Genomic DNA, 55867 nt, shown 5'->3' with positions numbered 1-55867 from the left:
GACCTCAGTGCAGATGCAAGAGATGCGGCTGGAACAGGCCGAGCAACGTCATGGCAATACCGATCAGCGCGAGCCCTCCGGACGCCCAGGCCAGCACGAGCATGCCCGTGATGATCGTCGCTGACGCCAGCACGATGCCGATCTGGAAGGCGGCCGACGCGAGCTCATAGTGGTGGTACTTTGCGGTGGCGAGGTCGCGCTCGTGCTCGGCATGCTTGGCGCGTTCGGCCAGCTGCTCGCTGCCTTCGCCGGTCTCCGGCTCCGAGCGATAGCGCGCGGCATTCTTCTGCCAATCGTCGATCTGCTTCTGCAACGCCGCCTTGGCCGCCTCGTCAGGCAGCGCCGGCAAGCTCAGCTTGCCCTGCTCGGCGGCGGTCTGCACCACGGTGCGGCGAACGGTCTTGGCCTGGAAGAAGGCCCAGAGGTTCGAGGCCTCGACGTTCTTGCTGATCGATTCGGTCTGCGCGCCCTTGCCGAGCGTCTCCGAGAGCGCCAGGAACAGGGCTATGACGGCGATCAGCAGCGCGATCCTCTTGTTTTCGCCGGACGCATGCTCGGCATGCTCCGCATGCTCCATGCTCTCATGTGCGCTCATCTGTTCCCCTCCGGATCAAGCAGCCAAGACGATTGCCGGAACCGGGGGGACAGCGCAAGCGAAACGATATGAACGAAAGATGTCACCGCCGCGGATGCGCTGACGCGTACACCTGCAGCAGGCGCTCCGAATCAATGCCGGTATAGACCTGGGTCGTCGACAGCGAGGCGTGGCCGAGCAGCTCCTGGATCGCACGCAGGTCGCCGCCGCGCGACAGCAGATGCGTCGCGAAGGAATGGCGCAGCGCGTGCGGCGTGGCGCTGTCGGGCAGGCCGAGCGCGCCGCGCAGCCGCTCCATCGTCAGCTGGATGATGCGCGGGCTCAACGGGCCGCCCTTGGCGCCGAGGAACATCGGCCCGTCCGCAGACAGCGGATAAGGACAAAGCTTGGCGTACTCGTCGATCAGCTGCAGCACATTCTGCAGCACCGGCACCATGCGGGTCTTGTTGCCCTTGCCGGTCACGACCAGCACGTCGCCTTCGCCCGGCCGTGGCACCTCGCGGCGCTTGAGGCCGAGCGCTTCGGAGATGCGCAGGCCGGAGCCGTAGAGCAGGGCCATCACAGCGGCGTCGCGCGCCAGCACCCAGGTCTCCCGGGTCTCGCCGGCGCGCTCGTCGGCATCGGCGAGCCGCTTGGCGGCATCCATCGGCAGCGGCTTGGGCAGGCTCTTGGCGATCTTTGGCGCGCGGATTCCGGAGAGTGCGCCGACCTTGCCCTTGCCCTCGCGCTCGAGGAAGCGGCCGAACGAGCGCAGGCCCGCCAAGGTTCGCATCAAGGACCGACCCGCGATGTCGTCTGCGCGTCGCATCGCCATGAAGGCGCGGATATCGGCCGCCTCCAGCGCAGCGAAGCGCGCCAGCGTCACCGGCTCGCCCCAATGGGTGCAGAGGAATTGCAGGCACTGCCGCAGGTCACGGGCATAGGCCTCGACCGTCTTCGGCGACAGCCGGCGCTCGCTGCGCAGATGCGCCAGCCACTGCATCATGACCCGTACCACGCCCTCGTCGGCGCCGATGAGGTCGGTGATGTCGGGCGTCTCCGCCGCTGATGTCGTGGTCGCAGCCATCGCGAACAGCTCGATCTCATCTCGTCGAGTCATGTATATCCCACTATCGTCCTTTACCGTTCGCTAACTTTGCCGGGCGGCTTTCGCTTCAGCCAGAGCAAGGCTATCTCCGGCCTCATGGACCGCCCGACCGATCTCTTTCCAGGTGCAGCCAGCGCGACCGGCGTGGTCGACGTGCTGGTTCCGGTCGCGCTGGACCACACCTATTCCTACCGTGTGCCGCGCGGCATGGATCTGAGGGCTGGCGATGTCGTCGGCGTGCCGCTGGGCCCGCGCGAGGTGCTGGCGGTGGTGTGGGCCGAGAATGCCAATCCCGATCCGCGCCTGCACAACCGGCTCAAGGACGTCAGCGAGAAGCTCGATGTGCCGCCGCTCAAGCCGGAGCTGCGGTCCCTGATCGACTGGGTCGCCAATTATACGCTGTCGCCCCGCGGCATGGTGCTGCGGATGTCCCTGCGCATGGGCGAGCATCTCGGCCCGGAGCGCGTTCGCCTCGGCGTCCGGCTGGTCGGCGAGCCGCCGAAGCGGCTGACGCCGTCACGCCGCCGCGTCATCGACGCCGTTTCCGACGGCCTGCTGCACGGCAAGTCGGATCTGGCGCGCGAGGTCGGCGTGTCCGGGGGCGTGATCGACGGCCTGGTCGACGAGGGCACCTTGACGGTGGAGGCGATGCCGCGGACGCTGGCGCCGCCGGCGCCCGATCCCGACTTCGCCCGGCCGGAGTTCTTCGACGCGCAGCAGGCCGGCGTCGAGGCGATGCGGGCGCTGGCCGCGAGCGGCACGTTCCAGGTTGCGCTGCTCGACGGCGTCACTGGGTCAGGCAAGACGGAAGTCTATTTCGAGGCGGTGGCCGAAACGGTCCGCCGCGGCCGGCAGTCGCTGATCCTGATGCCGGAGATCGCGCTGACCGGCCAATTCCTGGAGCGCTTCTCGCGCCGCTTCGGCGTCCGCCCGCTGGAATGGCATTCCGAGCTGACCCCGCGCAACCGTCAGCGCAACTGGGCTTCGATCGCCGCCGGCGAGGCGCCGGTGGTCGTCGGCGCCCGCTCGGCGCTGTTCCTGCCCTATGCCGATCTCGGCCTGATCATCGTCGACGAGGAGCACGACCAGGCCTACAAGCAGGACGAGGGCGCCCATTACCACGCCCGCGACATGGCCGTGGTGCGCGGCCACATCGCCAAGATCCCGGTGGTGCTGGCGTCAGCGACGCCCTCGGTGGAGACCGAGGTCAATGCCCGCAAGGGCCGCTACCAGCGCGTGGCGCTGCCGTCGCGCTTCGGCGGCCAGCACATGCCGCATATCGAGGCCATCGATCTCCGGCGCGAGCCGCCGCCGCGCGGCCGCTACATCTCGCCGCGGCTGGCCGGCGAGATCCGCACCGCGATCGAGCGCGGCGAGCAGGCGCTGCTGTTCCTGAACCGCCGCGGCTATGCGCCGCTCACCCTGTGCCGCGCCTGCGGTCACCGCTTCGCCTGCACCATCTGCGACGCCTGGCTGGTCGATCACCGCTTTCGCCAGCGGCTGGTCTGCCACCATTGCGGCTTCTCGATGCCGCGTCCGCCGAGCTGTCCGCACTGCGCGGCCGAGGAATCGCTGGTCGCGGTGGGACCCGGCGTGGAGAGGTTGCAGGAGGAGGCGGCGGCGCTGTTTCCGGAGGCGCGCAGCATGGTGCTGTCGAGCGATCTGATCACCTCGATCGAGACCATGCGCGCCGAGCTGACGGAGATCGCGGAAGGCCGCGTCGATCTCATCATCGGCACCCAGCTCGTCGCCAAGGGGCATAACTTTCCGCGGCTCAATCTCGTCGGTGTGGTCGATGCCGATCTCGGCCTCGGCAATGGCGATCCGCGCGCCGCCGAGCGCACCTGGCAGCTCCTGAACCAGGTGATCGGCCGCGCCGGCCGTGAGCAGGGGCGAGGCCGAGGCTACCTGCAGACCCACCAGCCCGAGCATCCCGTCATGAAGGCGCTGGTCGCCTGCGACCGCGAGGCCTTCTACACCAGCGAGATCGACGTCCGCGAGCGCACCGGCTATCCGCCCTTCGGGCGGCTCGCGAGCCTGATCATCTCGGCCGGAGACCGGCCCACCGCAGAGGGCTTCGCCCGCCGGCTGGTCGCGTCGGCGCCGCGCGAGGAGGGTGTGCTGCTGCTTGGCCCAGCCGAGGCGCCGCTTGCGGTGATCAAGGGCCGCTACCGCTTTCGGCTGCTGCTCAAGTCGGCCCGCAATTTCGACCTGTCGGATTATCTGCGCCACTGGCTGGCGCATGCCGAGAAGCCCAAGGGCAATCTCAAGCTCGAGGTCGACGTCGACCCGCAGAGCTTCCTGTAGCGCTCTCTCCACCGTCATTGCGAGCGCAGCGAAGCAATCCAGGGCCGGGTTGGGACTCTGGATTGCTTCGTCGCTTCGCTCCTCGCAATGACGCGCGGAAAGATCGGGTATCTTACGACACGACCTCAGCGGTGACGCGGCCGACGCCGGCGCGGGTCAGGCCGATGGCGCGGGCGGCGCCGGTCGAGAGGTCGAGCACACGGCCACGGATGAACGGGCCGCGGTCGTTGACGGTGACGATGACGCTGTTGCCGCCATGGGTCACGCGCAGCTTGGTGCCGAACGGCAGCGAGCGGTGCGCGCAGGTCATGGCGTTGGCGTTCATGCGCTGGCCGGAGGCAGTGCGGCTGCCGGACTCGTTGCCGTAGTACGACGCCATGCCGGAGAAGCTGCGGCCGGTGCCGGACGACGGCGTGACCGCTGCGTTGGAGTTCATCCACGAGGAGCCGTTGGACGACCATCCGTTCGAGAACGAGTCGGCCGCGGGCTGAGCAGCATGGCGCGACATGTGGTGATGGTGGTGGCGAGCGTGGTGCTGGTGGTGCCTGGACCGGGCCGAGGCTTCGGTGGCGCTGCCGCCGACGATCAGCGTCACGGCAACAGCGAGCGCGGTGCGCGAGCCGGCGATTTTGCCAGCCGAGATGTTCTTCAGTTTCAGCATCTATGTCCCTCGAACAGTATTGCCGCGTTCTGCGGCCAGTGAACCCCCGTCAGGTGTTGAGGCGGGCGCCGTTTGGTGGGGCAATGAGGCGTGAATGGGGCAGTAGAAATTGTTTCGCTCTGATCGAAACATCTTGCATCGCGGTCTACTCATCACGGAAAATTCCGTAATCCGTTGCTTTAACGCTTCTTTAACGATCAAATACTTCAAAATACTGTTGATTTAAGTTCTCGCTTAGGACGCCAAGATGTCAGCAAGTAATGTCGATGCGGGCCGGCCGGCGGCCGCCGGGCACCGCCAACGGGAGTCAAGGCCAAACCAGCATGGCGGCCATGCAGCAACAGCTGGAACCTTGTCCGAAGTGATTGGTATTGGGGTCGGGTCGCGTGTTGGGCGCGATCAGCGTGTCCGTTGGACGGGCGCTTACGCTCCGACCGCGGCGCGGCAACAAGGTGCCGAATAGCGGGCCGCCGCTTGTTGCGGCTGCGCGTACGCTATGTTAGCAAAGCGCCGCTTTTCGTGATCAAGCTGCTCCCGCGGCGATCGAAAATCAAAGTCCTGCTTGAATTCCAAGGGCTTAACCGGTTTGCGCCGCAGCGGCGCGCCGGTGTCCCCCTTGTGGGTTGGGCACATATAAAAAGAGCACGTCTGTGGCTGCTGAAGATCCCTCCGTATCCGGTGTGTCCGGTCGTTACGCGACGGCCCTGTTTGAACTGGCCCGTGACGAAAAGTCCGTCGATGCGGTCAAGGCCGATCTCGACAGGTTCAATGCCCTCCTCGATGAGAGCGCCGATCTCAAGCGCCTTGTCCGCAGTCCGGTGTTCGGTGCGGATGTGCAGCTCAAGGCGCTCAATGCGGTGCTGGACAAGGCCGGCATCGCCGGCGTCGCCGCCAACGTGCTGCGCGTGCTGACCGCCAACCGCCGCCTGTTCGCGGTGACCGACGTGATCCGCGCCTTCAATGCGCTGGTCGCCAAATACAAGGGAGAGGCCACGGCCGACGTCACCGTCGCCGAGCCGCTCTCCGACAAGAATCTCGACGCCTTGAAGGCCTCACTGAAGACGGTGACCGGCAAGGACGTCGCGCTCAACGTGAAAGTCGATCCAGCGATTATCGGCGGGCTCGTCGTCAAGCTCGGCAGCCGCATGATCGATAGTTCGCTTCGCACCAAACTCAACTCGATCAAGCACGCGATGAAAGAGGCAGGCTGATGGACATCCGCGCCGCGGAAATTTCCGCGATCCTCAAGGACCAGATCAAGAATTTCGGGCAGGAAGCCGAAGTTACCGAAGTCGGACAGGTGCTGTCCGTCGGTGACGGTATCGCCCGCGTCTACGGTCTCGACAACGTCCAGGCCGGTGAGATGGTCGAGTTCGAGAACGGCACCCGCGGCATGGCGCTGAACCTCGAGACCGACAATGTCGGCGTCGTCATCTTCGGCGCCGACCGCGAGATCAAGGAAGGCCAGACCGTCAAGCGCACCCGCGCCATCGTCGACGCTCCGGTCGGCAAGGGTCTGCTCGGCCGCGTCGTCGACGCGCTCGGCAATCCGATCGACGGCAAGGGCCCGATCCAGGCGACCGAGCGCAAGCGCGTCGACGTCAAGGCCCCCGGCATCATTCCGCGCAAGTCGGTGAACGAGCCGATGTCGACCGGCCTCAAGGCGATCGATGCCCTGATCCCGGTCGGCCGTGGCCAGCGCGAGCTGATCATTGGTGACCGTCAGACCGGCAAGACCGCGATCGCGCTCGACACCATCCTGAACCAGAAGCCGCTCAACGTTGCCGGCGCCCCCGAGAGCCAGAAGCTGTATTGCGTCTACGTCGCGATCGGCCAGAAGCGCTCCACCGTTGCTCAGTTCGTCAAGGTGCTCGAAGAGCAGGGCGCGCTGGAATACTCGATCGTCATCGCCGCCACCGCGTCCGATCCGGCTCCGATGCAGTATCTCGCGCCGTTCACCGGCTGCACCATGGGCGAGTACTTCCGCGACAACGGCATGCACGCCGTCATCATCTATGACGATCTGTCGAAGCAGGCCGTCGCCTATCGCCAGATGTCGCTGCTGCTGCGCCGTCCGCCGGGCCGCGAGGCCTATCCGGGCGACGTGTTCTATCTGCATTCGCGCCTGCTCGAGCGGGCCGCCAAGCTCAGCAAGGACCATGGTCTGGGGTCGCTCACCGCGCTGCCCGTCATCGAGACCCAGGCCAACGACGTGTCGGCCTACATTCCGACCAACGTCATTTCGATCACTGACGGCCAGATCTTCCTGGAGACCGATCTGTTCTTCCAGGGCATCCGTCCTGCCGTGAACGTCGGTCTGTCGGTGTCGCGCGTCGGCTCCTCGGCCCAGACCAAGGCGATGAAGAAGGTCGCCGGCAAGATCAAGGGCGAGCTGGCGCAGTACCGCGAAATGGCGGCGTTCGCGCAGTTCGGCTCCGACTTGGACGCCTCGACCCAGCGCCTGCTCAACCGCGGCGCGCGCCTGACCGAGCTCCTGAAGCAGCCGCAGTTCTCGCCGCTGAAGATGGAAGAGCAGGTCTGCGTGATCTGGGCCGGCACCAACGGCTATCTCGATCCGCTCCCGCTCAACAAGGTGCGCGCGTTCGAGGACGGCCTGCTGTCGCTGCTGCGCGGCAAGAATGCCGACCTGCTGAACGCGATCCGTGACAGCAAGGATCTGTCCGACGACAGCGCCGCCAAGCTGAAGGCGGTGGTCGAAGGCTTCGCCAAGACCTTCGCCTGACGGCAAAGGATGGCCGGACTTCGCCCGGCCATCAACGTCGTCGACGTGGGACAACAAGACATCTCATGTCCGGCACCAGGCCGGGCATGACCAATCTCGAGGGTTGAACGGCAAGGTCCCAAGGGGATCCGGCCGCCGGGGTGAGATCGACGAACAATGGCGTCACTGAAAGACATGCGGGTCCGCATCGCCTCGACCAAGGCGACGCAGAAGATCACCAAGGCCATGCAGATGGTCGCGGCCTCCAAGCTGCGCCGTGCGCAGCTCGCGGCCGAGGCGGCGCGTCCCTATGCCGAGAAGATGGACGCTGTGATCTCCAACATCGCGAGCGCCACCATCGCCTCCGCCGGCGGGCCGAAGCTGCTCGCGGGTACCGGTCGCGACCAGGTGCACCTGCTGCTGGTCTGCACCGGCGAGCGCGGCCTGTCCGGCGCGTTCAACTCCTCGATCGTCCGCCTGGCGCGCGAGCGTGCGCTCGCCCTGATGAACCAGGGCAAGGAGGTGAAGTTCTTCTGCGTCGGCCGCAAAGGTTATGAGCAGCTTCGCCGCCAGTTCGACAAGCAGATCGTCGAGCACATGGACCTGCGCTCGGTGCGCCAGATCGGCTTCGCCAATGCCGACGAGATCGCCAAGAAGGTCATCGCCCGTTTCGATGCCGGCGAGTTCGACGTCTGCACGCTGTTCTATTCGCGCTTCCGCTCGGTGATCGCGCAGATCCCGACCGCCCAGCAGATCATTCCGCTGGTGGTCGAGGCGCGGCCCGCCAACGCGGCGCCGCTGGCGCCTTACGAGTATGAGCCGGAGGAGGACGAGATCCTGGCCGGACTGCTGCCGCGCAATCTCGCGGTGCAGATCTTCCGCGCGCTGCTCGAAAACAACGCCTCGTTCTACGGGGCGCAGATGTCGGCCATGGACAACGCCACCCGCAACGCCGGCGAGATGATCCGCAAGCAGACGCTGATCTACAACCGCACGCGTCAGGCGATGATCACCAAGGAACTGATCGAAATCATTTCGGGCGCCGAGGCGGTCTAACCGGATCGCGTCGCGCCCCGTTGAAGCGCAACCCAAGGACATATCCCGGTCGAGCCGACCGTGGTTTCGTATACGGATCGTAAGGAGAGAAATCCAATGGCTACCGCAGCCAACCAGATCGGTCGCATCACCCAGGTCATCGGCGCCGTCGTCGACGTGCAGTTCGAAGGTCACCTGCCGGCCATTCTCAACTCGCTCGAAACCAAGAACGGCGGCAACCGCCTCGTGCTTGAGGTCGCCCAGCATCTCGGCGAGTCCACCGTGCGCACCATCGCGATGGACACTACCGAGGGCCTGGTTCGCGGCCAGGAAGTCAGCGACACCGGGTCGCCGATCCGGGTGCCGGTCGGCGTCGGCACGCTCGGCCGCATCATGAACGTGATCGGCGAGCCGATCGACGAGGCCGGCCCGGTCGAGGCCGAGGGCCTGCGCCCGATCCACGCGGACGCGCCGAGCTACACCGATCAGTCGACCGAAGCGGAAATCCTCGTCACCGGCATCAAGGTCGTCGACCTCCTGGCTCCCTACGCCAAGGGCGGCAAGATCGGTCTGTTCGGCGGCGCCGGCGTCGGAAAGACCGTGCTGATCCAGGAGCTGATCAACAACGTCGCCAAGGCGCACGGCGGTTATTCGGTGTTCGCCGGCGTCGGCGAGCGCACCCGTGAAGGCAACGACCTCTATCACGAGTTCATCGAATCCAAGGTCAACGCCGATCCGCACAATCCCGATCCGAGCGTCAAGTCGAAGTGCGCGCTGGTGTTCGGCCAGATGAACGAGCCGCCGGGCGCGCGCGCCCGCGTCGGCCTGACCGGCCTGACCGTCGCCGAGCACTTCCGTGACCAGGGCCAGGACGTGCTGTTCTTCGTCGACAACATCTTCCGCTTCACCCAGGCGGGCTCGGAAGTGTCGGCGCTGCTCGGCCGCATCCCCTCGGCGGTGGGTTATCAGCCGACGCTCGCCACCGACATGGGCGCGCTGCAGGAACGCATCACCACCACCAACAAGGGCTCGATCACCTCGGTGCAGGCGATCTACGTGCCGGCCGACGACTTGACCGACCCGGCGCCGGCGACCTCGTTCGCCCACTTGGACGCCACCACCGTGCTCAACCGCGCGATCTCGGAAAAGGGCATCTACCCGGCCGTGGACCCGCTCGACTCGACCTCGCGCATGCTCTCCCCGCTGGTCGTCGGCGAGGAGCACTATCAGACCGCGCGTCAGGTCCAGCAGATCCTGCAGCGCTACAAGTCGCTGCAGGACATCATCGCCATCCTGGGCATGGACGAACTGTCGGAAGAGGACAAGCTGACCGTGGCCCGCGCCCGCAAGATCGAGCGCTTCCTGTCGCAGCCGTTCCACGTCGCCGAAATCTTCACGGGATCGCCGGGCAAGTTCGTCGACCTCGCCGACACCATCAAGGGCTTCAAGGGCCTGTGTGAAGGCAAGTACGACCACCTGCCGGAGGCCGCCTTCTACATGGTCGGCAACATCGACGAGGCGGTCGAGAAGGGCAAGAAGCTGGCCGCCGAGGCGGCCTAAGGGCGAATAGCGAATAGGGAGTAGCGAATAGACGAACTGTTCGCTGCTTCCTCCTTCACTACTCGCCATTCGCTATTCGCTATTCGCAGGTTTCCCAATGGCTACTTTCCATTTCGATCTCGTCTCGCCGGAAAAGATCGCCTTCTCGGGCGAGGTCGACCAGGTCGACGTTCCCGGCCAGGAGGGTGATTTCGGCGTGCTCGCCGGCCATGCGCCATTCGTGGCGACGCTGCGGCCGGGTATCCTGACGGTGACCGCTGGCGGCTCGCAGCAGAAGATCATCGTGCTCGGCGGCCTCGCCGAGATCTCGGACAAGGGTCTGACGGTTCTGGCCGACGTCGCGACGTCGCTGAAGGAGCTCGACCAGACCGCTTTCGCGGCCGAGATCGCCGGCATGGAATCCAAGCTGAACGAGAAGCAGGGCAACGAGCTCGATCGTGCGATCGAGCGGCTCGATCACTTCAAGACGATCCAGCAGCAGCTCAACACGACCGCGCTGCATTGATCCAACAGCACGACGTATGAATGAACGTTCATGGCCGGGCTCTGCCCGGCCATTTTCGTTTTCCGGCTCGAACGTCCGGGGCCGGCGGATGACTACTAGCAAGGGATGCCGGTTGCGTGCTCGCCGATCTGACGGCATGCTCCCGGCCGTTCGACTGGGCGTGGTGACATGGCAGGGCAGATCGTGTTGAAGCGCAAGATCGCGGCGATTTTTGCCGCCGATATTGCCGGCTATTCCCGCCTCGTCGCCGAGGATGAAGAGGAGACGCTGCGGCGTCTGGCGGCCTATCGCGAAGTGGTCGACGACTTCATCGCGCGCGCCGGTGGCCGCATCTTCAACACCGCGGGCGATGCCGTCCTCGCGGAGTTTCCCAGCGCGGTCGAAGCGGTGCGCTGCGCGATCGACATTCAGGAGAGCCTGCGCACGCGCAACATGGCCTATCCGCCGAACCGGCAGATGAGCTACCGCATCGGCATCACCATCGGCGACGTCGTCGAGCGCGACGGCGATCTGCTCGGTGACGGCGTCAACATCGCAGCCAGGCTGGAGGGGCTCGCCGATGTCGGCGGCATCTGCATCTCGCGCGCGGTGCACGAGCAGGTCGCCAATAAGCTGTCGGTGCAGTTCGCCGACATGGGTGCGCGGGAGGTCAAGAACATCCCGACCCCGGTGCACGCCTATCGGGTCGCGATGCGCCGCGAGGACGGCACCTACGCGCCGCCGGAAGAAAAGAAAGTCGCCCGCGGCGGCGGGCTCCGCCTGATCTGGCGAATTGCGGCCGCCCTGGTTGCGCTCGGAGCCGTCGGGGTCGGGACTGAGCTCTATCTGGACTACCGCGATCCGCATCCTGTGCAGCGCGATGCCGCCAAGGCGGCGGCGGAAGCGCTGGCCCGGCTGTCGGCCACGCCGGCTTCGCCTTCCTCGGCCCCGTCTTCATCTCCGTCCCCCGCGGCGACGCAGTCATCCGTCGCCGTGCAGCCCGCTGCCTCGCCGCAGCCGTCACCGCAACCTTCGTCCGTTGTCGCCGCCGAGAAGTTCGCACCTGAAGCCGTGCCGTTCGTGAGCGAGCGGACCCGCATTGCGCTGGCGCGCGACTACGTGCTGGCACCGGATCACAAGGCGTTCGCGACCACGATCAACGGCGTCAGCGCCTATGTCACCGGACAGGCGAGCGATGAGGCCGCGAAATCGGCTGCGCTGGAGCAGTGCCAGCAGCGCGCGGAAAACGCGAACGGACCGCGCAAATGCGAGCTCTATGCCGTCGGCGACAGCGTCGTCTACGTGCACAGCAAGCCACCGTTGCCGCCGCAGCCCTGGGTGCGCCACGACCCGATGACCGAGCGCGCCTTCAGCGCTGCAGAGATGCCGCTGGTGCGCGATACAGGCCGAGCCCGGCTCGAGGCGAACTACGGCACGGCGCGACGGACCAAGGCCATCGCGCTCGGGCCCGGCGGGCAGTTCTTCTATAGCGTCGGCGGCGACCTCGTCGACGACGTGGTTCGCCGCAATCTCGAAGCCTGCGGTGCCCAGGCGGGGACCGCCTGCATCATCGTTGCGCTCGACGATGCCTTCGTGGTGCCGGTGCCGACGGTGATGAAAGCCACCGGCTTCTTCCGCGCGGTCAACCATCAGGCGATCGCCCCGGAGGCGCGCGAGGAGGTGGCGCGGCGCCTCGAGGCCGCGCCGTCGGGCTGGAATGCAGTCGCGGTCGGAACGGCTGGCCGTCCCGGCTTCGGCCTCAACGGCGATCGCGAGGAGACCGCGATCGGCGGCGCGCTGGCCGATTGCGCCGCGCGCGACAGCGATTGTCGGGTGATCGCGATCGGCCCGTTCACGGTCGAGGACAATTAAGCCGGCGAACTCTCTCGACCTCGTCTTTCCGAGGCGCGCGGAGCGCGAGGCCGGAATGACGGTGAGCCTCACTCTTCGTTGATCAGTCGCCAGCTTTGGCGAGATCCGCAAAGGCCTGCGCCACCGCGCGGTAGACCTCACGGCGGAACGGCACCACAAGATCCGGAATGCGCGCGAGCCGCTCCCAGCGCCAGGCGTCGAACTCGGCTGGCTGGCCGTTGCGCGGCGTCACCGGATCGATGTCGCCCTCGCGTCCGGTGAAACGCATCGCGAACCATTTCTGGCGCTGGCCGCGAAAGCGCGCGAGCCGGTGGTTCGGATCCTCGAATGGGGGAAATTCGTAAGTCAGCCAGTCGGTCTCGCCGAGGATGTCGGCGTCGCGAATGCCGGTCTCCTCCCACAGCTCGCGCCGCGCCGCCGCCTGCAGATCCTCGCCGGGGTCGACGCCGCCCTGCGGCATCTGCCATTCGAGGCCGGGCAGGACGATCTCCGGCCCGTCGTCGCGGAAGCGGCGCCCGAGGAAGACGAGGCCTTCGGCATTGAGCAGGGCGATGCCGACATTCGGCCGGTAGGGTCTGGTTTCGGTCATGCTCATATCCGTGGGGCTTCGTCTCGCATGGCAACGCATCGTGACGGCGTTGTCGCGACGGATCTGCAGAGATTCTTTGCAGTGCGAGCGTATGACACGGTTTCGGCCACGCGTCGCGGTCGGCCCGCGATCGCGAGTCAGCCGCCAGCCAGCGTGGCGAATTCCTTCACCACCCGCTCATAGACCGGCCGCTTGAACGGCACGATCAGCCCCGGCAGGTTCTTCATCGGCTCCCAGCGCCAGCTGACGAATTCCGCCTTGTGGTGGCCGCCGCCGGGCCGCTCGACGTTGATCTCGGCATCGGGCCCGGTGAAACGCAGCGCGAACCATTTCTGGCGCTGGCCGCGATAGCGGCCCTTCCAGGCGCGACCCGCGACCGTGCGCGGGATGTCGTAGGTCAGCCAGTCCCCGACCTCGGCCAGCTTCTCGACGGAGCGCACGCTGGTCTCTTCGTACAGCTCGCGTTTGGCCGCCTCCCAGGCATCCTCGCCGGGATCAACGCCGCCCTGCGGCATCTGCCAGACATGGGTGTCGTCGACATGCTCGATCCCGCCGGCGCGGCGACCGATGAAAACCAGCCCCTCCGAATTGATCAGCATGATGCCGACGCAGGTGCGGTAAGGCAGGTCCTCGTAGCGCGTCATTCCGGTCTCGGCCTTCCTGCGGGACCCTGCGCCTCGCTGCGCAGGCCTCACGCTGTCACGTCGCCAGTCGGGCCGGCGCACGTTCGTTCAGTTCGATTTTGATTTCAGCATCGCGGTTGTCAATGGCACCAGCAGAATGCCCTTGCGGTCGAGCCCCTTGATCCAGGTGCCGATGCGGTCGATCGAGACCGGCAGTGCCGAGGCGGTCCCGACGGCGACGCCACGCTCCTTGGCCAGGCTTTCGAGCTTGGCGAGGGCATTGTCGATCTCGACCGGGGTCGGCACCGCGTCGATGGCGACGTCGCCCTTCGCGAACGGCATCGCGCGTCCCGTGGCCAGCGAGGCCGCCACGCTGCGCGGGGCTGCGCCATCGTCGAACAAGGCCAGACCGCGCTTGGCGGCCTCGTTCACGATCGGCTGCATCGCCGCTTCCGTTGCGACGAAGCGCGCGCCCATGAAGTTGCCGATGCCGACGTAACCCTGCAGCCGGCTCATGTGCCAGAACAACCGGTCGATGTTCTGGTCCGGTGCGAGTGTAGCGAGCAGCGTCTGCGGACCCGGATCGTTGTCGGGATAGTCGTAGGGCTCCATCGGGACCTGGAGCAGGATCTCGTGGCGCTGCGCCCGGGCGCGCTCGGCGAGTTTGGTCGGATCGGAGCCATAGGGCGTGAAGGCCAGCGTGACCGCCGGCGGCAGCTTCATGATCGCGTCCACCGTCTTCGCGGCGCCGACGCCGAGACCACCGATCACGATCGCGACGGCCGGCATGCGCGCCGCCTTGGCGCGGTCAGCCTCGGCCGCATAGGCGGTGAACGGCTTCAGCCCGTCGGCCATCACCGGGATCATGCCGTAGCGCGACTTCTCCAGCAGCCGCGGGTCCACGCCGGGCATCTGGATCGCCGGAGCGGCCGATCCATGCTCCGCCGTCTCGCCACCGGCACCGATCGCGACCTCCTGGCGGGTGCCGCTGGAGCCGTCGATGATGGTGACCGTCTTGCGCTCGCCGCCCTCCTGCTTGGCCGCGGGGGCCGCGCCGTGATCGACCTTTGCCTCAGACATGCCATCCGGCTTGGCGGCCTTGTCGTCGGCAGGCCTTGCGCCTTCGTTGATCGCGACGCGGGCGACCGGCTCGCCACCGAGCGGATTGTCGTTGAACATCGCAAAGCCGGCGAACGCGACCAGGAACAGGCCGAGCAGCATCGCAAGGGCCTGCAGGGCCGTGAAGGGAAGCCGAATGCGGCGCTTGCGACGCGTTTCCGTCTGTCCGAGCGGGGCGCTCAGCTCGTCGGCCGTCTCTGTCATCGAAATTCCCGAATCAATCGGGTCGACGATACCACGGCGAGGATTCGGACGCAGGGCCAGTCTCCCAAAGCCCGTAGATCGGCGGAGCGGGAAAGCAAGAAGCCAAAGAGAAGAGGAAAGGGCGGCCCGGAGGCCGCCCTTCAAACCCGATGCGCGTCTGTCGGCTGCCGCCTAGTTCGCAGCCTCTCAGTTCGCAGCCTTGGCCGGCTTGTCGGCCGCGGCCTTCTCGGTCGGCGCCGGCGTGTTGGCGCTGTTCTTGATGCCGTGGAGGAGGTCGGCGGCCATTTTGAGCGCCTTGTCGTCCTTGGCGTCCGGCGGCACGTAGGATTGCGAGCCGGTCTTCTCGTCGCCGTCGTTCTTCAGATGGCCGCGCAGCGAAGCCTCGCCCTTGGTGTCGGTGCGCGACTTCAGCTCATCCGGCACGTCCTGCAGCACCTCGATGTCGGGCACGATGCCCTTGGCCTGGATCGACTTGCCCGACGGCGTGTAGTAGCGCGCGGTGGTCAGCCGCAGCGCGCCATTGCCGGCGCCGAGCGGGATGATGGTCTGCACCGAGCCCTTGCCGAACGAGCGGGTGCCGACCAGGGTCGCGCGCTTGTGGTCCTGCAGCGCGCCGGCCACGATCTCCGACGCCGAAGCCGAGCCGCCATTGATCAGCACGATGACCGGCTTGCCCTTGGTGAGGTCGCCGGCATGTGCCGCACGGCGCTGCGTCTCCTCGGCATTGCGGCCGCGGGTCGAGACGATCTCGCCGCGCTCCAGGAACGCGTCGGAGACGGTGACCGCCTCCTCGAGCAGGCCGCCCGGATTGTTGCGCAGGTCGATGATGTAGCCCTTCAGCTTGTCACCGATCTGGTTCTGCAGGTCGGCGATGCTCTTCTTCAGGCCCTCGGTGGTCTGCTCGTTGAAGGTGGTGATGCGGACATAGGCGATGTCGTCGCTCTCGGTGCGCGAGCGCACCGAGCGGACGCGGATGTTGTCGCGGGTCAGCGTCACGTCGAGCGGATTGTCGGCACCCTTGCGCACGACCTTCAGCTTGATCTTGGTGCCGACCGGGCCGCGCATCTTCTCGACCGCCTGGTTGAGGGTCAGGCCCTGCACGGCTTCGTCGTCGAGATTGGTGATGATGTCGTTGGCCTGGATGCCCGCCTTCGAGGCCGGCGTATCGTCGATCGGCGACACCACCTTGATCAGGCCGTCTTCCATCGTCACTTCGATGCCGAGGCCGCCGAACTCGCCGCGGGTCTGCACCTGCATGTCGCGGAAGCTCTTCGCATCCATGTAGCTCGAATGCGGATCAAGGCCCGAGAGCATGCCGCTGATCGCGGACTCGACCAGCTTCGAATCGTCGGGCTTCTCGACATAATCGCTGCGCACGCGCTCGAACACGTCGCCGAACAGATTGAGCTGGCGATAGGTATCGGCGGTCGCGGCGCGCGCCGTCGATCCCATCAACACCGCGCGCGGTTGCGAGACGAACAGGGTCAATGCCGCACCGGTGGCCGCGCTCAGGAGAATTACCGAAGTCTTACGCATCATCCGCGTACCTTTTCGCCTTCATTTGCGGCCCACCATGGGCCTGGATCGATTGGAGTGCCGTCCTTACGGAACTCGACATAGAGCACTGGTTGACTCGCGTTGGTAGCGAGAATGGAGGCGACCTGGGACGAGTTACCCATGGTCGCGACCGGTTCTCCCGTCTGAACAAACTGCCCGATGTTGACGGAAATGCGCTCCATCCCGGCGATCAGGACATGATACCCGCCACCGGCGTTGAGGATCAAGAGTTGTCCGTAGCTGCGGAAGGGACCCGCATACACAACCCAGCCATCACACGGGGTTGTGACCTGGGCGCCCGGCCGGGCTGCCAAAGAAATGCCTTTATCGGAGCCCCCGGCGCCGTCCGACGCGCCAAATTCGCGAATCTTGGTGCCGTTGACGGGAAACGTCAGCATGCCCTTGGTCGAGGCGAACGCGATCGCGGGCGCCTTGCGGCCCGGGTTGCGCAGCGCATTCGCGTCCGGCTTGCTGTTGACCGGCACGCCCTGCAGGCTTGCCGTCGACGCGGCCTTGGCGGCGCTCTTGAGATCGAGCTCCATCGTCGTGATCAGCCCTTGCAGCGAGTCGATCTGCTGGGCCAGCACAGCCGCGCGCGCGCTTTCGGCTTCCATGTCCTTCTCGGCCGAGCTCTGCTTGCGTTGGCGTTCCTCCACCAGGGCCGCGAGACGGGTCTGATCGGTACGCAGCCTGTCGCGGTCGCCGGCGAGCTTGTCGCGTTCGCTGGCGATCGTCTTGCGGATGGCGACGAGCTCGCCGAGATCGGTCGAGAGCTTTTCGGCGCGGCCACGCATCTCCGGGATCACAGCGCCCAGCAGCATGGCGGTCCGCAGCGACTGCAGCGCATCCTCGGGACGGACGAGCAGGGCCGGCGGCGTGCGGCGGCCGGCGCGCTGCAGCGCAGCCAGAACCTCGATGATCTCGGTGCGCCGCGCCTCCAGCGAGGTGCGCAGATCCTGCTCGCGGCCGTCGAGCCCGCGCAGTCGCGTTTCGGCCTCACCGACTCTCGTCTCGACGCTGCGCACCTGCGCGGCGACGTCGATCAGCTGCTGATTGAGCTTGCCGCGATCCTCGCCGAGCGCGGCGATGTCGGCCTTCAGGCGCTCCTGGGCCTCGGCGGCGGCCTTCTGGGCCGCGCGGGCGGCCTCGAGCTCCTGCTCGCGCTGCTTCAACTGCTCGGGTGTCGCCGGTGTCGGTGAGGCGGTACCGGCGAGGGAAGGCCGAAGTCCGGTCTGCGCCGTCGCCGGCAGACCGGGAACGACGATTAGCAGCGCGACCAGCGACGCGCGGCACGACCGGCCGCTGCGGACGGTTCTTGAGGAACGGGAGAGGGGCCGCGCAGCGAACATCGAGGTCCTTATTGTGCTCCCATCGTCCCCTATTCAAGCGCGGTGATAGGGGTGACCGGCCAGGATCGTAGCAGTACGGTAAATCTGCTCGAGCAGCAGGACGCGGACGATCTGGTGCGGCCAGGTCGCAGCGCCGAACGCAACCCCAAGCTTGGCTCTGCGCCGTAATTCGGGCGAAAGTCCGTCGGCGCCGCCGATTGCGAAGACGGCTGCCGGAATGCCTTCGTCCCGCCAGCGTCCAAGATAACCCGCAAAGGTTGTACTGTCGACGTTCTGGCCACGCTCGTCGAGACACACGAGTACGGACTTGTCCGGGATTGCCGCCGACATCGCGGCGGCCTCCTCGGCGATGCGCGTTGCCGCGTCGCGGGCGCGGCTTTCCGGAATCTCATGAATGTCGAGGCCGCGAAAGCCGAGCTTGCGGCCGATGTCATCAAAACGCCCGCGGTAGCGCTCCGCGAGCTCCCGCTCGGGACCCTGCTTCAACCGGCCGATGGCGACCACGATCAGGCGCATGCGCACGGACTAGCACGTGCGCCGCACGATTCGCATCCGGCGCGGCGTGGGGCCGCCTAGACCGTCTTCGCCGGGTTCGGCCCTTGAGTCCACAATCGCTCGAGATTGTAGAACTCGCGAACCTCGGGTCTGAACACGTGCACGATCACGTCGCCGGAATCGATCAGCACCCAATCGCAATTGGGCAGGCCCTCGATGTGGAGTTTCTTGGTGCCGGCTTCCTTCAGGCCCTTGGCGACGTTTTCCGCGATCGACCCGACGTGCCGGTTCGAGCGGCCCGTGGTGATGACCATGTAATCGGAATACGCCGATTTGCCGTGAAGATTGATCGTGACCGTCTCCTCCGCCTTCATGTCTTCGAGGCGGGAGAGGATGGTGCGCAGGGTCTTGTCGGCGTCGGGTTGCGCCTGCAAGGCCGCATCTCGGGTCGACGTCTTACGCGCTGACTTGGCAGTGGCCGACTTGGTCGTCGTTGCCTTCGTCTTGGGTAAGGCCGACTGGGACAATACAGATGTGGTCAGGGACCATTCCTTTCACTGTATCGCAGGCCGAATCCAACCCGGCCTGCTGACCATACTAGGCATGTGGGGTTAACGGTTTCAACAATCCAGTGCCCCGACTGCCCGGCCCGACATTCTCGACCGGCCGCCCCGCTTCGGACCGTAACGGGACGGCAAGTTCCATGCACATCCGATGCCGCGCGACAGCGAGCGCGGCCGTTCAGAACGACTTCCAACTGCCGTCCGGGTTCCTCAGGCCCGTCGACGACAGGCTGAGCTTGAGGCCGGTGAGGTAGACCCAGGCTGGCGCGGCGCTGTCGGCGAGACGGCTGGCCTGCGCTTCGGGAATGCGATACCGCGCCAGGGCGCGTGCGGCGGGCGCGTTCAGGGCGCGGAAGCTGCGGGGCGGACGATCGACCACGGCCATCGGAACCTGGGCCGCGATGTGCTGCCACTTTTGCCAGCGATGGAACTGCGCGAGATTGTCGGCGCCCATGATCCACACGAAGCGCAAGCGGGAGGCGCGCCGGCGCAGATAATCGATCGTGTCGGCAGTGTAGCGGGTGCCAATGACGGATTCGAGACAGCTGATCTCGATGCGCGGATCGGCGGCGACTTTGCGCGCCGCCTCGGCGCGCTCGGCCAGCGCATGCAGCCCGCCATTGTTCTTGAGCGGATTGCCCGGCGTCACCAGCCACCAGACACGGTCGAGCTGCAGCCGCTTCAGCGCGAACAGGCTGATCGCGCGATGCGCCTGGTGCGGCGGGTTGAACGAGCCGCCGAGCAGGCCGATGCGCATGCCGTCGCTGTAGGGCGGCAGCGCCTGGCGGATCGCAGGCCGCATGGCTGTGGCGTCGGTCACGGCGGCCCCCGCCTGCTGCTCGTGTAACTCAACCACAGGATGCGGCGGTCATGGCCGCGTCTGACCACTGCCGTGAATGCGGTATTTGAAGCTCGTCAGCTGCTCGACCCCGACCGGCCCGCGCGCATGGAACTTGCCCGTGGCGATGCCGATCTCGGCGCCAAAACCGAACTCGCCGCCGTCGGCGAACTGGGTCGAGGCATTGTGCAAGACGATGGCCGAGTCGACCTCGTTGAGGAACTTGTCGGCCGCGGCGTTGTCGTCGGTGACGATCGCGTCGGTGTGGTGCGAGCCGTGCGCGTGGATGTGGGCGATCGCGCCCTCCACGCCGTCGACGACCTTGGCGGCGATGATCGCGTCGAGATATTCGGTGTCCCAATCCTCGTTGCTGGCCGGCTTCACCCGCGCATCGGCCGCCCGCACCGCATCGTCGCCCCGCACCTCGCAGCCGGCGCCAATCAGCATGTCGACCAGCGGCTTGATCTTGTCGGCGCTCGCGCGATCGACCAGCAGCGTCTCTGCGGCGCCGCAGACGCCGGTGCGTCGCATCTTCGCGTTCAGCACGATCGACTTGGCCATCTCGAGATCGGCGGCGCCGTCGACATAGACGTGGTTGACGCCTTCGAGATGCGCGAACACCGGCACGCGCGCCTCGGCCTCGACGCGGGCGACGAGGCTCTTGCCGCCGCGCGGCACGATGACGTCAACGCCGCCGTTCAGGCCGGACAGCAGCAGGCCGACTGCGGCGCGATCGCGCGTCGGCACCAGCGTGATCGCAGCCTCCGGCAGGCCCGCCTCGCGCAGGCCTTCGACCATACATTCATGGATGGCGCGGCAGGAGCGGAATGAGTCCGAGCCGCCGCGCAGGATCACCGCATTGCCGGACTTCAGGCACAGCACGCCGGCATCGGCCGCCACATTGGGACGACTTTCGAAGATCACGGCAATGACGCCGAGCGGCACCCGTACGCGCTCGATGGTCATCCCATTCGGCCGCTGCCAGCTCTCGGTCACGACGCCAACCGGATCGGCGACGCCGCGTACCACGGCGATGCCGTCGGCCATCGCGGCGACGCGGGCCGGGGTCAGGGTGAGGCGATCGAGGAAGGACGAGGTCATGCCGGCCGCCTTGGCCTCGGCAACGTCCTCGGCATTGGCGGCGATGATCGCTTCAGTGCGGGCGCGGATCCGCCGCTCCATCGCCTCCAGCGCGCGGTTCTTCTGCTCGGCCGGCGCCAGCGACAGCACGCGGGCGGCCGCACGGGCGCGCTTGGCGAGGTCGTTCATCAGGGCGGGCAGATCGGCGCTGCCGTCGATGGCTTTCAAAGGCGCGGTCATGGGCTTTTCAACCTTGAATTAAGGCTCTCCAGTAGCACGGAACGAGGCCGTTTGCGAACGCCGGTGCCTTGGCCTCAGGCTGGGCCGGCGCCCGCCGGGCCGATCACCAGGTCGTCGCGATGAATCATCTCGGCGCGGCCGGAGACGCCGAGGATGATGGCCACGTCCGGCGACGAGCGACCCTTGATCCGCTCGGCATCATCGGCGTCGTAGGCGACGAGGCCGCGGCCGATCTCATGGGTGTCGGGGCCGCGCACCACGACGGCATCGCCGCGGGCGAACTGGCCGTCGACACGGATGACGCCGGCCGGCAGCAGGCTCTTTCCGGCGCGCAGTGCGGTCACTGCGCCGGCATCGATCGTCAGCGTGCCCTTCGGCTCCAGCGAGCCCGCGATCCAGCGTTTTCGCGCGGTGACCGGGTTCGCTGGCGTCAGGAACCAGGTGCAGCGGCCGCCATCGGCGATCGCCCGCAGCGGGTGCTCGATCTTGCCGGACGCAATCAGCATGTGGGTGCCGCCGGTGGTGGCGATCTTGGCGGCCTCGATCTTGGTGCGCATGCCGCCGCGTGAGAACTCCGAGGCGGCGCTGCCGGCCATCGCCTCGATGTCGGCAGTGATGCTCTCGACCACGGGGATCAGCCGTGCGTTCGGATCCTGCGCGGGCGGCGCGGTGTAGAGGCCGTCGATATCCGACAGCAGCACCAGCAGATCGGCGCTCGCCATGGTGGCCACGCGAGCGGCGAGGCGGTCATTGTCGCCATAGCGGATCTCGGCGGTCGCGACCGTGTCGTTCTCATTGATGACCGGCACTGCGCGCCATTCCAGGAGCTTGGCGATGGTCGAACGGGCGTTGAGATAGCGCCGGCGCTCCTCGGTGTCCTGCAGCGTCACCAGGATCTGGCCGGCACTGACGCCATGAGCACCGAGCACCTCCGACCAGGTCCGCGCCAGCGCGATCTGGCCGACCGCGGCGGCCGCCTGGCTCTCCTCCAGCTTCAGCGGTCCGCGCGGCAGTTTCAACCGGCTGCGGCCGAGCGCGATCGAGCCTGAGGACACGACCAGCAGCTCGCAGCCGCGGCTGTGCAGCCTGGCGATGTCGGCGGCCAGCGCTGTGAGCCAGGAGGCGCGCACCTCGCCGGCCTCGGAATCGACCAGCAGCGACGAGCCGACCTTGACGACGATGCGGCGGAAATTTTCGAGACGGGGTGCCATGGCGTGAACAGGGTCGGTTCGAGCCCTCGCATCGTGATGAGAGGTGCGTGGCTGACACGCGGTCCCACGGGACGGGGCTCAAGTGTTGATGGATGGCGGCGAGTGTCGCAAGCGAGGGCCTGCGAGGCAAGGTTGGCTTCAGTTCAGCCCTGCGGTGACGTTGGGGCCGCCCATGGCTCCTCGGTCGCCGCGCTCTCGGTCGTGCTCTTGGCCTTGAGGGACACCGGCTGTTCGCCGACCACGTCGGCGAGCTTGCGCAGCGCTTCCTTGACGCCCTCGCCGGTGGCGCCGGAGATCAACAGCGGCGTCTTCTTGGCGGCGCGCTTCAGCCGGTCCCTCTGCTTCTTCAGCTCGTCCGGGTCGACCGCATCGATCTTGTTCAGCGCGACGATCTCCACCTTGTCGGTCAGCTCGCCGCCATAGGCTTCCAGCTCGTGCCGCACCGTCTTGTAGGCCTTGCCGGCATGCTCGCAGGTGGCGTCGACCAGGTGCAGCAGCACACGGCAGCGCTCGACATGGCCGAGGAAACGGTCGCCGAGGCCGGCGCCCTCATGCGCGCCCTCGATCAGGCCAGGAATGTCGGCCAGCACGAACTCGCGGCCGTCGGCGTTCACGACGCCGAGCTGTGGATGGAGCGTGGTGAACGGATAGTCGGCGATCTTCGGCTTGGCGGCCGAGACCTTGGACAGGAAGGTCGACTTGCCGGCATTGGGCAGGCCGACCAGGCCGGCATCGGCGATCAGCTTCATGCGCAGCCAGATCCAGCGCTCCTCGCCGGGCTGGCCGGGATTGGCGTTGCGCGGCGCCCGGTTGGTCGGCGACTTGAAATGCGCGTTGCCAAAGCCGCCATTGCCGCCCTGGGCCAGCACGAAGCGCTCGCCGACCGCGGTAAAGTCGTGGATCAGCGTCTCCCGGTCCTCGTCGAAGATCTGGGTGCCGACTGGAACCTTGAGCACCACCGACTTGCCGCCGGCGCCATGACAGTCCTTGCCGGACCCGTTTCCGCCCCTCTGGGCCTTGAAATGCTGCTGGTAGCGGTAGTCGATCAGGGTGTTGAGGCCGTCGACGGCCTCGATGACGACGTCGCCGCCGCGGCCGCCATTGCCGCCGTTCGGGCCGCCGAACTCGATGAACTTCTCGCGCCGGAACGCAACGCAACCGTTGCCGCCGTCGCCGGAGCGCACATAGACCTTGGCTTCATCGAGGAATTTCATAGGGCTCTAGGTAGGCGAGGCGGGCCTCCGGGGCAACTCAAACCGCCGCGGATCGCGCGGAAAAGCGCAAGATTCCCGCCCCGGTCAGGGCCGAAGGCCGCTCGCGCAGCACCGCGACGACCTGCCGCTACGGCGGCTCGAGATCGCCGCCGCCCCTCTTTGCGATCTCCGCGATGTCGTTCGGGGACGGGACGGCGGTGGGCTGAGGCAAAGCCAAGCCGCCGCGCAATCTCGCAAATTGGCGCGCGAGTTGCGGAGCCGCGGTGCTCGTCCCGATCAGGCGCAGGACGGCGCCGCTCCGGTTACCCCCGGCACGGATTCCGGTGAGGGCGTTGTCTTCGTCACAGGGCAGCACGTAATCCGGACCGATGCGGTGGCCGCCGCGGGGCCGGCCCGCCGATGAATAAGGCGTCTTGCGGCCATCCGCCACCACGTACCCGCCTGCAACATGGACCCGGTGCTTCTTGCCGGTTGCGATCCCGTTCAGCGTCCCAAACCGATCCAACAGCGATCCGGTCCGATCGAACTCCCCGTCGATGCGCGTGCAACTGGCCCCAGCCGACCGGGTTTGCTCCCAGTTGGAATCGACAAAATGCGAGCGCTTGGCCCCCGTGCGCGCGCCCATGTTCGGATCGGTGCGCGCCACATAGGCGTGCATTTCGGCGTTTTCGGGAATGCCGTCGACCTTGATGGTCCAGTCGCCGTGCTCGTTGCTGGCCTGATCTTCTGGCCTCACCACGGTCGGGCCGACTTCGAGCAGCCACATCCTGTCTTTGCCCCAGACGATCGGGCCGATCAGCTGAGGGGTGGTGCCGCCCGGCTTCGGAAGCGTTGTTCCGATGACAGCACAGCCTGATGTCAGCTGAACTTTGCCGCTCGGCGACGTCAAGGTGACGGTGACTCCCTGGGCCTCATCGTCCTCCATCCAGATCTCTGCAAAGACCAGCACGGTATTGTCCGGCGGCAAACGCCAGATCCATTCGACGTGCTCGGGCTGCTCGCTGTCGCTGGTGAAGACGACGTGACCGTCGCTGAGATAGGCGTTGCCGGCGGAGAGCACGATGTCGAGCTTCGGCTTGTTGTTCTTGCCGTTGTATTCAGCAACCAGAGCCGACAAGGCGCTCTCGAGTTCTGCCGTGCCGTCATGCGGTCCGGTGGTCGGACCGTAGCTGAGGCTGATGATCACGTTCCTGGTCTTGACCGGGTCTGCAAACGACAGAATGTACTGGATGCCCTGGACGACATAGGTCTTCAGCCACACGCCAGTCGCATCCCGGATACATTCATCGGAGAATTGCACGAACACGACGTCAGCGTCGCACGCAGGATCAGTCGAGGGGCGACCAGGTGTCCAACTCGGCGGATCGCGGCGGTCCTTGCCTGGTTTCGACGGGCCGATACGAGAGGAAATCGGAACAGGCCCCGCCAGGACGTCCATGACATGGCCCCCATGCGAGTCCCGGCGTGCGAGGGTCGTGAACCCGGCGGCTGCGTAACAGCCATCCTCGTCGACGCCATCGGTAGCTGTCGCGTGCAGCGAGATCCAATCGTCGAGTCCGATCTGCTGCGGCTCTATGCCGGCGGCGAAATCGCGTCGGTACTCGAGACCGTAGGCAAAGTCGGTGAGCTCCATTCCGAACTTGCGCGTTCCGATCGCGACCGGCTGCTTATTCTGGTTCTGATCCCAGATGGCTCGGACCCGCGTGCTCAGTGGGCCGCTGGTTCTTAGGAAGCGCGCCGCAGAAAACGGGCAGCCATCGTCCAGCATGCCGATCAGAAGCGGTCCTGGCGCCTCCTTACCTTCCTTGAAGCGGTGGCGGATGGGCGCACTCTTTTGGAATGACTTGGGAGATGACGGTTTGACCGGCAAGGATAACGCGACCCGGTTGACATAATTGCCCCAGACGGACTCGTGCAATGCGCTATCCAGCACCGCACTCGCGCGGCAGCGCATCGTCAGGTACCGCGAGTCTGCCGCATAAGGCGCGAGTTCGATGCCGTACTTTGTCGTGGCGAACTCGGGCTGGGTTGGTTCCAGCTGGCCCGCCACTTTCGCGAAATCTGCGGCCGTTCCAGCCTCTTTCAGCTCGATCAGGAGCAGGAGCCTGTATTTGTCATCGTCGAAACGATCCCATTTTTCCTGGAGGTTTTCCTCGAAGTTCTTGAATTCCGTCGAGATCGCGTATCGGAGATAGGGATCGAAGCATCTCGGATAGTTCTTGGGCGCCCCGGGCTCGGCCATGGCTCGCTCTCCGCATGAATTATGGGTAGCTCGGAACGCCAAATCTGCCCTTCCACTCCGCTTGAGCCTCACACCAGACGTGATGCATCAGAGGGGACTGGGTGACGTTCACGCCGGCAGATTGCGAGAAGTAGAACGGACCCTGGTCGAGATCCTGGGCCGGGACGATCGTGGTGTTGAACGGATTGAAATCCGTCGTCGGGTATTGGTCGATTCCTGCCGCAAGGAAGGTCCGCTTCATGAAGGGCTGGCTCGTCTCGTTCCCATTGCAACGCCCGACAAAGTACTCGCCCAGGGCGACGCCCAGCATGCGTCCCGCCATGCTGTCAGCCGGAAAGTGGACGCCGGCGATGACGCGGTTGGTCGTGATCCGGGCACACACGCGATCGAGCTGATCGATGACCCATTTGTGCCGCGTCGGATCAAGCTTCAGCAACTGCTTCAACACGTAGGTGACCGCATAGGTCTGCGTCGCGTGCCCCATCGGGAAGCTTCCATGCCCCGGGGTCGTGATCATCGGCTGGACCTCGGCGTTGTATTCGACCGGACGGTAGCAGCCCAGCGCGTGCTTGACGCGCATCTCCACGTAGACGCAAAATTGCAGCACCATGTTGATGAGTTCGAATGTGCGCCGCGTCCGCTCGGCATGGAGGTAGACGATCGATGCCCAGAAAGCGAACTGCGGATCGATCTGCGCCAGGATTTCCGTGGCGCGCTCGTTGCGCAGTTCGGCCCAACTGAGGACCAGGGGGATCTGCTGTTCGAAAGTGGTTTGTGCCGGCCGCTGAATTTCGGCGATCAGCGATCTCTGTCCGGATACGGACGACCATATCTGGAAGGCGTCAGAGCTTGACGGTTGAGAGTTTGCCGTGATGCCCTGGAAGGTGATGCCTTGCAGCATCTCTCCGATAGCAACATAGGCGCGAACCCACGCTTCCCAGCGCTCCATTTGGGCGGGGTCATCGATGACCGGGAGCGCCGGCTCATAAAGCACGAGCGGTTTTTCGGTGACGATGCTGCCCTCGCGCACATGGATCAATGCATCGACCATCACCGGATTGGCATAGACATCGCCAAGCGTGCCGAGTACGGCACCGCCAGCGCCGCCGACGCCACCCGCGCCGCCTGCTCCGCCGGCGCCTCCAGCACCACCCGCGCCGCCTGCTCCGCCCGCTCCGCCGGCACCACCTGCGCCGCCCAGTTGGCCCATGTCCGCCTCCTATGATTGAGTCAGCTCACAATGGTAGGGTCGTCCTTTCAGTTGCAGTTCGCCGGGCGATACTCACTCAGCTGTCGACCAGTTCACACGCCCGGATCCTTTTCGTCCTCAATGCCGCTTGGAGTTGCCGTTACCGGATGGCAGGCCGGCTAACGCCAGACAGCGCGCCCATTCCCGACCGGTTTCGAGCTGAGCGTTCGGCATGCGGGCAAGATAGGTTTCGACCGTCAGCGTCGGGTCGACCTCCCGCACCTTCGCTAGTGTCGATCGGGCCTCCTCCATTCGGCCCTGCAGCACGAGCGCAATGGTCAAGGCTCGCCACGTCGAGGGGTGCATGCGGTTGAGTGCCAGCGATGAGCGCGCAAGTCTTTCAGCGGTGGCATAGTCATGAGCGGAAAGTGCAGCCGTCGCGCTGAGCGACTCGAAGTAATAGCGCATCGGATCAAGCGGCGAGAGCTCCATGGCGCGCTGGGTCTCGTGCACTGCAGCGGCACCGTCACCCTTGAATGCGTCGACCGTCCCAAGGAACAGCCAGCCGAGCGCGTGGCTGGGGTTTGCGAGGACGGCCGCCTCGCAACGCCTGCGCGCCATGTCGAGGTCCTTGAACAGATGACAGTAGACGAACCCCTCGGCTGCGAGCGCGAGCGCGTCGGACGGGTCGCGATCAAGCGCGGCATGGGTCGTCGCCAGGGCCTCGGCTGCGTCGCGGGTGCGGTCCTCGGACCAGCCTCGTGTCAGTCGCAGGATGTACCAGTGGCCGAGCCAGGCGCGCGGGGCCGCAATACGGCCGTGCCGGTTGATCAGCTCCTCGAGGATATTGCGTGTCTGGAGAAACTCTTCCCTGGTGGACCTGTGCATGAGCTTGATTGCGCCGAGCAGGAGCGAGTAGCTCTCGAGCGTCGGCAGCGGCTGGGTCAGGATATGGTCGACCTCGGCGTCGAACACGGCGAAGTGTACGGCTCGTGCGATGCGATCGGCCATCTCGCTTTCGGGCCGAAGCAAATCCTCGACGGATCCGCTGAGCCGATCCGTCCAGATCACCTGATCGTCGCGGGCGGCGGAGAGCTCAGCAGTCACCATGATCTGGCTGCCGTTGGCCACATAGGCTCCACTGAGGACGTAGGCCGCACCCAGATGCGCCGAGACCTGGCCAAGGTCGCTGGTCCGACCGCGGAACACGGCGGTCGAAAGCCGCGAGATCACCTTGAGATTCGCAGACTTCGACAGGCGCCAGATCACGCCGTCGGCGATCAGGTTGCCGACGTCCACGAGCCCAGGCGCCTCGGTTCGGGCTGCGAATGGAATCACGGCAATGCTCGGCTGCATCGCCGCTCCGTAGTCGCGCCTCCCGGCGATGGTCGGCTGCGGCCCCGGCGGACCGACGCGGTATGCTCGAACCGGCCTGTCAAAGTGCTTCAAAACGCAGTTGCCGAGATCTTCGCAGACCGCGTCGACGCCGTGCGTCAATTCGTCACGCGCGGCGGCGCTCCCGATCGTCTCGCCTGGGCTGGCGAGGCTAGCCAGAGCGGCAGCCAGCTCCTCCTGCGCCGATGCGCTTGCGATCGTCTCGCCGGGTCCGGCCAGAGTTGCCAGCCGTGCCGCAAGGTTGACGCCGGTCCCGTAGATGTCGACGCCATCGCTCCAAGCCATTGCGGCGTTGATGCCCGCACGCAAGTGAAGATGTCGATCCTCCGGGAGCCCGGCGTTCTGCGCAGCCGCCGCTCGATGCATCTCGGCAACGGCATTCACGGCATCCCTGACGGTCTCGAAACGAGCAAGCAAGCCGTCGCCAAGGCTTTTCACAAGAGTGCCCTGATGCCGGGGCAATATTTCCGACGCGATCAGGCGGATGAGTTCGGTCCAGCGCTGAACGGTAGCAGCCTCATGCGCGCTCATCAGGCGCACGGATTCGACCACATCGACCAACAGCACCACGGTCTGCTGCAGCACCAGACTTGCCGCAGCATTCCCCATCGCGGGCGGTTCCGCCCGGAGATCCAGCTCGTTCTTGCCCTCTGCATCACTGCTCATATCGGACTCGAAACGGGCGCACGCCCTGTTTCATGACGCGGCGGCCAGCCGAGATGTCGCGCGGGTGCAAGCGATGCGGTGCCGGCGCTGCCCTGCTGCCGACGAATGTGGGTATGGGGATATGCTGCGTTGGCATGACCAGATACTCGAACCGCTTCTAGAGCCGCCATCGCGCGTCAGATTCGGAGCGCCTCGTCCCAAATGCAACTGCATATGATGGGTTTTGCCGAGCGCCCGAATGGTTCAGCAAAATCGCAGGTTGAAGAACCGGATCGAAAAGAAGCTGCAGTATGAGGCCCGGGCGAGTGTGGTGCGCCGGAACCCCGGCTCGCTTAATCGTGATCTTGTGATCGGCGCCTGTGTTTGCGCATCTTCCCGCCAAGGGCTTGTCGCGCGCGCTCACGACTCCTAAACGAGCCGATGAAGAAGTGAAGGCCGGGATACCGCGACCATATCGCACCCGGGCTTCAGCCAGAACAACCAGCCCATTGCGCAATGACCCTCCTCTCCCGGATCTCCGTCCAAAACGATGTACGATCGGCGCGGCTGGCCGGCATCGGCCTGATGCTGCTGTCGATTTCGATGTTCTCGTTCGGCGATGCCTTGGGCAAGTTCCTGGTGTCGACCTATGCCGTCGGCCAACTGCTGTGGCTGCGCGCCTGTGCGGCGCTGCTGCTGCTCGCGCCGTTCATCTGGCGCAACCGAGCCGCCTTTCTGCAGCTCGAGCGTCCTTGGCTACAGCTGGTGCGCGTGATCCTGTCGACGCTCGAGGTCGCGGCGTTCTTTCTCGCCACCGTCTATCTGCCGCTTGCCGACGTCATCACCTACTATCTCGCAGGTCCCATCTTCGTCACCGCGCTGTCTGCGCTGGTGCTGCGCGAGCATGTCGGCTGGCGACGCTGGACCGCGATCCTGATCGGCTTCTGCGGCGTGCTGATCGCGCTGCGGCCCTCGGCGCAGACCTTCAGCCTGCCGGCGCTGATCGCGCTCGGCGGCAGTCTGTCGTTCGCGGTGCTGATGCTGATCACGCGCAGCCTGCGCGCAACGCCGGACATCGTGATGGCGTCGTCGCAATTCGTCGGGACCTTCCTGCTCGGCGCGGCGATGTCCTCGTTCGGCTGGGTGACGCCGACGCCCGGCAGCCTGGTGATGTTCGCGGCCGCCGGCATCATCTCGGTGACCGCGCTGTTCTGCGTCAACCGCTCGCTGAAGCTCGCGCCGGCCTCAGTGGTCGTGCCCTATCAGTACACGATGATCGTCTGGGCCGTGCTGTTCGGCTTCGTCGTGTTCGGCGACGTGCCGCATCCCGCGACGATCGTCGGCGCCACCATCATCATCGGCGCGGGGCTGTACATCTACTTGCGGGAACGAAGCCTGGGGCAGGGACAGGGTGCGGTGAATCCGCCGGCCTGAGATGCCACCCTCCCCCTCCAGGGGAGGGTGGCCCGGCCTAGTTCCGCCGTCCCGCGTTGGCCCAGGCCTTCAGCGATCCCCAGACACCGCGGGTGAGGCGGAAGGCGTCGACCGGGGCGGAGGAGCCGATCACCTCGAAGCGGTGCAGCTCGACGCCGGTCCATTGGAAGCCGCACTTTTCCAGGATGTTGCGCGAGGCTGGGTTGCTGACGCGGGCGTGCCCGATCAGCAAATTGTCCTCGCTCGTCTCGAAGAAATGGTCGATTGCGGCGCGCGCGGCTTCGGTGCCGAAGCCGCGGCCCCAATGATCGACGCCGAGCCAGTAGCCGAGCTCGGCCCGCCCTTGCGCAGGACGGTTAATGCCAACCATGCCGATCGGCGTGTCCAGGTGTTCGATCAGGAAGGCGGTCTCGCCTGCCTGCTCCGCCAGCGCGCGCACGAAACGGGCGGCATCGACCTCCGAATACGGGTGCGGCAGGCGGCGGGTGTTCTCGGCGATAACACGGTCGTCGGCGAGCCGGGCGATGGCAGTCACGTCCGCGAGCACCGGCGCACGCAGCGTCAGCCGGGGGGTCTCGAGGACGCAAGGTCTCGCCTCGCGCAAGGTGGGAGTCGTGATGTCCTGCAGCATGTCGGGCTCCATCGACGCTTCGGGATCAACTGATCAGCGAAAAAGAAAAGGGGAGGCCGGTTGTCCCGCCTCCCCTGGAGCCATCTGGCGCTCCGCCGGTTCATCAGGACCCGGCGGACGCATGTTGTTCCACCGTTATTCTATTCGGCAGCCTGGGCGGCTACCGGCCGCACCGAAATGAACGTGCGGTTGGCCCGGTCATGGAACTCGACGACGCCCTCGATCTTGGCGAACAGGGTGTGGTCCGTGCCCATGCCGACGTTGAGGCCGGGGTGCCAGGTCGTGCCGCGCTGACGCGCAATGATGTTGCCGGGAATCACGCGCTCGCCGCCGAACGCCTTGATGCCGAGGCGCTTGCCCTTGGAGTCGCGTCCGTTGCGGGATGAACCGCCTGCCTTTTTATGAGCCATCGCTCGTCTCCGATCTCGCGATCACCTTTAGCGCGATTCCGCCAAGGGATCATTCACATTTGCTGGGCGCGGACGAAAAATCCGCGCGATGAGGGTTCAAGCCAATGCGGCGCGGCAATCGCGCCGGCACGCTTACTCGGCGGCGTCGGCCGCCGGGGCTTCCGCCTTGGCCTTCTTCGGCCGCGGGCCCTTGGTCGGCTTGGCGTTGCCGGTCAGGATTTCGCTGACGCGGATCAGCGTCAGCTCGTCCCGGTAGCCGCGCTTGCGGCGCGAATTCTTGCGGCGGCGCTTCTTGAACGCGATGACCTTGGGGCCGCGCTTGTGGTCGAGCACCTCGACGGCCACGGACGCACCGGCCACGGCAGGCACGCCCAGCACCGGGGTGTCGCCACCGACCACCAGCACTTCGTTCAGCTGCACGATCGTACCGGGCTCACCGTCGATCTTGCCAATCTCGAGCACATCATCCGGGGCGACGCGGTATTGCTTGCCGCCGGTCTTGATGACTGCGAACATCGTTCTCATCCTTCGTGTTCGATCCCGGCCTCGAAGCACGATGGCCCCGGGTCGGCTTCTTGTTCAGTCGTTATGGTTCATGAAGTCCGGCCCGATCGGGACCGGCGTCGCGCCCTTGGGCTCAACACCCGCCGGATACGCGCAACGACAAACGGCGCGAGAACACCCGCGCCGGTCGATCGGGTGCTTATAGCCGGGTCGGCTGACGAGTCAAGGGAAAGGGGCGAATAGGGAGTAGCGAATAGCGAGTAGGGAAGGCAGGTGGCGGCCAACCTCGACCCCTATTCGCTTCTTCCTATTCGCCATTCGCCTCTCCCGCCGCAACCAAACTGTCGCCTGCGCCGTTGTCCGGGCCAACGCACAGCACGGCAGGGATCCGATGGCCGACGACATCATGACCACCACGGGCATCGCCCGCCACGGCGCGGCGCGGCTGCCGTCGGTCGAGATCGACAGCTTCAACATCGAACTCAAGGACGAGGATGGCTTCCTCGGCGATCGCGCCTCCAAGGGCGCGTTCCGCAAGATCCTCGAGCGCTGGCGCAAGCCGTTGCGCAAATCCGACAAGGACCCGTTCGGTGACGAGGACAGCGACACCATCAGCAAGAAGGCACTGGACGCAATCCTGGTCGGCGACGACACCGAGGCTTCGGCGGTGGTGCATTCGGCGATCGAGGAGTTCGCCCAGGAGCTCGCTTATGTGACCCGGCGCTTCCTGCGCACCAAGGCCTGGGCCAAGACCGAATGCATCGTGGTCGGCGGTGGCTTTCGGGATTCCCGGCTCGGCGAGCTCGCCATCGCGCGCACCGAGATCATCCTCAAGGACGAGGGCTTCGGCGTCGAGTTGGAGCCGATCCGCTACCATCCCGACGATGCCGGGCTGATCGGCGCGCTGCATCTGGCGCCGTCGTGGATCTTCGAGGCCCATGACAGCATCCTCGCGGTCGACATCGGCGGCACCAACATCCGCTGTGGCGTCGTCGAGACCGCCCGGAAGAAGGCGCCGGACCTGTCCAAGGCGTCGGTCTGGAAGTCCGATCTGTGGCGCCATGCCGACGACGAGCCGACGCGGGAAGGCGCCGTCAAGCGGCTCGCCAAGATGCTGAAGGGCCTAATCGAGGAGGCCGATACCGAGGGGCTCAGGCTCGCGCCGTTCATCGGCATTGCCTGTCCCGGCGTGATCAGCGAGGACGGCTCGATCGAGAAGGGTGCGCAGAACCTGCCGGGCAATTGGGAGAGCAGCAAGTTCAACCTTCCGGCCAGCCTGGTCGAGGCGATCCCGATGATCGGCGATCACGACACCGCGGTGCTGATGCACAATGACGGCGTCGTCCAGGGCCTGTCCGAGGTGCCGTTCATGCAGGAGTTCGAGCGCTGGGGCGTGCTGACCATCGGCACCGGGCTGGGTAATGCCCGCTTCACCAACCGTCGCAAGGAGAACGGTCGCAAGGACAAAGATGACAAGTCGAAGGACGAGAAGGGCGACGACAAGAAGGCGGCCAAGAAGAAGGATTGAGCGTCGGCGCGGCCGCGCCACTGTGTCTCTCGGCGGCCCGGAGGGAGCGATGCTGCGTTGCAGCGGGGGTGCCTCCCCGGTCCAAGACGTGCGGAAAACCGCCGTGCAACCAATCGGATGGCCTAAAACCCGGTAACCTTGACTGGTTAGGTTAAGGAACGGTTCACATTGCGATGCACGCGCAGATGGCCCAGGGTCGCCGGCGTCGCTCAGGCCGGCCGGATTGACCCCCGTCTCTTCCGTCGGTTTCCCCAAGATGTAGCGACACGGGACCGCCGGTATGTGTCAGCGTACGGCGGTCCCACCCTCTTGCTTGTCCTTTGTCCTTTTCGACCTCCGCCAGCCATCGCGGCCTGCAACGACCAAACAATCATCAGCACGGTGCCAGTCCATATTTACAAACCGTCTAGTCGGTTTTATAAGAAGGCATCCCAAATGGGGTGGGATTTTAACGGCGCGCTCGCGCCCAAACGGAGTATGAGCAGATGACGATCAGAGGCGCGAGATCTTGGCCGGCCGCCCTGGCGGTGACCGCGCTGGCCTGCGGCGGGGCGCAGGCGGCGGACCTGCCGGCGACCGCGTACAAGGCGCCGGCCTATGCGGCTGCGCCGGCGCCGTTCTCCTGGACCGGCTTCTATGCCGGCGCCAATGTCGGCGGTGCCTTCACCGGCAATGATGGGTTCGCCAATGCTGCGGGCGGCAATGGCGGCAAGCTGTCCGGGGTCATTGGCGGTCTGCAGGCCGGCTACAACTACCAGCTCTCGCCGCTCGTCGTGGTCGGCATCGAGAACGACCTCGGCTTCACCGGCCTGTCGCGCAAGGGCGACCTGGTCAATCCCGCCATCAGTGCGCCCTGGCTGACCTCCGGCCGCGCCCGCGCCGGCGTCACGCTGCTCGACCAGCGGCTGTTTCTGTACGGCACTGCGGGCCTCGCGGCCGGCGAGCTGAAGGACGGTCCGATCCACAAGGTGAAGATGGGATGGACCGCGGGCGGCGGTGCCGAATGGGCGTTCCTGCCGAAATGGTCGGCCAAGCTCGAATATCTCTACACCGACCTCAAGCACGACGGTCTGCCGGACTGGCGGGCAGCCAAGATCCACACGGTGCGGGCCGGCGTGAACTACCATTTCGACCTGTTCCGCTGACCGGAGCGCACCAGCATCTACGGTGTTCGAAGGGCCCACGCGTCAGTCTCGGGCCTTCGGGACGCGCGGGTCGGGCGGTATAGCCGACCGACCCGCGCGAGCGGTTCGCTTCCCTGAGCGGACCGCAACCGGCCTGCGCGCGCCGCGCGACGGTCCGGGGAAAAATTCGGCCGGCTGCCTTGTCACCCCCTGCATCGTGCCCTAGAACGACGCCCGACCCGGGGGCTCGCCCCTGATTTGCGCCTGGAGAGGTGGCAGAGTGGTTGAATGCACCGCACTCGAAATGCGGCATAGGTGCAAGCCTATCGGGGGTTCGAATCCCTCCCTCTCCGCCAGTTCCTCCCTCGGCCACCTCCCGGCGGGGCTTGTCATGGGCCTTGAGCGGTGAGCCAGACGTTCGATCCTGCCGCCTCCGATCCTGTTGCGCTCGACAAGCTGAAATCCCGCATTCAGGCTTTGCGCGCGAAGACAATCGCCAATGGCTGCACCGAGGACGAGGCGCTGTCCGCGGCCGCCAAAGTCGCCGAGCTGCTCGATCGCCACGACCTGTCGCTGTCGGACCTCGAGCTGCGGGCGTCGGCGTGCGAGCGCAAGGTCTACGAGACCCATCGCAAGAAGCGCATTCCGCTCGACGACTGCATCGGCGCGATCGCGCATTTCTGCGATTGCCGGGTCTGGCGCGAGAAAAACCCGGCCGGCGAGGCGAGCTATGTGTTCTTCGGTCTCCCCGCGGATGTCGAGGTTGCGCATTATCTGGCGGAATTGATCGACAACGCCGTGCGCGCCGAGCTCGGCCGCTACAAGGTCTCGGCCGAGTACCGCCGGTTCCGGCACCAGGACCGGCATCTCGCCAACGCCTCCTTCGCGCTCGGCATGGTGGCGTCGATCGCCGACCGCCTGGTGGCGATGAAGGCGGCCCGGGACCAGGTCAACCAAAGCAGCGGCCGCGGTCTGGTCGTGCTCAAGACCTCGGTGGTCGATGCCGAATTCGGCAAGCTCGATCTGAAGCTGCGGTCGGCGCGCAGCACGAGCCGGATGGTGTCGACGGCGGCCTATGAAGCGGGAGGTGCCGCGGGCACCACGCTCGCGATCAGTCCGGGCGTCAGCGGAGCGCCGCAACGAAATGGACCGAAAGGGAGCTGAACTCAGTCCCTAACGGTCGTTGCCCTTATCGCTGGCATGTCCGACCCGATCGGCCGCTGACGGGGCAGGCCACCAGCGTTGGCTGCAGCAATCGTCGGTAGCGCATGCCCTCAGCTCTTCGCGCCCGGTCCCTTCAACGCATTCCAGGCCGCCTGATTGGCCTGATCGAACGCCTTGCGGGATTCGTTCAGGGCGGCGCTGAACACTGACCACGATTCGCTGCCGGTCTGCTTCAGCTTCTCGAGATGGGCGCCGGCCTCCGCCGCGTCGGATTTGAGCTGCTTCAGCACGGCGTCGAGATCGGTGGTGCCGACCGTCGTCACCTTGGCCGCCGCCTCGCGAAACCTGTCGGCCGACTCCCGCCACGCCTTTGCCTGCGCGGCGGCGATGTCCTTGAAGGTCGCCTGCTGCTGCGCGGCCTGCTTGCCGGCGGCGTCGAAATAGGCCTTCATCTGCGCCTCGAATCCGGCCCAGTGCGCGTCCAGCTCGGTCTTCGCGCTGGCCATCGCGGCTTCGCCGGCTTCGGCTTGCGTCTTGAGCAGGGCCTCGAGATCGCCGCGGCGCTTCTTCAGGTCCGCCATGATCTCCTGCGCCTTGGCCTTCGATGCCGCTTCGGCCTCGGTTGCCTTGATTTCGAGTGACGCCAGCGCGGCATCCATCTCGTGGAGGCGCTCCCTGGCCCAGTTCAGGTAGACCTGCATCGTGCTCTGTGCCGGCATGGCTGCTCTCCTCTGATCCATCCTGCGACAAGCCATATAGAAACGGCGTCGTATAGTTTTGACTTGCATCAAGGCCCCGGGGTGCCGGGCATCACGTTCGCGTGCAGGGCGGCAGTGCGCCCCGCATGGCGGACCGCCATGGCCGGTGCTAGTCCTATCGTTCGAATATGATCGCACGAGGCGCGTCGAGATGACCGGTGACGAATTTCGTACGCTCGCTTTGTCGCTCGCCGGAACGACCGAGGCGCCTCACTTCGATCGCACTGCGTTCAAGCTGCACCGGACATTTGCGACCTTGGCCGCTGATGGCGCATCCGCCAACGTCCTGCTCACCCCCGACGAGCAGGAGCACTATGCCGGTCTGCTGCCCGGCGTGTTTCGCCGGGTCCCGAACAAATGGGGTGATCAGGGCTGGACCACCGTGTCGCTGGCCGATGTCGACGCCGCTTGCCTGCGCCCCGTGCTCGAGAGCGCGTGGCGCGCCGCGCATCGTGCGCAGGGGTCACGCGGCCGCAACAGGCGCTGAGCCGCCCCCGCAACGAAATTCGCAGGTGGCGAAAAGGGTTCTCACACCCTCCGCCCGACCATCAGCAGGATGCCGCCGATCTGCGGCAGCAGCGCCAGCAGGATCAGGCGGAGCATGATGAAGTCCTCGGCGGAGGGCTTCACCACGCCGCGCGACACCCAGGCCACCAGCTTGATCGCGGCCTCGGTTTGCGGATCGGCGGTCTGGCTCACCGTGGACATCGCCGCGTCCAGCGCCAGCCGGCGCTCGGCGACGGCGGCCTCGCGCTCCCGACAGAACTTGCCGACGCCGCCCTTGCACTCGCGGTCGCGCGCGGTCATTGCATCCGCAAGCGCCGTCTGTGCGGCCTGCACCGCGGGCGTCACCCGCGAGGCGCGCGCCAAGGTGACGTCGCTGATGTTGGTCGAGGCGAAGCCGATGCCGGCGGTGACCGCGAACACGAAGGTCATCAGCCACACCGTCCAGCCGGTCAGTGCCGAGGCGCGATGGCGCCCCTGCCACAGCCGCGCGGCGCAGGTCGGCATCACCAGCGCGACGAGGTCGGCGGTGACCCCGACCGCGAGAAACATCCAGCCGGCCGTGCTGTTCGAGCCGAGCGAATGCGCGAACCAGCCGTTCATGGCCATGCCGACCGCGGCCAGCGCCAGCGCGGCGAGTTGCAGCAGGATCGACGAAGCGGTGAGGCGCCCGCGTGCGACCTTGGCCGGAGTGACCGGCGCGGCGGCCGGAACGACCTCGCCCTCGATCACCGCTTCCCGCGGTGTCATTGTCGTCGGCGCGGTTGCTGCGGGGATCGCCGCGGCGGCCGCGCTCGCGGCGGCCTCCGTCCGTGCCGGCTCGGCCGCCGCCCGGCTCTTCGCCGGCTCGTTCACGAACTCCAGGAAGTCCGGCATGATCAGCGTCTCGGAGGCCAGCATCTCGTCGTCGAGCGCCGCCGTCTTGGCCTTCTCCGCCTTGTCGGCTCGGGGACGCGGACGCGGCTTGACCACCTTTGCCCGCTTCGGACGCGGCTTGGCCGTCTTCGGCTGCTGCCAGGGAATGATGGATGCGACTACGGACTCATCAGCCATCGGGGCTGCTCCAATCGGTGGTGATGGGCGCGACGCTGCGTTTGCACGCAGCGCGTCTCGCGCCGGCATCGGGTGCACGTTTGATCGGGAATCGAGCAGCGGCCCGCCTCGAGGCGGGCTTTCGTTCTTGCGGCCGGGCTGGCGTCGCGCGAAGAAATCGTTGGCGTCTCACGCGCCCTGATCCGCCGATGATGCGGAGGGCTTGCGGTCACAAGCGCCACGTAATGAGGCGGCGCCCGGAAGGTTCTGGTCCGCGCGGGGCCGGGCCGGTCAGCCGTGCGCCCAACACCCTTGTTCTTAACCAATGGTTAACACGGATTCGCCGGTTTCGAAACGGTGCCAGGTCCTCGTTCACATATCGGATGATCGCCAACCGAGAACTGCGTCTTTGCAGTCACAACCGCAAGTGACGCCCTTCTTGTTCAATGGACGAACGCTCGGGGGCCTCGGCCTCGCGGCGCGCTATGGTAGGACCTCGAATGTGGAGCTCCGTCGTCGTCTCATGCAATGTCCCTGCGGCTCAGGCTTTCCCTACGATCGTTGTTGCGGTCGCTATCTCCAAGGTGATGATCGCCCGCCGACGGCCGAAGCTCTGATGCGCTCGCGCTATACGGCCTATACGCGCGGCGACATCGGCTACATCGAATCGACGCTCGCCGCCGACCGTCGCAGCGCGTTCGATGCCGCCGCGGCGAGAACCTGGGCGACGCGCGCGACATGGCTCGGCCTGCGCATCGTCTCGTCGGTCCGCGGCCAGCCCGGCGACGCCGATGGCGTCGTCAGCTTCGTCGCAACCTATCGCGAGGCCGGCAAGACCATCGAGCACCACGAGGTCTCACAGTTTCGCCGCGACGACGACGGCGCCTGGCGCTTCGTCGAGGGTGACGCGCGAGCCGTCGTCACTCAGCCGAAGCGGGCGGCCGCCACCGCGAAGGTCGGCCGCAATGATCCATGCCCGTGCGGTAGCGGCAAGAAATACAAATTCTGCTGCGGACGGTGAGCGCAGCTGTTGATAGGAGGGGAAGCCGCGACTGCGGGCTCGTCAGGTGCTTCCGTGCCCCGCGAAGGCAGGCGCGCGGGCGCTCAAGCCGTTGGTGCCGGCGCCAACCTGGCAACGACGGTCCAGCGTTACCCGTCTTCCCGCGCAGCTTAGTTGCGAGCGCGAATGAGATGCAAAGATCGGAAGTATGCGGCGCGAACGATCGCGGCTGCCTCATTGTGGCTGGCCGATGTCTGCTCGTTTCCGTCGCGCGTCAGAGCTGGGGCGGCACGATGCCAACAGAGCGGAGGACTTCTCTGCCGCCGCCTTGACTCCGCCCAACCGGGCTGGCCTAGAAGGACGTAGTTCCTAACAGGGGTGGTATCAGGTGGCGGAGTTGGACGAGCAGGTCCGGCAGGACGAACGCGAGCGGTCGCAGGTTGCCGCAACCCCGTCGTCGGCAACGAAGGCGCTGTCACCGCGCAAGGCGGCCATCCTCGACCATGCCAACGATTTCGCCGATGCGCGCGCCAGCTGGCGCGACAAGGCGGCGTTCTTTCACAGCGAGGACGCGTGCTATCTGCGCTTCCTGATCCCGCCGGGCAGCCGCGTGCTCGAGATCGGCTGCGGCCTCGGCGACACCCTGGCATCGCTCGCGCCGTCCTACGGCGTCGGCATCGACTTCAGCGAAAAGCAGATCAAGATCGCCCGCACCCGGCATCCTGAGCTGACCTTCATTCTGGGCGACGCGGAGGATCCGGCCACGCTCGCCGCCGCCAGCGGCCCGTTCGATGTCATTCTGGTGCTCGACACCATCGGTTCGCTCGACGACTGCCAGCAGTTCATCGAGCAGTTGCACCCCTTGTGCACGCGCGAGACGCGCCTCGTCATCGGCTACTTCTCGCACCTCTGGTATCCGCTGCTGAAGGCTGCGGAGGCACTGGGCCTGCGGATGCCGCAGCCGGAGCAGAACGTGCTGTCGCCGGCCGACCTGCGCAATCTCGCGCAGCTTGCCGATTTCGATCCGGTGAAATCCGAGCAGCGCGTGCTGTCGCCGCTGCGGCTCTACGGCCTCGGCCGTTTCGCCAACCGCTTCCTCAGCGTGCTCCCGATTCTACGCGCCTTGTCGCTGCGGCACTATCTGGTGTCGCGCTCGCTCCGCTGCGTGAGCGACGACGTCCGCTCGGCGACCGTCGTGATCCCCGCGCGCAACGAGCGCGGCAACATCGAGCCCGCGGTGCAGCGCATCGCCGCGTTCTGCCCGGACATCGAGATCATCTTCATCGAGGGCCACAGCAGGGACGGCACCTATGAGGAGATGGAGCGGGTGCGCCAGGCGTTCCCGGACCACGACATCAAGCTGATGCGGCAGCCCGGCAAGGGCAAGGCCGACGCGGTGTTCACGGCCTTCGACGCGGCACGCGGCGACGTGCTGATGATTCTGGACGCCGACCTCACCATGCCGCCGGAGCAGTTGCCGAAGTTCTTCGAGGCGCTGCGCTCGGGCAAGGGCGAGTTCATCAACGGCTCGCGCCTGGTCTATCCGATGGACGAGGGCGCGATGCGCTTCCTCAACCTGATCGCCAACAAGACCTTCTCCTATCTGTTCTCGTGGCTCTTGAACCAGCGCTACACCGATACGCTCTGCGGCACCAAGGTGCTCCGCCGCAGCGACTATGTCAGGCTCAAGGCCGGTAAGGCCTATTTCGGCGATTTCGATCCGTTCGGCGATTTCGACCTGATCTTCGGCGCCTCCAAGCTGAACCTGAAATCGATCGACCTGCCGATCCGCTACGCCGCGCGCAGCTATGGCGAGACCCAGATCTCCCGCTTCCGCCACGGCTGGATGCTGCTCAAGATGGTCGTGTTCGCGTTCTTCAAGATCAAGGCGATCTGAGGATGACGGGAGTTCGCGGTGTCCAGCCTCAGAGGAGGCTGCGCCGATCGTTCGCCAAGCGACCTACGTCGTCAAGGCTGGGCTTGACCTGGCCTTCCACGCCTTCGTTCGCCGAGGAAGGACGACGTGGACGCGCGGGACAAGCCCGCGCATGACGGAGAAAACGGTTACGAAAACATCGAATCCGCCTCGTGACGCCTTCGATCGCCTGACGCGCTTCGGCTGGCACGGCGGCGTGGCGGTCGCGCTGCTGCTGTCGCTCGTGTCGTTCCTGGCCGTCGGCTATTTCACCGTCTATTGGCGCAATGCCGACATGGACTTCATGGTGATCTACAACGCGCTCGCCATCAACAATGGCGGCGCGCAGGCCTTCTTCGATCACCCGGCCTATCTCACCATCCTGTCGGTCGAGACCTGGTTCGCATTGCTGCATCGGCTCGGCCTGCTCGACGCCTGGACATTGTCGGCGATCCCCGCCGATCACGCTGCCTTCGATGTCGCGATGACCGGCGCCGTCCATGCCGGACGCGTCGCCGCGCTGCTGACGGCGGCGGGCCTCATCCTGGCCTTTGCCTGGCTGGCGCGCCGGCTGGTGTCCGATTGGCGCATCGCCATGCTCGCCGTCACGGCCTTCGTATTTTCCGGCGGCGTGCAGATGCATCTGCGCATCCTGCGCAGCGAGATGATGGCGGCGTCGTTCTGCATTCTCGCGCTGATGATCCTGATCGTGGCGGCGCGCCGCGCCAGCCTCGCGCGTCCGCTTGCGATCGGGCTCGCCGCCACGCTCTGCACGCTCGGTCTGGAGAACAAGGTCCATGCGATCCTGTTGATCGCCGCGATCCCCGTGCTGGTGCTGCCGTTCGGCACGGCGACGAGCCGAAGCGTTGCGTTCTGGCAATCGCCGCGCGCCTGGGCGGCCGTGCTGGTCGCCGGGATCGCTGCGCTGCTCGCCATGAGCGTTGCCTGGCCCCTGATCGTCGCCGGCTTCGATCCTGTCAACGCAACGGCTGCCAGCCTCAAACCCATGCTGTTGGGTCGCTTCGGCGTCTATCAGCTCGCGCTGCTCGGCCTGATCGCGGCCTGCATGGTCGTCTTCGCGTGGCTGTGGCGCGTGAGCGCGGCCGAAACTGTTGCGGCGCTACTGGCGATGGTCGCCGGCGCCGCCATCGGCCTGCTCGCGCTGGATCTGAGCTACGACGTCAACGATGTCGTCGTCGTGCTCAATCCGCTGGAGAAGATGATCACCTTTGTCGACGCGCCAGATGCCGCCGGTAGCCTGAGCGGTGCGATCGGGCTGTTGTTGTCCGGGCTGTTCGGGGTCATCAGGCGCTACACCTTCGTGCTGCAAACTTCGGCGCGGCCCACGGTGTTCCTGACCTGGCTGATCATCCCCGGCGTCGTCATGGCCTGGCGCCGCGGTGAGCGGCAGGCGGCTATCCAGGCCATTCTCCTGATGCTCGCTGCTATCGGCATCGATACGCTCGGTGTCCGCCGCGGGCTGAAGGTCGAGTACTTCGTCTTCACCGATCCCCTGATCATCATTGCCGGCATGGTCCTGCTCGATCGTCTGGCGGACCTGCGCTTCTCCCGCTTCGCCTATCCGATCGGCGCGGCGCTGCTCGCGCTCCATGTCGGCATCAGCCAGGCCGAGCCGGTCAAGATGGCGCTCAAGCGCAGGGGGCCTGAGGAGGTCTGCGCGTGGAGCGGCCACTACATGCCACGGATGGCGCTGCCCTGGTGCGCGCCGCCGAACAGCCCGCCGAGGACGTGACGGCCGACGCTCAGGAGCGTCAGGACAATCCTGATCGCACCCTGCGGCGTGGCTTGACCGGCGCAAAGATCGCCGCGAGATCCGCGCCGTCGGGCGCCGGGGACTCGTCGAGACGCAGCCGGCCCTCGACATGCAGGAAGTGCTCGCGCGACAGCGCGATCGCGCGCATCAGGTCGCGGTCGCGCAGCGCCGCGACGATGGCGCCATGCTCGTCGACCGCGCAGATCGACTGCGCCGCCGGCTCGTACACCGACACCATCACCGAGGAGCGGCTGAGCAGGTCGCCGAGCATGCGCGACAATTCGGGATTGCCGATGGAGTCGACGAGGTGGACGTGGAAGGTGCCGGACAGCCGCACCGAGGTCGCGCGATCGCCGCGCTGTGCCGCCGCGCGCTCCTCCGCCAGATGCGCGTCGAGCCGGGCGAGCAAACCATCGTCGATCCGCAGCACCAACTGGCTGAGCACGCCGGCCTCGAGCACGCGATGCGCCTCATAGACCCGTCTGATATCATCGAGCGTCGGCCGCGGCACCCGCGCGCCGCGGTTCGGGATCATCTCCAGCCGCCGCTCGGCGCCGAGCCGGTGCAGCACCTTGCGGATGCGCTCGCGCGACACGCCGAAGATCGCCGCCAGCGGCGTCTCGGCGAGCTTGGTGCCGGCCTTGAGCTTGCCCTCCAGCAGCGCGCGCAGGATGGCCTGATACACCGCCTCGTCCTCGGCGGGATTGGCCTTCCCGATTCGCTGCGCTCGCATCGCCATGCTCCGTAGCTAGGCCCAAAGCCGCGGCAGGTCACCTCCAAAAAATGTGCACATTATGCTCGCGACCGGGGAGGGGGTCGGTCGAGAAGCGGATCGAGGAAGAGCTCAGAGCAATGATCTCGTTGATGAATCCGAAAATGTGCACATTTGGCACGGCGCTTGCTGATCCTCGTGAAACGTCACGCGACAGCTCACACGGGATCCTCTCATGCACCCCTTCTCCCGCCGCAGCCTCCTGAAAACCGGTGCGGCCTTCGCCGCCACCCTTGCCGCGCCCGCGCTGGTGCGCGCCGCCCCCAAAGAGATCGTGATCGGCGGCCCCGCCGGTGCCGCCAAATATTTCAACGCCGATCTGTTTCCGGTGCTGGAGAAGAAGCTCGACTGCAAGGTGCTCTACGAGGGGACGAACTCGCTGACCAATCTGCAGAAGATGCAGGCCGACAAGGCCAGCCCGAAGATCTCCGTCGTGATCATGGACGATCCGGTGATGCTGCCGGCCGCGGCCGAAGGGCTGATCACCAGGATGTCGTCGTCGGCGATTCCCAATCTCGGCAAGCTCGTCGACGACGCCGTGCACCAGGACGGGATGTGGGCCAACTACCAGAAGCCGTGGGTCGGCATCGCCTATTCCACCAGGCGCATGAAGACGGCACCTGGCAGCTGGGCCGAGCTGTGGGATGCGAAATACGACTCCAAGATCGTCGTGCCGTCGTTGTCCAACACCGAAGGGTTCTGGACGCTGCTCGCCGCCGCGCATCTCGAGACCGGCAAGCCCTACAAGGAGGCGCAATACGAGATCGACGCCGGCTTCAAGAAGATCAAGAGCCTGAAGGCCAATCTGCTGAACGTCTATACGAACGCACCGCAGGCGATCAATCTGCTGGAGCAGGGCGAGGCCTGGATGATCGGCGGCCAGTTCTCGGCCTATACCTTGATCCGCAAGGCCGACGGCTCGCCGGTCGATCTCGCGATTCCCAGGGATGGCGGCTTCTCGATGCCGTCGGGCATCGCCAAGGTCGCAGGCGCGCCGGCCGGCGATCTCGCCGACGCCGTGATCGACTTCTATCTCAGCCCGGATGCGCAGACCATCCTGGCCAAGACGGCCTTCATCGCACCGACCAGCAAGGCGACGCCGCTGCCGGCCGGCTATCCGGATCCGGCCTCGCTGTTCGCGCCCGACTGGGCCTTCATCGCCAAGAACCGCGCCGGCTGGGTCGATCGCTGGAGCAAGGAGATGACATGACCGCCGCGCCGCATCTCGTCATCACCGGAGTCTCCAAGCGCTTCGGTGCGGCGACCGTGCTCGATCGCGTCGATCTCACCATCCGGCGCGGCGAGCTGGTCACCCTGCTCGGCCCGTCCGGCTGCGGCAAGACCACCTTGCTGCGTGCCATCGCCGGCCTGGCGCCACCGGACACCGGCACGGTTTCGCTCGCCGGGCGCGACGTCACCCATGTGCCGCCGCATCGACGCAATGTCGGCGTCGTGTTCCAGAGCTACGCGCTGTTTCCGCATCTCACCGTCGCCGGCAACGTTGCTTTCGGCCTGAAGGTGCGCGGCACGCCGAAGGCCGAGATCGATCGCGCGGTGGAGCGCGCGCTTTCGCTGGTCAAGCTTGGCCATCTCGGTGGCCGCCGCATCTCGGCGCTGTCGGGCGGCCAGCAGCAGCGCGTGGCGCTGGCGCGCGCGATCGCGGTCGAGCCCGACGTGCTGCTGTTCGACGAGGCGCTGTCGGCGCTCGATCGCAAGCTGCGCGAGGAGATGCAGGTCGAGCTGCGCCGTCTGCTGCAGGAGGTCAAGGCGACCGCGATCTTCGTCACCCACGACCAGGACGAGGCGCTGACCATGTCGGACCGCGTCGCGGTCATGAACAGGGGCCGCATCGAGCAGTTCGCCGAGCCGCGCGAGCTCTATGCCCGGCCTGCGAGTTTGTTCGCGCTCAACTTCGTCGGACTGTCGACGCGCATCGCGGGCCAGGTGGTCGGCGCGCATGACGGCACGGTGGACGTCGTGACGCCGGTCGGCCGTCTGTCGGCGCGCGGCGCGTTTCAGCCCGGCGCCTCGGTGATCGTCGCGACGCGGCCGGAGCAATTGCGTCTCGGCGCCGGAGACGGTGCCAACTCCGCGGCCGGACGGGTGCGCTCTGTCGTGTTTCAGGGCTCGCGAACTCTCGTGGATGTCGATGCCGGCGCCGGCGCGAGCCTGCTGGCCGAGCTGTCGGGCCGCGAGGCCGAGCTGCCGCGCGTTCATGACGAAGTCCGCTTCGCCTGGCCCGTCGCCGAGACGTTCGCCTTCGCCGCCGAAGCTTGACCATGACCGACGCCGTGTTGCCAGCACCGATTGTTAAGCCCGCGCCGGATCGCGAGCGGTTCGCCGCGTTCGGCTTCGTCGCGCCATCGGCGCTGATCATCGCGCTGGTGTTCGTGCTGCCCTTGGCGCTGCTGCTCGGCGTCAGCGTGCTCGATGGCAAAGGCGGCATCACGTCGGCGAACTACACGAGGCTGCTCGGTACGCCTTATTATCTCGGAATCATCTGGAATTCACTGCGGCTCGGCCTGCTGACGACGCTGATCGCCTTCCTCATCTCCTATCCCGCAGCGTTCGCGCTCGCCCGCGCCCGCGGCGCGTTGCGCTCGGTCCTGCTGGCGACCCTGTTCCTGCCGCTCGCAGCCTCTGTCATCGTCAAGGCGTTCGCCTGGACCATCCTGTTGCGCAGCGACGGCCTCATCAACACAGTGCTGATCACGCTCGGGATCATCGAGGATCCGATCCGCATGATCTTCACCCAGACCGCGCTGATCATCGGTGCCGTCAACATCTTCCTGCCGTTCATGGTGCTGCCGATCTACGCAGTCGTCGCGCAGCTCGATGGCCGCTACGCGGAAGCCGCGGCGACGCTCGGCGCCTCGCCGCTCGTGGTGTTCTTCCGTGTCATCCTGCCGCTGACCTTGCCCGGCATCATTGCTGGCGTGGCGCTGGTGTTCTCGCTGTCGGTGTCGGCCTATGTGGTGCCGACGCTTCTGATCGGCGAGAAATATCCGACGCTCGCCACCACCATCGCCAAGGCCTATCTGCTGGCGCGCGAGCCCGGCTTCGGCGCCGCCGCCGGCGTCGTGCTGTTGGTGATTGCGGTCATCGTCGTCGCGCTCAGCACGCTGCCGTCGCGGGAGCCGAAATGACGACGCGCGTCGCCATCATCATCTGCTGGCTGCTCGCGATGGGCCTCGCGCTGTTCCTGGTGCTGCCGCTTGTGGTGATCGCGGCCGCGTCATTCTCGCCGACCCCGGTGTTCGATCTGCCGCTGACGGGCGCATCGCTGCGCTGGTATGGCCGCATCGGCCGGCTCGACGGCTTCTGGCCGTCGTTGTCGCTGTCGCTGCAGATCGCGCTGCTGTCGACGGCGCTGTCGCTGGTCGCTGGCACGCTCGCCGCGATCGCCATCGCCCGTGGCAAATTGCCAGGTGCCACCGCCGTCGGGACGCTGCTGGTGTCGCCGCTGATGATGCCCGGCCTGGTGCTTGGCATCGCGCTGCTGCAATATTTCCGCATGATCGGCTTCACCGCGACCTGGAGCGCGCTGCTGGTGGCGCATCTCGTGGTGACCTTGCCTTACGTCGCGCGCACCATGATCGCCGGCCTGTCGCGCTTCGACTTCACCCTGATCGAGGCCGCGCGCACGCTCGGCTGCACCTATGCCGGCAGCATCCTGCGCGTGATGGTGCCGGCGCTGGCGCCGTCGTTCCTGATCGCCGGCCTGTTCAGCCTGCTGGCCTCGTTCGACAATTATCCGGTCTCGATCTTCCTCACCGATGTGCGCTCCAAGACGCTGCCGATCCGCATGCTGCAATATATCGAGGAAGCGCCCGATCCGACGCTCGCCGCGCTCTCCACCCTCATCCTCGCCGGCACCTTGGTGCTGCTGCTGATCAGCGATCGCGTCGTGGGCCTGCATCGCATGGCCGGAACTACGGATTGACATGATGAGCGCTCAGCCTGCCTTTCGTCGCGATCTCCGGGGCTATGCCGGCCGCCCGCCGCATTCGCGCTGGCCGAATGGCGCCCGCGTCGCGGTGTCGCTCGTGGTGAATTTCGAGGAAGGCTCCGAATTCTCGGTGTCCGATGGCGACGCCAGCAACGAGGCGATCTACGAGGTCGTGCACCGCCTCGACGGGCCGGATCCTTGCATCGACAGCCATTTCGAATACGGCACGCGCGCCGCCTGGTGGCGCATCATGGACGTGTTCGACGCCCACGGCGTCAAGGTCACCGTCAGCGCCTGCGGCCGCGCCGTCGAGCGCTCGCCGGAGCTCGCCCGTGATGCCGTGGCGCGCGGCCACGAGGTGTCGGCGCATGGCTGGCGCTGGCAGAGCCACGCCGGCATGGGCGAGACCGAGGAGCGCCGGGTGATCGCGCGCACGGTGGAGACGATCCAGCGCGTCACCGGAAAGCGTCCGCTCGGCTGGCATACGCGCTCGGCGGCGTCGGCGAACACGCGGCGGCTGCTGGTCGAGCAGGGCGGCTTCCTCTATGACAGCGACGCCTACAATGACGATCTGCCGTACTATGTCGCCGTCGCCGGCCGGCCGCATCTGGTGCTGCCCTACGCCTTCGACAGCAACGACATGCAGTTCTTCAACGGCTCGCGCTTCCGCGGCGCCGACTTCGCCGACTACGTCATCGACGCCTTCGACTGGCTCGCGCGCGAGGGCGAGACCGCGCCGAAGATGCTCTCGATTGGGCTTCATTTGCGCATGATCGGCCGCCCCGGCCGGATCGGCGCGCTCGACCGCATCCTGTCCCACGTCACCGGCAGCGGCGTGGCCTGGATCGCGCCGCGCGCCGACATCGCCCGGCACTGGCTGGCGACCGTGCCGCCACCCGGCACGACCTGACGGACCTTGGCCTGGTGACGGACTGGCGCGGCCCGGCCTGGCCGCCTACATCTGCGCCATGATCGATCCTCTCGCGCTAAAATCCTTCATCGACAGCCACCACCGGATCGTCGTGCTCACCGGCGCCGGCTGCAGCACAAATTCCGGCATTCCCGATTATCGCGACAATGACGGGCAGTGGAAGCGCACGCCGCCGGTGACCTATCAGGCCTTCATGGGCAGTGAGGAGACGCGCCGGCGCTACTGGGCGCGCAGCATGGTCGGCTGGCGGCGCTTCGGCCGCGCCCAGCCGAACGGCGCGCACCATGCGCTGGCGCGGCTGGAGGCGCAGGGCCGCTGCTCGCTCCTGGTGACGCAGAACGTCGACCGGCTGCACCAGGCCGCGGGCACCAGCAATGTCATCGACCTGCACGGCCGGCTGGACCGCCTCCGCTGCATGGGCTGCGGCGCGACGCTGTCGCGGGCCGAGTTTCAGGACGAACTGGCGGGCGCCAATCCGCGCTGGCTGGCGCATGACGCCGCCGCCGCGCCCGATGGCGATGCCGATCTCGACGGCGTCGATTTCGCCGGGTTCGCGGTTCCGGCCTGCCGCGCCTGCGGCGGCATCCTCAAGCCGGACGTCGTGTTCTTCGGCGAAACAGTCCCGCGCGAGGTCGTTGCGACCGCGCGCGAACATGTCGATCAGGCCGACGCGATGCTCGTGGTCGGCACCTCGCTGATGGTTTATTCCGGCTTCCGCTTCGTCCGCGCCGCCGCCGACCGCGCGATCCCGATCGCCGCCGTCAATCTCGGCCGCACCCGCGCGGATGAGCTGTTGTCGCTGAAGGTCGAGGCGCCGTGTGATGCAGCGCTGGCGTTTCTGCTCGAGGGATAGGGTAGGCGGTCCTCTCTCCGCCGTCATGGCCGGGCTTGACCCGGCCATCCAGCTTTTTAGTCTCTGTAGAGATGGATGGCCGGGTCAAGCCCGGGCATGACGAGAAATCAAGTCCAGGGGCTGCCTCACCGCGACTGCGGCTTCTCGCGGTTCTCGATGCGGTCCTTGTTGTTGACCTGCTCGTTCTCCGGCTTGCCGACCTCGACGGTCTTGCCGGCCTGGTTGCCTGGATTGTAGTGGAACTTGCCTTCGCGATGCTCGCCCGGCTGCTTCCGATCGGGATTGACATTGTCGGCCATGGAACTCTCCTGTCGCTGTGCCGGACAACGTCGCGGGCGTGATGCTTGTTCCGCGGCTGAGCGCCGCGGCCCCGTCCATGCGGCATCATCCCTCTCTGTGCGGATGATCACGGAAGCAGCGCGCCCTGACCGTCATGATCCTCGCATGGGCTGCAGGGGCAGCCTCAAGCAACGAGGGACAAGGTCATGACGTCCAGCATTCGTCTTTTCGCCGCCGCCGCCATCGTCGCGGGCGCGAGCCTGCTCGCATCAGCATCGACATCGCCGGCGTCTGCCGGCTGGGAATGGCTCGGCAACAAGAACTACGTCAACTGCCTGCAGCTGTTTGCGAGCGGCAACTTCCTGATCCCGGCAAACGCCACCCCGGCCCAGCGTGCGGCGAAGCACGAAGCCGGCCGCCGCTACTGCAATCGCCAGTACTACGGCCACGATTGAGGATGACAGCTGCAGGCACGATCGAGGCCGCGCCGCCTCGATCGTCGCGGCCTGCTGCCTCACGCCCCCGTCACGCGCCAGATGCAGTTGCCGACGTCGTCGGCCACCAGCAGCGAGCCGTCCGGGCCGATGACGACGCCGACCGGGCGGCCATAGGAGAAGCTCTCGTCCGGCGCCAGGAAGCCGGAGAGAATGTCGCGCGCCGGACCCGACGGCTTGCCGTTCTCGAACGGAATGAACACGACCTTGTAGCCGGACAGCTTGCTGCGATTCCACGAGCCGTGCTGGCCGATCACCATGCCCTCGGGGAAGCCGGGCAAGGTGCCCGCCGGAAGCCAGCACAGGCCGAGCGAGGCGGTGTGGCCGCCGAGCGCGTAGTCCGGCGTCAGCGCGGTCGCGACCAGGCCTGCGTCCTGCGGCACGCGGTCGTCGACGGTCCTGCCCCAGTAGCAATAGGGCCAGCCATAGAAGCCGCCCTCGCGCACCGAGGTGAGATAGTCCGGCGGCGTCTCGTCGCCGAGCCCGTCGCGCTCGTTGACGACGGTCCACAGCACCCGCGTCTGTGGCTCGAACGCCAGCCCCACCGCGTTGCGCAGGCCGGCTGCGAAGATGCGGCTCGCACCGCTGGCGATGTCCAGCTCATAGATGCAGGCGCGGCCCTCCTCGACCTCGAAGCCGAGCTCGGCAATGTTGGTGAGCGAGCCGACGCCGGCATAGAGCTTGGTGCCGTCAGGGCTGACCAAAAGGCTGCGCGTCCAGTGCCCGCCCGGCTTGAACGTCGTCAGCCGCTTGCCCGACGCGGTGATGCGCTCGGCGCCCGCAGAATAGGGGAAGGCTGTGATGCCGTCGGTGTTGCCGACATAGAAGGTGCTGCCGACCAGCGCCATGCCGAACGGCTGGCTGAGATTCTCCATGAAGGCACTGCGGCGTTCGGCGGTGCCGTCGCCATCGGCATCGACCAGCCGGGTGATGCGGTTGGCGCTGACGCCGAGCGCTGCGGCGCGGCGCATCGTCGCCTGCATCGCATAGCCGAACATGTTGCGCACCGGGCTCGGAATCTGCGTCGCCTCCGCGATCAGCACCGATCTGTCCGGCATCACGTAGATCCAGCGCGGATGGTCGAGCCCGGTGGCAAACGCATTCACCTTCAGCCCCGGCGCTGCCACCGGCTTCTCGCCATCGCGCCAGCCCCGCGCCGTCGGCATCTTCAGGGTCGGCAGCAGACCCTGCGGCTTCGCCACCGGGATCTGCGGCTGCGCCCCCCACGCCGGCTGCGGCGTCTCGCCCTGCAGCTTGCGCCACTGCAGCGCCGCATTGCCAACCAGCGCGACACCGCGCGCGACGATGGAGGAGAGGGTCATGAAACGTCCTGTGGGATGAGACAGAGGCAGGGTGTGATGGTCGAGATCCATAATACATCTCGCCGACGCGGCGGATGTGACGATTCTGCGGAGCGGGCGCGGTTGGCCTGCGTGCCCTGCATGCGCGGCGCTCCCCGCGTGGCTCAGGGCGCGCCGTCTGCATCGCTCCACGGGTTGAGGAGCGCGACGCCGGTGGCGACGAAATCGGCAGTGTTGCGGGTGACGACGGTCAGCCCGTGGACCAGCGCCGTCGCGGCGATCAGCGCGTCGCGCTCGGGCCGCGGGTCGGGCACATGCAGGCGCGCGCAGTGCTGCGCCACCGCGGTGTCGATGGCGAGAATACGGCCGTCGAAATGCGTCAGGATATGCTGGTCTATCCAGGCCCGCAGCGCAGCTCCCTGGGTCGGGTCTCTGCGCGCAACGCGCTGCGCGCCCAACTCGATCTCGAGGATCGAGATCGCCGAGAGGAAAACGCTCGCGGCGGGCCGCGCTGCGGCCCAGGCGACGACGTTGCGGTTCGCCTTGTCGCGGCGCCTGAGCTCGGAGACGACGTTGGTGTCGAGCAGGAACATCAGTCGAGGTCGGCGGGCCGGCCGATCGGCCCGGCGATGCGCGGCGGCTCGAAATCGAAATCGGTCCCCGGCTGCGCCAGCGCGTCGGCGAGGCTCATGCCGCCGCCGGCCAGGCGGAGATAGTCTTCGATGGTCAGCAGCACATGCGCCGGCCGCCCGCGGTCGGTGATGAACACCGGCCCGTTGGCCGCTTCTTTCTTAGCGCGGCCAGTGTCCTGGTTGAACTCGCGGCTGGTCAGCGTGGTCATGGCCGGCCTCCTGGCAGTGGTCGTTATCCCTCTGACGGCAGAGCATATGTAGAGACGTTACTACATTCAAGCGCGATGGTGACGGCGACTGGCGACGGGCGTGTTGCTCACGCTGCCCACCGCCGGTCGCACCCGGACATCCGCCGTCGGATTCGACCTCTCACCGCGAAGCCGATGCGCCCCCTCCCCCTTGCGGGGAGGGGTCGGGGGTGGGGGTAGCCCAGCCGTGCGCTGGTCATGATCGATCGAATGAATGCTCGCTCTTCATCGTGCAACATCGCATCGGTGATTGCGGCGGAGGGGGCGCGCTGAGAAAGCCGCCAACACGCACGACATCGCCGCAGCCGTGGCGCCGTCATTGAATTGCACTACAGTGGTGTCACATGCTGCCGGCGCGTCGGCTGCGGGCGACAACGGAAGTCAGGGGGATGCACGGCATGATGGGGGTGATCAATTCAGGCGCAGCGCAATCGTCTGCGTCAGGTGTCGCTCTCACGCGCGGACTCTCCCGATGACGTCGCTCGACAAGTCCGCCTTCACGCCGCACGCGCTGCGCGAGAGCGTGCTGAACGAGGTGCATGCGCGGCCGTTCACGCCGCTGACGCAGCCGGTGCTGGTGATCCGCTTCGCCTTCATGGCCAGGAAAGGCGTCGATGGCGACAGCGCGGCGACCGACCGCGCCAGCCTCGCCGCGTTCTGCGCGCAGCATGGTGCGCTGCCGCCGGAGCCGGGCGTGAAGCATCACCAGGTCGATCTCGGCCCGGTCAGGCTGCGCTTCGAGCAGCATTCGGAATTCGCCACGCTGACCTGGATCTGGAGCCCGCCCGCGGACTCAGGCCCGCGCCGCTTCGGCGCCATCGCGCCCGAGCTGCAGGCGCTGATCGCGGCGCTGCCGCAGGCCGGCGAACTGCTGGTCGCGGTCAAGCTCGAGGTCGAGAATGCGGCCGATCCGGTGGCGCGCGCCGAGGAGATCTTCGACAAGAGCAGCCTCGCCATCGTTGCGATCAAGGGCAGCGCCGGCGCGGTCGCCTCCGACTTCCGCCTCGACGACGACGGCTTCACCCGAATCCTGGTCTGCGCCGACGGCCCGACCCCGGAGCGGCTCGGGGCGCTGGTGCAGCGCGTGCTGGAGCTCGAGACCTACCGCACCTTGGCGCTGCTCGGCCTGCCGGCCGCGCTGGCGCTGGCGCCGGATGTCGACCGCATCGAGCGCCGTCTGGTCGAGGTGCTCGCGGAGATGCAGGGCGCGCAATCGTTCAAGCTCAACAACCACCTGCTCCGCGAGCTCACCGAGCTCGAAGCGCTGCTGGAGCGCGGCGCCACCGGCAGCCTGTTCCGGTTCGGCGCGAGCCGCGCCTATTACGACCTGGTGCAGGCGCGCCTGTCGGTGATCGAGGGCGAGCCGGTCGCGCCCTATTCGAGCTGGTCGTCATTCCTGGCGCGGCGCACTGCGCCGGCGATGCGCACCTGCAACGCGCTGGAGGGCCGGCAGTCGAACCTGTCGCTCAAGCTCGCGCGCGCCGCCGATCTGCTGCGCACCCGCGTCAATGTCGAGCTGGAGCAGCAGAACCGCGACCTCCTGCGCTCGATGAACGAGCGCACCAAGCTGCAGTTGCGCCTGCAGAGCACGGTCGAAGGCCTGTCGGTGGCCGCGATCGGCTATTACGTCGTCAGCCTGTTCGGCTATCTCGCCAAGGGCGCACATGACAGCGGCCTGCCGGTCGAACCGACGCTCGCCACCGCCGCCTTTGTGCCGGTCGCCATCGCGCTGATCTGGTTCACGACCCACCAGATCCGCAAGCGGCATCTGAAGGAGGACCACGAGGCGGAGAAGACCGAGCACGAGTGACGCGCGGCGCTTGCCAGCGCGCGGCGAGGCGGCTAAGCGGCGGTCTGACGGGACAGAGGCGATGAGACGATGAGCGGCACGACAATCGAATTCCTGGTTCACGCAGGCGGCGGGGCGACGCGGCAGCAGATCACGCTGAGCCGCCTCGTCATCGCCGGCTGGACCGGGCGCGATCCGGTCGCGCGCGACAAGCACATCGCCGAATTGGAAGAGCTCGGCATTCCCCGGCCGGCGACGACGCCGATCTATTACGAGGCCGCGGCCAGCCGGCTGACCACATCCGACAGCATCGAGGTCAGCGGCGGGGAGTCCTCCGGCGAGGTCGAGTTCGTGCTGGTGAAATCGCGCGGCAAACTGCTGGTCGGCGTCGGCTCCGATCATACCGACCGCAAGGTCGAGACCTACAACATCACCGTCTCCAAGCAGATGTGCGACAAGCCGGTGGCGCCGGAGCTGTGGCTGGTCGACGACGTCGCCGCGCATTGGGACCAGCTGATGCTGCGCGCCTACGCGACCATCGGCGGCGAGCGCGTGCTGTATCAGGAGGGCGCGCTGAGCGGCATGCTGGCGGCTTTCGACCTGATCGCGCGCCGCTATGGTGACGCCGACCTGCCCGAGGGCACCGCGATGTTCGGCGGCACCTTTGCCGCCAGGGGCGGCATCCGCCCCGCCGACCGTTTCGACTTCGAGCTGGTCGATCCCGTGCTGAACCGCGTGATCCGCCATGGTTATGCGATCGAGCAGCTCGTCATCGCCGGCTGATCGGGACGCGCGATCACGATCGTGTGCGGCGAGGCTGGACCGGGTGAGCGTCCGCTACGGCAAGGGCCTGTTAAGCAAGACGGCCTAGGGTGTCGGAGTGTGCCGAAGCGGGACCGCCGCGCATCAGGCGTTCGCGTCCGGCACGATCCTGTCGCGACATGAGACGCGGAGCGGCTGGCAAATCCTTAACCGATCCCTACCTGATCATGGCTTATTCGACGGGTCGGAGGACAAGGGCGATTAACTAGAAGTTTAGGAATTGGTTGTGCGCGTGGATACCTCCCTTAAGGGTTTTATTAAATACCCCGGGAATTGGGAGAGTGCGGTGCGCGTCGCGATCGTCCACGATTGGCTTTACGTTCTCGGCGGCGCCGAGAAGGTCCTGCAGGAGATCTTGCGCTGCTATCCCGGCGCCGACGTCTTCACGCTGTTCGACCTGCTGCGTCCCGAGGACCGCGCCAAGCTGGGATTCGAAAAGTCGCATACGACGTTCCTGCAGAAGATGCCGTTGTTGCGGAAGTATCACCGCTCCTATCTGCCGCTGATGCCGCTCGCGATCGAGCAGCTCGACTTGTTGAGCTATGATCTCGTGATCTCCTCGAGCTGCGCGGTGGCGAAGGGCGTGCTGACCGGGCCGGAGCAGGTCCACATCGCCTATGTGCATTCGCCGATGCGCTATGCTTGGGACCTGCAGCACCAGTATCTTCAGGAGAGCGGCTACGCCACCGGCGTCAAGGGCCTCATCGCCCGCACGTTGCTGCACAAGATGCGGATCTGGGACGCCCGCACCGCGCACGGCCCCGACGCCATCTTCACGAATTCGCAGTTTGTCGCCCGCCGCATCAAGAAGATCTACGGCCGCGACGCCAAGGTGATCTATCCGCCGGTGACCATCGCGCAGCGCGATGCGATCCTGCCGGTCGGCAACCACTTTCTCGCCGCCAGCCGGCTCGTGCCCTACAAGCGCATCGAGCCGATCGTGCGCGCCTTCAATACCATGCCGGACCTCGAGCTGGTCGTGGCCGGCGACGGCCCGGAGGCGGCGCGTCTGAAGTCGATCGCAGGGCCGAACGTCAAATTCGCCGGCTTCGTGCCGGACAAGCAATTGCGCGACCTGATGACCACCGCCCGCGCCTTCGTGTTCGCGGCGGAAGAGGATTTCGGCATCATCCCGGTCGAGGC

At 66.5% G+C, this 55867-nt stretch carries 52 protein-coding genes and 1 tRNA gene (1 of these 53 only partly in view); 26 read left to right on the top strand and 27 right to left on the bottom strand.

Annotated features, from left to right (window positions below; all coding sequences use genetic code 11):
* Positions 1–4: 4 nt before the first annotated feature.
* On the bottom strand, positions 5–595 hold the full coding sequence (locus QX124_RS18155; RefSeq protein ID WP_315770546.1) for a DUF4337 domain-containing protein: 591 nt from the start codon (positions 593–595) through the stop codon (positions 5–7).
* 82 nt (positions 596–677) lie between these two features.
* Positions 678–1661, bottom strand: a complete 984-nt coding sequence (locus QX124_RS18150) for a tyrosine recombinase XerC (RefSeq protein WP_315770677.1) — start codon at positions 1659–1661, stop codon at positions 678–680.
* 117 nt (positions 1662–1778) lie between these two features.
* On the opposite strand from QX124_RS18150, the gene QX124_RS18145 reads away from it, so the two are divergent.
* Positions 1779–3989, top strand: coding sequence for a primosomal protein N' (locus tag QX124_RS18145; protein ID WP_315770544.1), 2211 nt, complete (start codon positions 1779–1781; stop codon positions 3987–3989).
* Positions 3990–4101: 112 nt separating this feature from the next.
* Here the strand turns inward: QX124_RS18145 and QX124_RS18140 are convergent, their stop codons facing one another.
* Positions 4102–4650, bottom strand: coding sequence for a septal ring lytic transglycosylase RlpA family protein (locus tag QX124_RS18140; protein ID WP_315740717.1), 549 nt, complete (start codon positions 4648–4650; stop codon positions 4102–4104).
* A 650-nt stretch (positions 4651–5300) separates the two neighbouring features.
* On the opposite strand from QX124_RS18140, the gene QX124_RS18135 reads away from it, so the two are divergent.
* The 6 genes from QX124_RS18135 (at position 5301) to QX124_RS18110 (ending at position 12323) form a co-directional block, all read left to right on the top strand.
* Positions 5301–5861 (top strand): F0F1 ATP synthase subunit delta, encoded by a 561-nt coding sequence (locus tag QX124_RS18135; RefSeq protein WP_315770542.1) that lies wholly within the window; start codon positions 5301–5303, stop codon positions 5859–5861.
* Complete coding sequence (gene atpA, locus QX124_RS18130; protein ID WP_315715935.1) at positions 5861–7393, top strand: F0F1 ATP synthase subunit alpha; 1533 nt, start codon at positions 5861–5863, stop codon at positions 7391–7393. The genes QX124_RS18135 and atpA overlap by 1 nt, the downstream gene beginning before the upstream one ends.
* A 156-nt stretch (positions 7394–7549) precedes the next feature.
* Positions 7550–8428, top strand: coding sequence for a F0F1 ATP synthase subunit gamma (locus QX124_RS18125; RefSeq protein ID WP_315770540.1), 879 nt, complete (start codon positions 7550–7552; stop codon positions 8426–8428).
* A 96-nt stretch (positions 8429–8524) separates the two neighbouring features.
* A complete protein-coding gene (gene atpD / locus QX124_RS18120) occupies positions 8525–9967 on the top strand; it encodes a F0F1 ATP synthase subunit beta (protein ID WP_315740720.1) in 1443 nt (480 codons plus the stop codon).
* Positions 9968–10064: 97 nt separating this feature from the next.
* The gene (locus QX124_RS18115) at positions 10065–10472 is read left to right on the top strand and encodes a F0F1 ATP synthase subunit epsilon (RefSeq protein WP_315740721.1); all 408 of its coding nucleotides are present in this window, start codon (positions 10065–10067) and stop codon (positions 10470–10472) included.
* A 168-nt stretch (positions 10473–10640) separates the two neighbouring features.
* The gene (locus QX124_RS18110) at positions 10641–12323 is read left to right on the top strand and encodes an adenylate/guanylate cyclase domain-containing protein (protein ID WP_315797881.1); all 1683 of its coding nucleotides are present in this window, start codon (positions 10641–10643) and stop codon (positions 12321–12323) included.
* 82 nt (positions 12324–12405) lie between these two features.
* Here the strand turns inward: QX124_RS18110 and QX124_RS18105 are convergent, their stop codons facing one another.
* From QX124_RS18105 to QX124_RS18040, 14 genes are all read right to left on the bottom strand, one after another.
* Positions 12406–12912 carry an RNA pyrophosphohydrolase gene (locus QX124_RS18105; protein WP_315797880.1) on the bottom strand — a complete coding sequence of 169 codons (507 nt, stop codon included), beginning with the start codon at positions 12910–12912 and terminating at the stop codon, positions 12406–12408.
* A 137-nt stretch (positions 12913–13049) separates the two neighbouring features.
* Positions 13050–13556, bottom strand: coding sequence for an RNA pyrophosphohydrolase (locus tag QX124_RS18100; RefSeq protein WP_315740724.1), 507 nt, complete (start codon positions 13554–13556; stop codon positions 13050–13052).
* Positions 13557–13643: 87 nt separating this feature from the next.
* Entirely contained in the window at positions 13644–14858 is a 1215-nt protein-coding gene (locus tag QX124_RS18095) for a divergent polysaccharide deacetylase family protein (protein ID WP_315797879.1), read from the bottom strand.
* Positions 14859–15044: 186 nt separating this feature from the next.
* On the bottom strand, positions 15045–16397 hold the full coding sequence (locus QX124_RS18090; protein ID WP_315740726.1) for a S41 family peptidase: 1353 nt from the start codon (positions 16395–16397) through the stop codon (positions 15045–15047).
* Positions 16394–17764, bottom strand: a complete 1371-nt coding sequence (locus QX124_RS18085) for a murein hydrolase activator EnvC family protein (protein ID WP_315797878.1) — start codon at positions 17762–17764, stop codon at positions 16394–16396. The genes QX124_RS18090 and QX124_RS18085 overlap by 4 nt, the downstream gene beginning before the upstream one ends.
* Before the next feature lie 33 nt (positions 17765–17797).
* Entirely contained in the window at positions 17798–18280 is a 483-nt protein-coding gene (gene rlmH, locus QX124_RS18080; RefSeq protein WP_315740728.1) for a 23S rRNA (pseudouridine(1915)-N(3))-methyltransferase RlmH, read from the bottom strand.
* Positions 18281–18336: 56 nt separating this feature from the next.
* Entirely contained in the window at positions 18337–18693 is a 357-nt protein-coding gene (gene rsfS / locus QX124_RS18075) for a ribosome silencing factor (RefSeq protein WP_315740729.1), read from the bottom strand.
* A gap of 307 nt (positions 18694–19000) precedes the next feature.
* Positions 19001–19624, bottom strand: a complete 624-nt coding sequence (locus QX124_RS18070; protein WP_315757270.1) for a nicotinate-nucleotide adenylyltransferase — start codon at positions 19622–19624, stop codon at positions 19001–19003.
* Between the two features lie 66 nt (positions 19625–19690).
* Entirely contained in the window at positions 19691–20980 is a 1290-nt protein-coding gene (locus QX124_RS18065) for a glutamate-5-semialdehyde dehydrogenase (RefSeq protein WP_315797877.1), read from the bottom strand.
* A gap of 74 nt (positions 20981–21054) precedes the next feature.
* Positions 21055–22191, bottom strand: coding sequence for a glutamate 5-kinase (gene proB / locus QX124_RS18060; RefSeq protein ID WP_315740731.1), 1137 nt, complete (start codon positions 22189–22191; stop codon positions 21055–21057).
* Between the two features lie 143 nt (positions 22192–22334).
* Positions 22335–23405, bottom strand: a complete 1071-nt coding sequence (gene obgE / locus QX124_RS18055; protein ID WP_315740732.1) for a GTPase ObgE — start codon at positions 23403–23405, stop codon at positions 22335–22337.
* 127 nt (positions 23406–23532) lie between these two features.
* On the bottom strand, positions 23533–25647 hold the full coding sequence (locus QX124_RS18050) for a hypothetical protein (protein WP_315797876.1): 2115 nt from the start codon (positions 25645–25647) through the stop codon (positions 23533–23535).
* Positions 25648–25666: 19 nt separating this feature from the next.
* Complete coding sequence (locus QX124_RS18045) at positions 25667–26857, bottom strand: phosphatase PAP2 family protein (RefSeq protein ID WP_315781602.1); 1191 nt, start codon at positions 26855–26857, stop codon at positions 25667–25669.
* Positions 26858–26974: 117 nt separating this feature from the next.
* The gene (locus QX124_RS18040) at positions 26975–28897 is read right to left on the bottom strand and encodes an adenylate/guanylate cyclase domain-containing protein (RefSeq protein WP_315757165.1); all 1923 of its coding nucleotides are present in this window, start codon (positions 28895–28897) and stop codon (positions 26975–26977) included.
* A 495-nt stretch (positions 28898–29392) separates the two neighbouring features.
* Between QX124_RS18040 and QX124_RS18035 the strand changes: the two genes are divergently transcribed.
* Entirely contained in the window at positions 29393–30310 is a 918-nt protein-coding gene (locus QX124_RS18035) for a DMT family transporter (protein ID WP_315757166.1), read from the top strand.
* Between the two features lie 37 nt (positions 30311–30347).
* Here the strand turns inward: QX124_RS18035 and QX124_RS18030 are convergent, their stop codons facing one another.
* From QX124_RS18030 to rplU, 3 genes are all read right to left on the bottom strand, one after another.
* Positions 30348–30941: a GNAT family N-acetyltransferase gene (locus tag QX124_RS18030; RefSeq protein WP_315781600.1), complete on the bottom strand. Its 594-nt coding sequence runs from the start codon at positions 30939–30941 to the stop codon at positions 30348–30350.
* Between the two features lie 140 nt (positions 30942–31081).
* A complete protein-coding gene (gene rpmA / locus QX124_RS18025) occupies positions 31082–31351 on the bottom strand; it encodes a 50S ribosomal protein L27 (protein ID WP_008961804.1) in 270 nt (89 codons plus the stop codon).
* A gap of 132 nt (positions 31352–31483) precedes the next feature.
* On the bottom strand, positions 31484–31867 hold the full coding sequence (gene rplU / locus QX124_RS18020; RefSeq protein ID WP_315757168.1) for a 50S ribosomal protein L21: 384 nt from the start codon (positions 31865–31867) through the stop codon (positions 31484–31486).
* 379 nt (positions 31868–32246) lie between these two features.
* Between rplU and QX124_RS18015 the strand changes: the two genes are divergently transcribed.
* The 4 genes from QX124_RS18015 (at position 32247) to QX124_RS18000 (ending at position 35671) form a co-directional block, all read left to right on the top strand.
* Complete coding sequence (locus QX124_RS18015; protein ID WP_315781597.1) at positions 32247–33383, top strand: ROK family protein; 1137 nt, start codon at positions 32247–32249, stop codon at positions 33381–33383.
* 485 nt (positions 33384–33868) lie between these two features.
* Positions 33869–34528 carry an outer membrane protein gene (locus QX124_RS18010; RefSeq protein ID WP_315797875.1) on the top strand — a complete coding sequence of 220 codons (660 nt, stop codon included), beginning with the start codon at positions 33869–33871 and terminating at the stop codon, positions 34526–34528.
* A 245-nt stretch (positions 34529–34773) separates the two neighbouring features.
* Positions 34774–34863, top strand: a tRNA-Ser gene (locus tag QX124_RS18005).
* Positions 34864–34912: 49 nt separating this feature from the next.
* Positions 34913–35671: a DUF2786 domain-containing protein gene (locus QX124_RS18000; protein WP_315797874.1), complete on the top strand. Its 759-nt coding sequence runs from the start codon at positions 34913–34915 to the stop codon at positions 35669–35671.
* A gap of 110 nt (positions 35672–35781) precedes the next feature.
* Here the strand turns inward: QX124_RS18000 and QX124_RS17995 are convergent, their stop codons facing one another.
* A complete protein-coding gene (locus tag QX124_RS17995) occupies positions 35782–36390 on the bottom strand; it encodes a hypothetical protein (RefSeq protein WP_315777267.1) in 609 nt (202 codons plus the stop codon).
* Positions 36391–36580: 190 nt separating this feature from the next.
* Between QX124_RS17995 and QX124_RS17990 the strand changes: the two genes are divergently transcribed.
* On the top strand, positions 36581–36916 hold the full coding sequence (locus QX124_RS17990) for an MmcQ/YjbR family DNA-binding protein (RefSeq protein WP_315777266.1): 336 nt from the start codon (positions 36581–36583) through the stop codon (positions 36914–36916).
* 41 nt (positions 36917–36957) lie between these two features.
* Here the strand turns inward: QX124_RS17990 and QX124_RS17985 are convergent, their stop codons facing one another.
* Entirely contained in the window at positions 36958–37986 is a 1029-nt protein-coding gene (locus tag QX124_RS17985) for a hypothetical protein (RefSeq protein ID WP_315797873.1), read from the bottom strand.
* Between the two features lie 502 nt (positions 37987–38488).
* Here QX124_RS17985 and QX124_RS17980 point away from each other — a divergent pair.
* From QX124_RS17980 to QX124_RS17970, 3 genes are all read left to right on the top strand, one after another.
* Positions 38489–38986 (top strand): YchJ family protein, encoded by a 498-nt coding sequence (locus tag QX124_RS17980; protein WP_315770675.1) that lies wholly within the window; start codon positions 38489–38491, stop codon positions 38984–38986.
* A 367-nt stretch (positions 38987–39353) separates the two neighbouring features.
* Positions 39354–40862 carry a bifunctional class I SAM-dependent methyltransferase/glycosyltransferase family 2 protein gene (locus QX124_RS17975; RefSeq protein WP_315797872.1) on the top strand — a complete coding sequence of 503 codons (1509 nt, stop codon included), beginning with the start codon at positions 39354–39356 and terminating at the stop codon, positions 40860–40862.
* 151 nt (positions 40863–41013) lie between these two features.
* Positions 41014–42633 (top strand): hypothetical protein, encoded by a 1620-nt coding sequence (locus tag QX124_RS17970; protein WP_315797871.1) that lies wholly within the window; start codon positions 41014–41016, stop codon positions 42631–42633.
* Between the two features lie 19 nt (positions 42634–42652).
* On the opposite strand, the gene QX124_RS17965 is transcribed toward QX124_RS17970, so the two are convergent.
* On the bottom strand, positions 42653–43393 hold the full coding sequence (locus tag QX124_RS17965; protein WP_315797870.1) for a GntR family transcriptional regulator: 741 nt from the start codon (positions 43391–43393) through the stop codon (positions 42653–42655).
* Between the two features lie 208 nt (positions 43394–43601).
* Here QX124_RS17965 and QX124_RS17960 point away from each other — a divergent pair, with 208 nt between their 5' ends.
* The 6 genes from QX124_RS17960 to QX124_RS17935 are packed head-to-tail and all read left to right on the top strand — an operon-like array spanning position 43602 to position 49159.
* Positions 43602–44636, top strand: coding sequence for an extracellular solute-binding protein (locus tag QX124_RS17960; RefSeq protein ID WP_315797869.1), 1035 nt, complete (start codon positions 43602–43604; stop codon positions 44634–44636).
* Positions 44633–45703 carry an ABC transporter ATP-binding protein gene (locus tag QX124_RS17955; RefSeq protein WP_315797868.1) on the top strand — a complete coding sequence of 357 codons (1071 nt, stop codon included), beginning with the start codon at positions 44633–44635 and terminating at the stop codon, positions 45701–45703. The genes QX124_RS17960 and QX124_RS17955 overlap by 4 nt, the downstream gene beginning before the upstream one ends.
* 2 nt (positions 45704–45705) lie before the next feature.
* Positions 45706–46572 (top strand): ABC transporter permease, encoded by an 867-nt coding sequence (locus QX124_RS17950; protein ID WP_315797867.1) that lies wholly within the window; start codon positions 45706–45708, stop codon positions 46570–46572.
* Complete coding sequence (locus QX124_RS17945) at positions 46569–47369, top strand: ABC transporter permease (protein ID WP_315797866.1); 801 nt, start codon at positions 46569–46571, stop codon at positions 47367–47369. The genes QX124_RS17950 and QX124_RS17945 overlap by 4 nt, the downstream gene beginning before the upstream one ends.
* Before the next feature lie 4 nt (positions 47370–47373).
* Positions 47374–48285: a polysaccharide deacetylase family protein gene (locus QX124_RS17940; RefSeq protein ID WP_315797865.1), complete on the top strand. Its 912-nt coding sequence runs from the start codon at positions 47374–47376 to the stop codon at positions 48283–48285.
* 58 nt (positions 48286–48343) lie between these two features.
* On the top strand, positions 48344–49159 hold the full coding sequence (locus QX124_RS17935; RefSeq protein ID WP_315797864.1) for an NAD-dependent protein deacetylase: 816 nt from the start codon (positions 48344–48346) through the stop codon (positions 49157–49159).
* Between the two features lie 125 nt (positions 49160–49284).
* Here QX124_RS17935 and QX124_RS17930 read toward each other — a convergent pair whose 3' ends face one another.
* Complete coding sequence (locus QX124_RS17930) at positions 49285–49458, bottom strand: hypothetical protein (RefSeq protein WP_315740815.1); 174 nt, start codon at positions 49456–49458, stop codon at positions 49285–49287.
* Positions 49459–49644: 186 nt separating this feature from the next.
* Between QX124_RS17930 and QX124_RS17925 the strand changes: the two genes are divergently transcribed.
* A complete protein-coding gene (locus tag QX124_RS17925; protein ID WP_315777256.1) occupies positions 49645–49893 on the top strand; it encodes a hypothetical protein in 249 nt (82 codons plus the stop codon).
* Positions 49894–49952: 59 nt separating this feature from the next.
* Here the strand turns inward: QX124_RS17925 and QX124_RS17920 are convergent, their stop codons facing one another.
* The 3 genes from QX124_RS17920 to QX124_RS17910 form a co-directional block, all read right to left on the bottom strand.
* Complete coding sequence (locus QX124_RS17920; RefSeq protein WP_315797863.1) at positions 49953–51254, bottom strand: sorbosone dehydrogenase family protein; 1302 nt, start codon at positions 51252–51254, stop codon at positions 49953–49955.
* Between the two features lie 143 nt (positions 51255–51397).
* Positions 51398–51826 carry a type II toxin-antitoxin system VapC family toxin gene (locus tag QX124_RS17915; RefSeq protein WP_315777254.1) on the bottom strand — a complete coding sequence of 143 codons (429 nt, stop codon included), beginning with the start codon at positions 51824–51826 and terminating at the stop codon, positions 51398–51400.
* Complete coding sequence (locus QX124_RS17910) at positions 51826–52074, bottom strand: type II toxin-antitoxin system Phd/YefM family antitoxin (protein ID WP_315770518.1); 249 nt, start codon at positions 52072–52074, stop codon at positions 51826–51828. The genes QX124_RS17915 and QX124_RS17910 overlap by 1 nt, the downstream gene beginning before the upstream one ends.
* Before the next feature lie 511 nt (positions 52075–52585).
* Between QX124_RS17910 and QX124_RS17905 the strand changes: the two genes are divergently transcribed.
* The 3 genes from QX124_RS17905 to QX124_RS17895 all read left to right on the top strand — a co-directional run.
* Positions 52586–53923: a DUF3422 domain-containing protein gene (locus QX124_RS17905; RefSeq protein WP_315781560.1), complete on the top strand. Its 1338-nt coding sequence runs from the start codon at positions 52586–52588 to the stop codon at positions 53921–53923.
* Between the two features lie 69 nt (positions 53924–53992).
* Positions 53993–54685: a DUF2848 domain-containing protein gene (locus tag QX124_RS17900; RefSeq protein ID WP_315781557.1), complete on the top strand. Its 693-nt coding sequence runs from the start codon at positions 53993–53995 to the stop codon at positions 54683–54685.
* A gap of 325 nt (positions 54686–55010) precedes the next feature.
* Positions 55011–55867, top strand: partial view of a glycosyltransferase gene (locus QX124_RS17895; protein ID WP_315797862.1) — the 5' portion only. 298 nt of this gene lie beyond the right edge of the window; only the first 857 of its 1155 coding nucleotides appear in the window; the start codon lies at positions 55011–55013; its stop codon lies beyond the right edge, outside the window.

The organism is Bradyrhizobium sp. SZCCHNRI3043 (assembly GCF_032377735.1).
Taxonomy (GTDB): Bacteria; Pseudomonadota; Alphaproteobacteria; order Rhizobiales; family Xanthobacteraceae; genus Bradyrhizobium.
Note: the sequence above shows the minus strand (reverse complement) of the source record. Positions and strands in the feature narration are given on the sequence as shown.

Bases quoted from the DNA above. Each gene is read 5' to 3' on its own strand.
- QX124_RS18155 (WP_315770546.1), bottom strand. From the start codon at position 595: ATGAGCGCACATGAGAGCATGGAGCATGCGGAGCATGCCGAGCATGCG.
- QX124_RS18150 (WP_315770677.1), bottom strand. From the start codon at position 1,661: ATGGCTGCGACCACGACATCAGCGGCGGAGACGCCCGACATCACCGAC.
- QX124_RS18145 (WP_315770544.1), top strand. From the start codon at position 1,779: ATGGACCGCCCGACCGATCTCTTTCCAGGTGCAGCCAGCGCGACCGGC.
- QX124_RS18140 (WP_315740717.1), bottom strand. From the start codon at position 4,650: ATGCTGAAACTGAAGAACATCTCGGCTGGCAAAATCGCCGGCTCGCGC.
- atpA (WP_315715935.1), top strand. From the start codon at position 5,861: ATGGACATCCGCGCCGCGGAAATTTCCGCGATCCTCAAGGACCAGATC.
- QX124_RS18125 (WP_315770540.1), top strand. From the start codon at position 7,550: ATGGCGTCACTGAAAGACATGCGGGTCCGCATCGCCTCGACCAAGGCG.
- atpD (WP_315740720.1), top strand. From the start codon at position 8,525: ATGGCTACCGCAGCCAACCAGATCGGTCGCATCACCCAGGTCATCGGC.
- QX124_RS18115 (WP_315740721.1), top strand. From the start codon at position 10,065: ATGGCTACTTTCCATTTCGATCTCGTCTCGCCGGAAAAGATCGCCTTC.
- QX124_RS18110 (WP_315797881.1), top strand. From the start codon at position 10,641: ATGGCAGGGCAGATCGTGTTGAAGCGCAAGATCGCGGCGATTTTTGCC.
- QX124_RS18105 (WP_315797880.1), bottom strand. From the start codon at position 12,912: ATGACCGAAACCAGACCCTACCGGCCGAATGTCGGCATCGCCCTGCTC.
- QX124_RS18100 (WP_315740724.1), bottom strand. From the start codon at position 13,556: ATGACGCGCTACGAGGACCTGCCTTACCGCACCTGCGTCGGCATCATG.
- QX124_RS18095 (WP_315797879.1), bottom strand. From the start codon at position 14,858: ATGACAGAGACGGCCGACGAGCTGAGCGCCCCGCTCGGACAGACGGAA.
- QX124_RS18090 (WP_315740726.1), bottom strand. From the start codon at position 16,397: ATGATGCGTAAGACTTCGGTAATTCTCCTGAGCGCGGCCACCGGTGCG.
- QX124_RS18085 (WP_315797878.1), bottom strand. From the start codon at position 17,764: ATGTTCGCTGCGCGGCCCCTCTCCCGTTCCTCAAGAACCGTCCGCAGC.
- rlmH (WP_315740728.1), bottom strand. From the start codon at position 18,280: ATGCGCCTGATCGTGGTCGCCATCGGCCGGTTGAAGCAGGGTCCCGAG.
- QX124_RS18070 (WP_315757270.1), bottom strand. From the start codon at position 19,624: ATGCGGCCTGCGATCCGCCAGGCGCTGCCGCCCTACAGCGACGGCATG.
- QX124_RS18065 (WP_315797877.1), bottom strand. From the start codon at position 20,980: ATGACCGCGCCTTTGAAAGCCATCGACGGCAGCGCCGATCTGCCCGCC.
- proB (WP_315740731.1), bottom strand. From the start codon at position 22,191: ATGGCACCCCGTCTCGAAAATTTCCGCCGCATCGTCGTCAAGGTCGGC.
- obgE (WP_315740732.1), bottom strand. From the start codon at position 23,405: ATGAAATTCCTCGATGAAGCCAAGGTCTATGTGCGCTCCGGCGACGGC.
- QX124_RS18050 (WP_315797876.1), bottom strand. From the start codon at position 25,647: ATGGCCGAGCCCGGGGCGCCCAAGAACTATCCGAGATGCTTCGATCCC.
- QX124_RS18045 (WP_315781602.1), bottom strand. From the start codon at position 26,857: ATGGGCCAACTGGGCGGCGCAGGTGGTGCCGGCGGAGCGGGCGGAGCA.
- QX124_RS18040 (WP_315757165.1), bottom strand. From the start codon at position 28,897: ATGAGCAGTGATGCAGAGGGCAAGAACGAGCTGGATCTCCGGGCGGAA.
- QX124_RS18035 (WP_315757166.1), top strand. From the start codon at position 29,393: ATGACCCTCCTCTCCCGGATCTCCGTCCAAAACGATGTACGATCGGCG.
- QX124_RS18030 (WP_315781600.1), bottom strand. From the start codon at position 30,941: ATGCTGCAGGACATCACGACTCCCACCTTGCGCGAGGCGAGACCTTGC.
- rpmA (WP_008961804.1), bottom strand. From the start codon at position 31,351: ATGGCTCATAAAAAGGCAGGCGGTTCATCCCGCAACGGACGCGACTCC.
- rplU (WP_315757168.1), bottom strand. From the start codon at position 31,867: ATGTTCGCAGTCATCAAGACCGGCGGCAAGCAATACCGCGTCGCCCCG.
- QX124_RS18015 (WP_315781597.1), top strand. From the start codon at position 32,247: ATGGCCGACGACATCATGACCACCACGGGCATCGCCCGCCACGGCGCG.
- QX124_RS18010 (WP_315797875.1), top strand. From the start codon at position 33,869: ATGACGATCAGAGGCGCGAGATCTTGGCCGGCCGCCCTGGCGGTGACC.
- QX124_RS17995 (WP_315777267.1), bottom strand. From the start codon at position 36,390: ATGCCGGCACAGAGCACGATGCAGGTCTACCTGAACTGGGCCAGGGAG.
- QX124_RS17990 (WP_315777266.1), top strand. From the start codon at position 36,581: ATGACCGGTGACGAATTTCGTACGCTCGCTTTGTCGCTCGCCGGAACG.
- QX124_RS17985 (WP_315797873.1), bottom strand. From the start codon at position 37,986: ATGGCTGATGAGTCCGTAGTCGCATCCATCATTCCCTGGCAGCAGCCG.
- QX124_RS17980 (WP_315770675.1), top strand. From the start codon at position 38,489: ATGCAATGTCCCTGCGGCTCAGGCTTTCCCTACGATCGTTGTTGCGGT.
- QX124_RS17970 (WP_315797871.1), top strand. From the start codon at position 41,014: ATGACGGAGAAAACGGTTACGAAAACATCGAATCCGCCTCGTGACGCC.
- QX124_RS17965 (WP_315797870.1), bottom strand. From the start codon at position 43,393: ATGGCGATGCGAGCGCAGCGAATCGGGAAGGCCAATCCCGCCGAGGAC.
- QX124_RS17960 (WP_315797869.1), top strand. From the start codon at position 43,602: ATGCACCCCTTCTCCCGCCGCAGCCTCCTGAAAACCGGTGCGGCCTTC.
- QX124_RS17955 (WP_315797868.1), top strand. From the start codon at position 44,633: ATGACCGCCGCGCCGCATCTCGTCATCACCGGAGTCTCCAAGCGCTTC.
- QX124_RS17950 (WP_315797867.1), top strand. From the start codon at position 45,706: ATGACCGACGCCGTGTTGCCAGCACCGATTGTTAAGCCCGCGCCGGAT.
- QX124_RS17945 (WP_315797866.1), top strand. From the start codon at position 46,569: ATGACGACGCGCGTCGCCATCATCATCTGCTGGCTGCTCGCGATGGGC.
- QX124_RS17940 (WP_315797865.1), top strand. From the start codon at position 47,374: ATGAGCGCTCAGCCTGCCTTTCGTCGCGATCTCCGGGGCTATGCCGGC.
- QX124_RS17935 (WP_315797864.1), top strand. From the start codon at position 48,344: ATGATCGATCCTCTCGCGCTAAAATCCTTCATCGACAGCCACCACCGG.
- QX124_RS17930 (WP_315740815.1), bottom strand. From the start codon at position 49,458: ATGGCCGACAATGTCAATCCCGATCGGAAGCAGCCGGGCGAGCATCGC.
- QX124_RS17925 (WP_315777256.1), top strand. From the start codon at position 49,645: ATGACGTCCAGCATTCGTCTTTTCGCCGCCGCCGCCATCGTCGCGGGC.
- QX124_RS17920 (WP_315797863.1), bottom strand. From the start codon at position 51,254: ATGACCCTCTCCTCCATCGTCGCGCGCGGTGTCGCGCTGGTTGGCAAT.
- QX124_RS17915 (WP_315777254.1), bottom strand. From the start codon at position 51,826: ATGTTCCTGCTCGACACCAACGTCGTCTCCGAGCTCAGGCGCCGCGAC.
- QX124_RS17910 (WP_315770518.1), bottom strand. From the start codon at position 52,074: ATGACCACGCTGACCAGCCGCGAGTTCAACCAGGACACTGGCCGCGCT.
- QX124_RS17905 (WP_315781560.1), top strand. From the start codon at position 52,586: ATGACGTCGCTCGACAAGTCCGCCTTCACGCCGCACGCGCTGCGCGAG.
- QX124_RS17900 (WP_315781557.1), top strand. From the start codon at position 53,993: ATGAGCGGCACGACAATCGAATTCCTGGTTCACGCAGGCGGCGGGGCG.